This is a genomic window from Neisseria sp. P0001.S005 (assembly GCF_051963715.1).
Genome location: NZ_JBQCTZ010000007.1, coordinates 1 through 48,670 on the forward strand (window position 1 = coordinate 1; position 48,670 = coordinate 48,670).

Consider the following 48,670-nt stretch of genomic DNA (forward strand, 5'->3'; position numbering starts at 1 on the left):
GCGACACATACCGTTGTTCGTGGTGATACCGTTTACAACATCTCCAAACGCTACAACATTACCCAAGACAATCTGCGTGCATGGAATAACCTGGCCGACAACACCATCAGCATTGGTCAAACCCTGCGCGTAAAACCTGAAGGCTACGTTGCACCGGCAGCTTCTACAAGCAAACCTTCTACTCCAACAACTACAACCACTGCTCCTGCTCCAAGCACACCTGCCAATACACCAACCGTGTCTACCGGCAGCAGTCGCAACGTCAGCGGCATTATATGGCAGCGTCCTACTACCGGTAACGTTATCGCCAACTTCGGCGGCAGCAACAAAGGCGTGGATATCGCCGGTACGCAAGGCCAGCCTGTTGTTGCAGCGGCAGACGGTAAAGTCGTTTACGCAGGCTCAGGCTTGCGCGGTTACGGCAATTTGGTCATCATCCAACACAACTCCTCATTCTTGAGCGCATACGGCCACAACCAACGCCTGCTGGTTAATGAAAACCAAACCGTTAAACGCGGTCAAACCATTGCGCACATGGGTAATACCGATGCATCTCGTACCCAGTTGCACTTTGAAATCCGTCAAAACGGTAAACCGGTCAATCCAGCAAATTATGTTGCCTTCTAAGCTGATTCAAGCAACCTAATTTCAATTCAATCCCTGCCTAAATGTCATTTAGGTAGGGATTGTTTGTACCGGTTTCCCATGAAATTTCATCTTCCCTTTCTTTATACTCTGCTATTGGGCGGTTGCGCCGCGTTTTTGCCATCATTGGACGAACGCACCCAAAGCAGTTATCTTGACATACCTGCAACACCGCGGCTGGACAGCGCATTAGGCATTCCTTCTACGTCCTCCAAGACCGATGTTTCCCATATCTATCTGCTGAACGATGCCCATGAAGCCTTTGTCGCCCGTGCAGCCCTGATTGAATCCGCCGACCATACCCTCGATTTGCAATACTATATCTGGCACAACGATATCTCCGGCAAGCTTCTGTTCAACCTGATTCATCGCGCGGCCGAACGCGGCGTCCGTGTGCGTTTGCTTCTGGACGACAACAACACCAACGGCATGGATGATCTCCTGCTGGCACTCGACAATCATCCCAATATCGAAGTACGTCTGTTTAACCCCTTTATTTTCAGAAAATGGCGTGCACTCGGCTATGTTGCCGACTTTCCACGACTTAACCGACGAATGCACAACAAATCGTTTACCGCCGACAACCGTGCCACCATTTTGGGCGGACGCAATATCGGCGACGAATATTTTAAGGTTAACGACGATACCATCTTTGCCGACCTCGATATCCTCGCCACAGGCCGCGTGGTAACCGAAGTATCCCAAGACTTCGACCGCTACTGGGCAAGCCACTCCGCCTATAACGCAACCAGCATCATCAAACGGGGAAATCTGCAAAAAGGATTGGCAGAGCTCAATTACACCGACCAAGATAAAAACCAAACGCTCATCCGCTATCGTCAAAGCATCGAACACTCCAACCTCTATCAAAAAATGCAGAGCAACCTTATGGAGTGGCAAAGCGTCAGCACACGCCTGATCAGCGATGACCCGGCCAAAGGCTTAGACCGCGACCGGCACAAACCGCCTATTTCCGAACGCCTGCAAGACGCCCTCAAGCAACCCGAAAAAAGCGTTTATCTTGTCTCCCCTTATTTTGTACCCACAAAATCGGGCGTTAAAGCCATAGAAAAACTGATTCATAACGGCGTGGATGTTACCGTCCTGACCAATTCCCTCCAGGCGACCGACGTTGCCGCCGTCCATTCCGGCTACGTTAAATACCGCAAGCCTTTGCTTAAAGCCGGGGTCAAACTTTACGAACTCCAGCCCAACCATGCCGTCCCGACCACTAAAGACCGCGGCTTGACCGGTAGCTCTGCCACCAGCTTGCATGCCAAAACATTCATCGTGGACGAGAAACGCATTTTCATCGGCTCATTCAACCTCGACCCACGCTCCGCACGCCTCAATACCGAAATGGGCGTCGTCATCGAAAGCCCCGAAATCGCAGGCCAAATGCAGCGCACCCTCGTTACGACCACCCCAAGCTACGCCTATCAGGTAACGCTTGGCAATTACAACAAACTATACTGGTATGACCCAAGCGAAAAACGAACTTACGCACACGAGCCCGAAGCCAAGTTCTGGAAACGGATTACTTCAAAAATCCTGTCTATCCTGCCCATAGAAGGATTATTATAGAGGCCGTCTGAAAACGGAAATCATGCGGCCGGAGGAATTCACCATGTTTCGACTCATCTGCAAAACCCTATTTGTTTGTACCACCGGTCTATTGTTGGCCTCCTGCGGCACTACCGGCAAACACAAATCCCACAAGCCGCAAACAACCGCCAGAAAAGTCCAACCTGTCCGCATTTCCCATATCGACCGCACCCAAGGTTCGCAGGAATTGATGCTTCACAGCCTAGGCCTGATCGGCACACCCTACAAATGGGGCGGCAGCACCACATCCACAGGCTTTGACTGCAGCGGCATGATCCAATTCGTCTATAAAAACGCCCTCAACGTCAATCTGCCACGCACCGCGCGCGATATGGCCGCAGCCAGCCGAAAAATTCCCGACGGCAAATTGAAAGCCGGCGATCTTGTCTTTTTCAATACCGGCGGCGCACACAAATACTCCCATGTCGGCCTCTACATCGGCAACGGCGAATTTATCCACGCCCCCAGCAGCGGCAAAACCATCAAAACCGAAAAACTTTCCACTCCGTTCTACGCCAAAAACTATTTGGGCGCACATACCTTTTTTACTGAATAAATCAAGGCCGTCTGAAAGGTTTTGCCCCGTCATTTTGAAAGTAAAAACCATCAAGGATATATCATGCACACAGAATCCGTTCTAACCCTCCTCAAAACCCTGCAAAACCAAATCTGCGCCGCGCTGGAGCAAGAAGATGGCGAAGCCAAATTTGTGCATGAAGCATGGACTGGGAAGCTGGGCATCGGCGAAACCCGCGTATTGAAAAACGGCGCAGTATTCGAGCAGGCCGGTGTGAATTTTTCGCATGTAAAGGGAACAAAAATGCCGGCTTCTGCTACGGCCCATCGTCCGGAATTGGCAGGCGCGGCGTTTGAAGCCATGGGCGTGTCGCTGGTCATTCATCCGAAAAATCCTTATGTTCCGACCAGCCATGCCAATGTGCGCTTTTTTATTGCCTATCCTGAAAATGCCGAGCCGGTTTGGTGGTTTGGCGGCGGCTTTGATTTGACGCCCTTTTATCCTTTTGAAGAAGATATCGTACATTGGCACACAGTGGCGCGGGACGTATGCGCGCCATTTGGCGAATCGGTTTATCCTGAATTCAAACAATGGTGTGACGAATATTTCTATTTGAAACACCGTAACGAAACACGCGGCGTGGGCGGCCTGTTTTTTGACGATTTAAACCGCTGGGATTTCGATACCTGCTTGAACTTTATCAAGGCAGTCGGGGAAGGCTATATCGCAGCGTATCTGCCGATTGTGGCAAAACGCAAAAATACGCCTTATGGAGAACGTGAACGCGATTTCCAACTCTACCGTCGCGGACGTTATGTGGAATTTAACTTGGTTTGGGACAGAGGTACGCTGTTCGGCCTGCAAAGCGGCGGCCGCACGGAAAGCATTTTGATGTCCATGCCGCCTTTGGTACGCTTTGAGTATCAATATGCACCGGAAGAAGGTTCTCCAGAAGCTGCATTAAATCAATTTTTAGTAGCGCGAGACTGGCTGAAAGAATTCGGAAAATAATATCCGTTTGCAATACAGGCCGTCTGAAAAGCTGTTTTAAATCATAAATCCTGCTTTTTCAGACGGCCTTTGCTTCAATTGCTTTGAATTTGCATACCTTTGCCTATTGCGCTGTTTCATCTCTATAGAGTTTTTGAGACAATGCGCCCATATAAAAATCACCTCACAAACCACACTAAAAAGGAATAATCGGTGAAACGCATTTTCTTATTTATTGCAACCAATATCGCAGTTTTGGTTGTCATCCGTGTTATTTTGGCCATATTGGGCATCAACAGCACCGACCAAGTCGGTAGCCTGTTGGCTTATTCCGCCGTCGTAGGCTTCAGCGGCTCGATTGTCTCCCTGCTGATGTCGAAAACCATCGCCAAACATTCGGTCGGCGCCGTCGTCATCGACCACCCACAAAGCGAAGAAGAAGCTTGGCTGTTGGCAACTGTTGAAGCGCAAGCCCGTCAATGGAATCTGAAAACGCCGGAAGTAGCCATTTACGACTCTCCTGAGCCTAACGCCTTTGCAACCGGCGCAACCAAAAACAGCTCGCTCGTCGCCGTCAGCACCGGCCTGCTCGATCACATGACCCGCGATGAAGTCGAAGCCGTTTTAGCGCATGAAATGGCGCACGTCGGCAACGGTGATATGGTAACGCTAACGCTGATTCAAGGTATTGTGAATACTTTTGTCGTCTTCTTGGCGCGTATCGTTTCCAGCATGGTGGCGCGCAACAATGACGGCAGCACTTCGCAAGGTACATATTTCATGGTCAGCATGGTATTGCAGATCGTATTCGGCTTCCTCGCCAGCATCATCGTGATGTGGTTCAGCCGCCAACGTGAATACCGCGCCGATGCGGGTGCTGCAAAACTGGTGGGCGCGCCGAAAATGATTGCCGCCCTGCAACGCTTAAAAGGCAGCACCAGCGATCTGCCGCAAACCATGACCGCAATGGGCATTGCCAGTGAAGCCAAAGATTCTTGGTTCAGCACCCATCCTTCTTTGGATAACCGCATCAACCGTTTGAAAAACCGCTAATCGAAAACATCAAGGCCGTCTGAAACATCCATTTCAGACGGCCTTTTTTTTATTTCTTCATCAAAGCACGCTTGATGATAATCATCCAGTCTTTCTTATCCAACAGCGGCCGCTGGTTAAACACGTCATATTTGCAACCGCCCAACTTCTGCAAAATCAACTGGCCGCCGACAATAATCATGCGCAGCTCAAAACCGATTCGTCCTTTGAGGGTTTTGCCCAACGGCGAGCCTGCCTTCAGCATTTGAAAAGCACGTTGACACTCATGCGCCATCAGTCGTTGAAAAGCAAAGTCGGCTTTGCCGGCCGCAATCTGCTCTTCGCTGACTTTGAACTTCTGCAAATCTTCTTGAGGGATGTACACGCGCCCTTTCTGCCAATCTACCGCCACGTCCTGCCAGAAATTAATCAGCTGCAAGGCAGTGCAAATGCCGTCGCTTTGCGCCATGCTCACTTCATCAGTTTGCCCGTACAAATGCAGCATAATGCGCCCCACCGGATTGGCGGACAAGCGGCAATAGGCAATCAATTCGCCAAAGTTTTCGTAACGGGTTTTGACCACATCCTGACTGAACGCCGCCAGCAAATCATAAAACGGCTGCAACGGTAATTGAAACGGCTCAATCGCTTCGTTGTACAAACGCTGCATTAAAGCCGTTTGCGATTTCCCGCCTTGTGCAATGCGGTCTAACTCTGCCTTCAGCTCGTCCAGTTGGCGCAGGCGTTCGGCTGCTTCGGCATTGCCTTCGTCGGCAATATCGTCCGCCGTCCGTGCAAAAGCGTAAACGGCGTGAACCGGCTTGCGCAAACGGCGCGGCAGCACAATGGAGCCGACAGGGAAGTTTTCGTAATGATTGACTGACATGGGAAATCCGAAAATTTAAAATAAAATGTTTTTGCTGACAGGCCGTCTGAAATTCAGACGGCCTTACGTTTGGCCGCAAAGAAATCCTGCAATACGCTTTGGCATTCTTCTGCCAATATGCCGCCCAAAATTGCGGTATGCTTGTTCAGACGTTTGTCGGCAAACAAATCGACCACACTGCCTGCCGCGCCGGTTTTGGCTTCGGCCGCACCATAAATCACGCGCCTGACCCGTGCCTGTATCAAGGCAGAGGCGCACATGGTGCAAGGTTCTAAGGTGATGTACACGTCGCAATTTTCCAAGCGGTAGTTTTGTAAAGCTTTGCCTGCGGTGGCAAGCGCGTTGATTTCGGCATGGTGGCTGACATTGTGGTCGCCAATGCAGGTATTGTGTGCTGCTGCGATTGCCTTGCCTTGATATACGATGACTGCGCCAACGGGCACTTCGCCCAATGCCGCCGATTGTCTGGCCTGTTCTATTGCCAGCCGCATAAAGGCTTCCATATCACTTTGTGAAGGGAAAACGGCAATAGGCGGATGGTTTTTCAAAGCCTCGCCCAGCTCCGTCTTTCTCTCCTCGGAAATATGCTGGACATCCACACCTGAAACCAGCGCAGCCAGTTGCCACAAGGTGCTTTTGGTTACGGTCAAACCCGACGCTTTCAGCAATAGAAACGCGCGGACTGCGCCGATTTTTTGCAAATCTTCCAGTGTGTAAATACCTAATTCTTTTAATGCAGCCAATGTTTTAGGCGCAAGTGGTGGCGTGGTCAGCATGGATTATTCCTGAAAATGCCGACGCGCCAAGGCTAAGGCCGTCTGAACATAATTGCTGTCTGCGTAAGGGTCTAACGTGTGCGCCAAAGGAATTTTTCGCAACCAGGTCAACTGGCGTTTGGCAAGCTGGCGCGTGGCGACAATTCCTTTTTCGACAAAGGTATCATAATCGGTTTCGCCCTCGAGATAATCCCAAGCCTGACGGTAGCCCACGCAGCGCATAGACGGCATATCGGCATGCAGCTGCGGATAATCGCGGCGTAAGCCGTGCATTTCATCGAGAAAACCGTGTTCCAGCATATTTAAAAAGCGTTTTTCGATTTGGCGGTGTAACAAATGACGGTCTTCAGGAATCAAGGCAACCGTGCATAAATCCAATAAAGGCGCAGCCTGCTTCTGCTCTATGAAATGTTCGCTCAAAGGCTTGCCGGTCAAAAGATAGACTTCCAAAGCGCGCTCAATACGCTGGCTGTCATTGGCTTTCAGACGGCCTGCCGTAATCGGGTCAACTTCCTGCAAACGGCGATACAGGCCTGCCAGACCGTGTTCGTTCTTTTCCGCCTGAAGCTGTGCGCGCACCGCCGCATCCGCGCCGGGTAAATCGTTCAAACCTTCCGTCAGCGCGTGGAAATACATCATCGTGCCGCCGACAATCAGCGGATAGCGACCGCGCGCATGTATTTCGTTCACCAAGCGCACGCAGTCGCCGACAAAATCCGCCGCGCTGTAACTTTCCAGCGGCGAGATAATATCAATCAAATGATGCGGTACAGCGGCAAGCTCTTCGGCAGTCGGCTTGGCTGTACCGATGTCCATGCCGCGATACACCAGCGCGGAATCCAAACTGATGATTTCCACCGGCAGCGATTGGGCAATATTTAAGGCCAGTGCGGTTTTACCGCCGGCGGTCGGGCCGAGTACGGCGAAGGCTTTGGGCGCGTTCATAAGAAAACGGAAAAATTAAAAATGCGATTATAGCAAACCCGGGCAGACCATATTTCAGGCCGTCTGAAACATTTGCCCTACATTATCAAAAGCGTTACACTTGCTGCGCCGTTTCAGACGGCCTTTTATATTGATTTCAAACCTGCTGCTGCCGTCATTGCGCCGGCAGTCAAGCCGTCAGCGACACTGCGCCGCTGTAAACACGAAAGAACACACTATGACCGTATCTCCCGTAGCCTTGCGCCGTCAAACCGAGCGCAAGCCGCATCCGACTGCGCGTTATTGGAAAAAATGCGATGTCGAGGCTTTGTTTGGACTGCCTTTCCTCGACCTCGTTTTCCAAGCCGCCGAAATCCACCGCCAAAACTTCAATCCGCGCGAAATCCAACTTTCCACCCTGCTCTCCATCAAAACCGGCGGTTGCCCCGAAGACTGCGCCTACTGCCCGCAATCGGCACACCACAACACCAATCTGGGCAAAGAGCAAATGATGGATGTGGACGAAATCGTCGAAAAAGCCAAAATTGCCCAATCTCGCGGCGCCAGCCGTTTCTGCATGGGCGCGGCATGGCGCGGCCCCAAACCTAAAGACGTAGCTGTTGTTTCCGAAATCATCAGCGCGGTGAAAGGCTTGGGCATGGAAGTGTGCGGCACCTTCGGCATGCTCGAGGACGGCATGGCTGAAGACTTTAAAAAAGCCGGTTTGGACTACTACAACCACAACCTCGACACCGACCCCGAACGCTACAACGACATCATTCACACGCGAAAACACGAAGACCGCATGGATACTTTGGGCAAAGTCCGCAATGCCGGTTTGAAAGTCTGCTGCGGCGGCATCGTCGGCATGAACGAAACCCGCGCCGAACGCGCAGGCCTGATTGCCAGCCTTGCCAACCTCGACCCGCAGCCTGAAAGTGTGCCGATCAACCAGTTGGTTAAAGTAGAAGGCACGCCGCTGGCCGATGCCGAAGATTTGGACTGGACGGAATTTGTCCGCACCATCGCTGTGGCACGGATTACTATGCCGCACAGCTACGTCCGCCTGTCCGCAGGCCGCAGCAATATGCCGGAATCCATGCAGGCCATGTGTTTCATGGCTGGCGCAAACTCGATTTTCTACGGCGACAAGCTACTGACTACGGGCAATCCGGACGAAGACGGCGACCGCCTGCTGATGGAAAAATTGAATTTGTATCCGCTTCGCTTTGAATTGGAAGAAGAATACAAAGCCGCGCAGGAAACGCCTAAAATCAAAGTCGACTATTAACCGCCATCATAAAAGGCCGTCTGAAACTTTTTCAGACGGCCTTTTATCGTTATTCAACATCAAAACTTTCAATCTTCCGTATCCATTCTTCCTTTTCCGCCTCGCTCAAAAACGAAGCGCGGAACGAATTGGCGCACAAGGTTTTGATTTCTTCCGCACTCAAATCTAAAGCCTCGGCAAGCGCTTCAAAATTGCGGTTCATATAGCCGCCGAAATACGCTGGATCATCGGAATTGACGGTTACCAACACGCCGCGTTGCAACATACGGCTCAAATTGTGTTTTGCCATTTCAGGGAACACTTTTAATTTCAAATTGCTCAACGGGCAAACGGTCAACGGCATTTGCTCTGCAATCAAACGCGCCATCAATGCCTCATCTTCTTCCGCCCGTACGCCATGATCGATACGGCGGACATGCAGCAAGTCCAAAGCCTCGTAAACATATTCCGGTGGGCCTTCTTCTCCGGCATGCGCCACCGTCAACAAACCCTCCGCCCGCGCCTGCGCAAACACGCGCTCAAACTTGGACGGCGGATGCCCCAGTTCGCTCGAATCCAAGCCTACGCCGATGATGTGTTCTTTATAAGGCAAAGCCTGATTTAAGGTTTCAAATGCGCTTTCTTCCGACAAATGACGCAAAAAACACATAATCAAACACGTACTTATGCCCCATTGCTGCCCGGCTTCACGGCAGGCGCGAACAATGCCGTTCATCACGGTTTCAAACGCCACGCCACGCGCAGTATGGGTTTGCGGATCAAAAAATATTTCCGTATGCACGACATTGTCTTCGCGGCAACGCTCAAGATACGCGCGGGTCAAATCGTAAAAATCCGCCTCGTGCAACAAGACACCGGCACCGGCATAATAAATATCCAAAAACGACTGCAAATTGTGGAAATCATAAGCCTGCCGTACCGCATCGACATTTTCATAAGGAATCGCTATGTGGTTGCGCTTGGCGATTTCAAACATCAGCTCCGGCTCGAACGTCCCTTCGATATGGACGTGCAGCTCGGCTTTGGGCAGGGCTTGGATAAATTGTTTGATATTCATATTTTCTCTGATTTTCGGTTTATATTTAATATTGAAGGCCGTCTGAAACTTTCAGACGGCCTTTGACCATTTATCTGTTAAAAACCATTTTCCATCATGATTATCCTTTCAATAATAAATATATGTATATAAATACATTTTTATTTTTTACTAATTTATATACCCCCATATATACCCACAAATTAAAATAATCTTGAGCAATACTAAATACAACAAAAATGTTGTATTTAGTATTGCAATCACAACATTTTTGTTGTATTATGACCTTACTGTATGGAAAGGAGGTGAATGATGAAATACAGCGAATTCAGGAAATGGCTACGATCTCAAGGTGTAGAGTTTACCACGCTAAAACGCGGAAGCCATCAATTAATAAAACTTGGTAATAAAACATCAGTTTTCCCAAACCACGGTAGTAAAGAAATTGGTACGGGATTGGTTCAAAAAATCAAAAAAGACTTAGATCTTAAATAAATAAGAAATAAAAAGGAGCAAGCTCGGAGGAGCTTGCTACCTAATAACTATACTGGATTACTAAATGAAAGGTGCATATGTTAGCTTACCCCTATACTCTAACGCCAGACGATAATGGTACTTTATTAGTAACATTCCCAGATATTCCGGAAGCTGTCGCAGTCGGAGAAGACGAAGATACAGCAAAAATCGAAGCAATTGATGGCCTGATTTGCGCATTAGAAGGATATTTTGAAGACAGGAAAGCAGTCCCTCTGCCATCAGAAAATGATGGTGAGCATGTTGTCGTTTTACCTGCATTAGAAACAGCTAAAATCCTGCTACTTAATGAAATGGTACAACAAAATGTAAAGAAAGCCGAAATGGCAAGAAGATTAGACGTACACATGCCGCAAATTGACCGCCTACTGAATTTGCGTCACAATACAAAAATTGATTTTTTGGAAAAAGCCGCTGAAAAGCTCGGCAAAAATCTGAATATCAGCTTCTCTTAACCTACTCTTTCCATACAGTAAGCTTTTATAGAGCAAGCCCCCGCAAGGGGGCTTTTTCATTCACCAGAAACAATACGGCCATAAGCCTGCCATTCAGCCAGATCATTTCTTTGCTGGTCTGCTACTTCTGCCATTCCAGCATATTCAGCCGTGCATTTTCCGAATAATGCCCAGCCTTTGGCAACTGATTCATCAGATGCGCCGGCGGTGCTATCGGTTGTGGGCAGGTTTCGGCGGCCACCTTGATTTCGGGCGTACTGCTGCACGCGGTCAAGCTCGCTGCGAAGGCTATTAATAACAGTTTTCGCATGGATTCTCTCCTTTTCTATTTTGGCTTGCATCGCAGCAAATTCAGCGGTGCGCGCCCGTTCTTTTTCCAATGTTTCAGCAACATGCCGGCCTTGGGCAACAGCAAAATCTTGGCTGATTTTTGCCGTAGCGACTGCTGCACCACGCTTTTCAGCATCAGGAATGGCGACACCATAAACAAAGCCAAGCCAACACACCAAAACCACCACCAACACAATTAGGGCCGTGATGATTCTGTTTTTAAGTATCCACAGAATCATGGCACTAATCCCTGTAAATAAACGGTTTTCCCACCGCGTTTAACGGAAGTCATAACCTGATTACGTTGGGCGCCATTGTGTCGGAAACCGATGTGCACCCATGCACCATCCCCACGCTCCGGAAATTCCAAGATCAACTGGTCAAATACCAGCTTTCCAACATCGCGCATTTCAATCAGCTTTTTCGCAAAAGCAAAAGAAGTCATGCCGATAGCGTCACAATCAGCTGCCGAACCGAAACGATGTGCCGATGTTGGGCTACCACCAACCAACTTATTCACACGCTCGCTGCGAAAACAGCTTGTAACAATGATGCCACGGCCAACGTATTCACGAATTTTTTCCAACTGCTCAGCTGTCTTGCGGATATTCTGCATTTCCTTTTCAGTCGGAATATTTTCAACACCCATACGGCGGGCGGTTTCGCTACGCGTTAATTCACGCAAACTAAAATTTTGTGTTACTTGTGTCATATTCTACCTTTCGAAATAAAAAGGCCGTCTGAATATTCAGACGGCCTTTGCTAGTCTTTACTATCGATAAATTTTTCAGCCGTTTTCCTAAGCCATTTCTTCATCAATCCCGGGGCAATGGCCTGCACGGTATCCATCGCATGACCTGTTAAAATACCGACAAACGCGCCGGCAATCGCACAAGTCCATACTTGGTTTAGCATTAAAAACCTTTCCGCTACTGCCGCCGCCGCAACCGCCGAAATCAAAGCTTCAAACAGGCTTGATACTGGCGCGTCATGGTCTTTCATGCTTGACCACACGCTACCAATGACGCCGCCCCCTATCGCGAACAGATAGCCGATTTGAAAAAAATCGTGCATTATTCCCCCTTTTGTTTCCGTTTGAATTTATCCTCCGAAAACAAGAATTTAAGTGAGTTATTTCCAGCAAGTAAGCAAAGGAACGCCAAGACGGGCGGAATAACCATGCCTGTATGCGCCGGCGGATAGGCCGCCCAAAACGCATACGCCGTTAAATACCAGATAAATGCTGATACCAAAAGCATATAACCCGACAGCACTTCCCCCTTGAATGTCTGCCAGTACATCGCTGCCAGTTGCAGCACTCCGACACCGCCGAATACCAATATCAACGTAAACTCTGAAATATCCTTGAATTTATAATATATTGGCCAACTATAGATGTCGTTCGGCGAAAACGTGAAGACCAACGCATAACCAATCATCGAACAACCACTGACAAATTCAACAGCACGCGTGCCTGTACCAAACAACCACTGCTGAAACCGTACGGGAAGAAAACGCCATTCGAGAATATATTTAACCCATTTGAGTGAGTTACTCATTTTTTGCCTCCAAGAAAAAAGGCCATCTGAAAGATGGCCTGTTACGCAAGTTTGCCAGTTACGGCGTAGTGAATCGTTTGCACGCCTGCGCTAAAGTAGTTTGAGCGGCAGGTAAAGCCGTCTTTATCCAATGTCAGCAGATACAGAACGCGGTTTTCGTTTGCGCCCATCACAGCAGGCTGACCGTGAAGCGTTGGCGTTTCCGAAAACTTCGCTTCAAATTCAACCGTTTGAATAGATTGAGCGTTGACCGTGACGGGAACAGTACGGATTTCCGTGTGTAGCCCGTTATTACTCCCACCAGCAGGCAGGACGAAGTTCAAGACGGCCTCTGTCTCCGTGCCAGTGTTGGTCACGCTTGCCTTCTCGCCTGTTGTTACCTTGCCAATGGTTACAGTTGCTGATTTGCCGTCAGAACCTTTTGGCCCTGTGTCGCCTTTATCGCCTTTCTGACCCGGCAGGCCACGTTCGCCATTTGTGCCATTTGTACCAGGTAAGCCAGGCAATCCTCGTTCGCCTCGCTCTCCAGTATCGCCTTTGTCCCCATTCGCGCCTGTATCGCCTTTCTCGCCTCGTTCGCCTTTGAACTTAGCGAGGAACTCCTCAAAAGTGCCGGTAAAACCAAGCTCTTTTTTAGCGCGGTCGTACAAGTCCTGACCAACACCATTGATGATAGCGGCGGCTTTTACGTCAATCTCGATTTTTGGCGTTTCGTCAGACAGCCTGAAAATATATTCAGTCATTTCGTGATTACCTCCAGCAGTTCGATTTCCCCACGAATCAGCGTTTGATGGGTAGAGGCGTTCAATATGTCATATCGCGCCCTACGCCATTTCACGCCGGCAGAAAATTCAGGCGGGAACGTTAAAAATAAAACCTGACCGTCTTTAGTCAGGTTTTCGCTTCCGTCAAATTCGCCGCCGACACTTGGTCGGAATGTCATCTTTAAATCAAAAGACGACAAGTCGTATGGCTTGCCGTCCGATGTGATTGAGATTTCAAACCGCCGCGCGTTTCCGGTCGGGATTTCGATGTTAAGCGTTGGGATATGCGCTTTAATTTTTACAGTATCGCCCATAATCAACCTCTACAAATTGCTCACGCTCTTTGCTGACACGATGGCGGCAAGGTCGTTGGGCGACCAACGCCAGCCTGCGGGTAACCCCAATGCGGCGGCGCACCACTCGGAGCAAAACCAGCGGCGGCGGCTGTGCCGCAACCCAAAGGCAATGCCCAATGCGCCCTTCAAGTCGTAGCCTTGGCCTTTGGTTTCCGCCCATACCCTTTGCAGACGTTCGTGTGCCTCGGAGGTTGACACCATTGGGATTAAGTCCCACTTGTCATCAGGCAGCGGCATCTTTTTGGCGCGTACGCCGCCGTCCCTGATGGAGGCGGAGTAGCAGGTATAAACCGATGCCTGCGGATGTTCGCGCACCGCAATCTCACAATGGCTGTACTTGCCGCGTGTCAAAACACGGGTGAGCCAGTCGGTCGCCCTTGCACACCATACGCGCCAGCCGCTGCCGTCGCGGCGGCCTCGATAAAGGGCTAGATAGATGGGTTGCGTATTCATTTCGCGGCCTCCTCAAGCTCGGTGGCGGGCTGCTCATCAAAGTTTGCCGTCCAGCCGTCGCTGTAGTCGTATTCCAGCGGGTGTTCGGCTTTAAGCATGGCGGCTTTATGGCGTTCGGCGTTGATAAAATCCGCCTCCTCATCATCGTGCATGGTCTGCATGATTTCGCGCAGCAGCTCGGGTGTGAGCATCAAAAAGCTGTTATCCATCGTTTTCCAGTTGATGGGCTTTTTAAAACCGCCCGTTACGCTTTCCAGTGCCAGCGCTAGGTATTGCAGGCGGGTGGCGTCGTCGGTCTGAAACCACTTCCCAACCGATTTGGCGTACACCCCATGCCGCAGGTTGTCGTAGCGCTTGGCCTTGATGCGCTCCCACATCTCATCTTGCTGCTCGGCTTTGAGCCGGGCGGCACACTCTGGGTCAATCTGCCATTGAGTGCCGTCCCATGTGCTGGATGGGCATGGCGCGGGGTCGGCCAATACAGGCTTGCCGTCTTTGCCCGGCATCACGATTTGGCCGGTACATTGCCCGACAACCAGCGCCTCATGCTCGGCGGCGGTAAGGGCGATCGCACCTTCCGGCGGCGTATCGTCGGTGTGCAAAAATCCGTTTTGGTAAAAATACACAGTCATGATTCAGCTCCTTTATTTCCAACGCCCGATGGCGACAAAATTAACCGTCACATCCGGGGTGTTATAGTTCGGCTCGTACAACCAGTAGTGCACGGCCGACCGGTTACTCTGCCTGCTGTCAATGGTTACCCAAACATCGCGCACGTTGACTTCCGGTGCAGATATGGTGGCGACCACCACAGGGGCGGTGACAAAGGCCAGCGGCCACGTCAGCACCCGGGCTGTCGGGTTGTTATTGTGGTTTTGGATGCGCACCGTGCCGGATTCGATTTGTGTGCCGTCCGGCAGCCTGCAAATGTCAAACGTGCCGATTTTTTGGTGCACGGTGAGCGCGGCCACTGCCTCGGCAAAGTCGGTGATTTCGGCGGCACGGTGGGTGTGTCCCTTGTCGGATTTGTTTTGCAGCCCGGCGGCCAATGTAGACGCATCCAGCACTCCGGCGTTGGTAACCTTGCCAAACGCCTTAACCCACATCACCACGTCGTCCAGGCTGTTTTGAGCCTTGATGCACAACACCATCACAATTGCTTTGGGGCGCACTTCGTCAGCCACCGGCACGCTGCGTGAGGCATCAAACGTCAGATAGTTATAACCTTGGCGGCGGCGGTCAGTATCGGCGGTGTAGGCGTTCGGTGATCCTTCACCGCCAAACACGCCTTCCGGGTCTTTCGGGCCGATACCTAGCGTGCCATTGTCGTCGCCGCAGAACGATGTTTTGCCCTTGATATTTCGGATGGCATCGCCCTGCTGCGTACCAACCGTGAGGCCGCCCGCAGCGTTACGGATAAAGCGGTCTTCGGCTTTCGGCACCGCGGCAATGCTGCCGTACTGCGCCACCAGCTTGCGATACAGCTCGGGATAGGCAGCCTGCGTGACCTTGGTAGAGATGTCGTCGTACTTAATCCAGCCGTCCGGGATGTCCGCAACCGGGAAGTAGGCAGTCATGCCGATGTCGGAGCGCGTGAGGTTGGGCAGCTTGTTGCCACCCAGTACGCGATACAGGTCGGGATAGGCGGATTGGTTAAAGGTGCTGCCGTCGGCTTTCAGGTAGCCTTCTTGGCTGGTAATCGCGCGGGGGAAGCCGATTACTGCGCCAACGGGCAAGCCTTTGCCGCCGGCCTGCTCGTCGATTAGTTTTTTCAGGGCGGCAAGCAGCTGGTCGCGCTTATCGGGATTAAGCGCCACACCCGCGCCCTCAATCACATTACAAATCTCCTCCTGCACATGGTTGCACCATTCGGCGTTAAACGCCGTAGGCAGCACGCCACGCGGCAAATCGCCGTTTCTAAAACCTGCTTTGCCGCTGCCGAACAGGTCGGCAACGGCGGAAGAAGTGGAAATCCGCTGCATAATCAATCGCTCCTAAACATATTTAAAAATCAGATAAGTGTGCGCCGGTTTAAGCCTGTTGAGCACGCACTCAATAGCGCTGCTTTGATACAGCTGCAGCGGGCTGTTGCAATCATCGTTGCAGGTGGCTGGGCGATGGTCTCCGCTGCCGCGCAGCGATACCGCCCAACAATAGCTGTCATTGTCGGAGTACAACGCGGCATTGCAGTCATCATTGCAGGTGGCCGGGGAAAACTCGGTGATTTCCGCCTGTGGTTGCCCGGATACGCGCAACAGGTGCAGATAAAACGCCTTGCTTTGCGCCCCGCCGCCTGCCAGCCGCGCTACCAGCGCCATGCGCCGCGCCTGAATATCGCCGGCAGTCGATGCGCTGCACTCATCCGGTAGGCCGGCGGTAGCTTCCCATTCCGGCAATGTTTCATATGCACCGTATGGAGTGGCTTCCGCCAGCAGTTCGGTGGCGCGTTGTTCAATACGGGCCAGCTCCAATGCCAGCGCAGCGATAAAATCGGCCAGCGCCGGGTCGGATTCGATTGCCCAGGCGCGACCGGTGGGCAACAGCGCGGTAAGTTGGCTGCGGTAGGCAGCCTGCCTGATGCTTAAGTCCACGAGATACCTCCCAGCACCGCGATTTCGTCTTGCTCACACACCACATCCGCTGTGGGCGCAAGCAACATATGGTGTGTTTCGCCCGCCGCCAAACTAACCGCCTCGCTGATGCGCGAAATACGGATAACCGAGCCCAGCGAGGCTTCGCGCCGGTAAAACAGACGCAGTGAGTTTTCCACCGCCTGCCGCACAGCGGCGGTATCGGGATACACTTTGATGCGGTGCGCCACGGTTTTCAGGCGCGGCGCGACGACCGACACCCGCGCCGTTACCGGACGCAGCATCTCTAAATGCTGCCGTACCGCATCCAGCAGCGTGCTATTGGGCACGATGTTGTCGCCGCCTGCCACATACACCACGACGTGGTTAATCTCGCCGCTGTTTGGTTTAACCCAAGCGCGAGCAATACCCGGCACCTCGAGCGACCAGCGGATATAGTCGGACACACTGCCGCCCATCGGCGGGTTGCGGATGCGCTGCAGCAAACGTTCGCGCAGCTCTTCGTCGCTTTCTGCCGCTGCCCCGCCGGCGAGCCCGACACTATCCACCGTGGCTGTGCCGCCGCTGTAGCGCAACACCGCCCCCGCACCGGCGTTGCCGGCCGGGCCAGGCTCCAACGCATCCAGCTGCACTGTATTGCCTGCTGCCGCGCGCACCGAATAGCGCACACCGTCTTCACGCCGCAGCTCATCACCCACCAAAGGCAGGCTGCCCGACACAGTGGCCTGTCCGCTGGCAAACGCCGCAGGTTTGCGTGGCACGGTAAGCCAGGTGCGCGCGTGGCGGTCGAGTTCATCGCCTGCGGCCGTGATTGGCAGCATTTGTTGAGCAATCCAATCCAAATGCCCGTGCAAGAGGTGCGATGCCGCGCCCAAAGCTGCGCCGAATACCGATGCCACATCACCTTCCTGCGGGTGCGGGTAGGGCGAGAGGCGGCTGCTGATGTCCAATTCCACCCGCCGGCACAATTCCGGTAGGCTTGGTCGTTCAAACGCCATGATTTACGCTCCACAAATAATCAAAACGGCGGATTTCTCCGCCGTCTTTTTCGATTTCGATATACAACATCGCGCAAGTGAGCGTGTGCCGCTCCGCCCGCACCCGCACTGCTGCTGCGATTTTTTTTTCTGTGAGCCAGGCGAGCGCCTCGGCGGCATATTCCTCCGCCCGCAGCAAGGTGTCGGCAGTAATTTTCTGCCGTTCCAGCAGCCACAGCCGCGAGCCGATACGGCGCGGGCGGAAGCTATCGCCCCACCAGCCGCGCTTGTCGCCGTCTCCGCCGGGCAGTACATCGTCGTTTTCGGCGCGCCGGTCGGTGCCCAAGCTCATCCATACTGCCGATTTAAGCCAATCCACCCCGGCAAACAACAGGCGGCAGCCGCCGTCTGCTTGAGGCATCAGTCCCAGCATAGTGCTTACTCCATTTGTTCGTTCGGCTGGTCGGTATTGCCGCCGCCGTCGTTTTCGTGGTGGGTGTGGCGGTTAAACAGCGCACGCATCCAGCCCATGCTAAATTTGCCGCCTTGGTCTTTCACGTCTTTGGCAAACACCGCCGATTTGGTGCCGTTTACTTCGCCGTCCAGCGTAATTTTCGGCGCTTTGATGGTGGCTGATGTTTTGGCATTAACCTCAAACACAGGGGTCTCTATCACGCATTTGTCTTTGTACAGCGTGATGTGATGCCCCCATAGGTTGTAAACCGCCGCCTCACCCTCGGCCAGATTGTTGCGGCGCGTGCCCTTGTGCTCGGCGCACAAGGCAATCGGGTGGTCGTGGTTTCCCGCCACAAATACCACCACCGCCTCGCTGCCCACCGGCGGATGTGCCGAAAAACCGAATGGCTGGAACAGCTCCACCTCGTCATGCACATCGCCCGCCTGCGCCTCCAGGGTAACGGTTTGCGTGGCGGCGGCATCGTTAATTAAATTTAATATCGCGCGGCCGATCATGTTTTTCAGCGCCTGCATTATGATTTTCCTCTTTCAAAGTTTCCGGGTTTGTAATTGCCTTGCGCATCGGGTTTGATCACCAGCACATCTCCGGATACCGCGTTTTGCCCCTTACCCTGCCGCCCGCGTTTGCCGCCACTGCGGCCTTTACCGCCACTGTGGCCTTTACCGCGTGCGGGTTTGGCGGCGGTGTTGCGGTTGGCTTTTTCCGCTGCTTCGGGCGATGGCAGCAGCGCTTCCGGGCGGATTAGCTCGATTTTGGTTATCTCGCCCGAATCATCGTAGCCGTACTCGACCGCCGAAATCAGCAATTCGCCCTGTACTGCCAGCGTAGCCGCTTCCACTTGTGCCCGCTGGTTGATGTCCCACAGCTGGCCATTGTGCTGCGTCCAGCCCGCCACCGTGCCATCTCGGGCGTAGCCTGCCCGTCGGCGGATTTGGCAAACGGCCGGTGGCGCTTGATGGCCTCATCCTTAACTGCCGAGCGCACATGAGCCGCCGCCTTGCCGTGGTCGTTGTCTTTGCCCGCCCGCTGGCCGGTGATGGTGTATTCTGAAAACCGCTCCGAATAATCGTAATCGGCCGTGCCGGATTTGATGTTGCCGCCTAAAACCAGCGGCGTAGCCGCCTGTTGTGCCCCGGCATGGGTCAAAACCAATGCGCCCCGTGCCTGTACCAGCAAAATACCGGCGATTTTCGCCGCCCGTTCCAAGGCTTTAAATACCGTTTCGCCCGGCTCGGTTTTAAACACCGCCAGCGGCTTGCCCGGCTCGGTCTCCAACACCACCTCGATACCAAACGGTGCACACAGCTCTTTAGCCAAGTCCAAAATCGACACATTACGCCATTGCTTCACGGCGGCGGCGCAATCCACCAAATCGCCGGTTTTATCCCGTCCGGCCACGGCAATGCTGTGGCTGCTGTCCGATACATCGAGCGTGGTTTTGTCGATATAGCCCTTAATCACCACCTGCCCGGCCACCCGCACTTCGCATTCGTCGTTCGGGCGGATCGGCCAATGTATTGCCTCGCCGCCCACGTTTTCGGTGCACTCGATGTTAAATGCACCAGCGGCAGTGCCGATGCTACGGCTGATGGATACGCTCGTCCAACCGCCGTACAAAACGCCGTTTACCAATAGCTCGATAGCCATTTACTGCTCCTTAATCCGACAACACCCGCAGCGGGCGCACCGGCATAAAGCCCGGATGCGCGACCGGGTTATGCCGCAAAATTTCGCTGCTGCGCCGCGCATCGCCGTGCAAGCGATAAGCCAATACCACCACCGGCAGCGGGCGCTGCGGGGTGTAATCCACTAGGCGCGGCAGTTCGTTTTCCGTGTCCGGCAAAGCCTGCACGATAGCGGCGCGCAAATCCTGCGCCGCCGAAAATGCCGAATCCGGCAGCTGCGGCGCGAGCTCGTCTAACCACGCCAATAACAGGCGGCGCAGCGCCACCGCCTCATCCAGCGATTCAAACAGCGGGGCGGCTGCCGCCTTCGGCGCAATGCGGCTGGATGGTTGGTTGCTGCCGCCACCGAAATTGCCACCCGGCTGCGGCAGCTCGATATGCACATCATCCGGCCGCACAACCGCCGTGGCCGCAGCCGCATTTAAAGCCGCAGCCTCAAACAACACCTGCACCGCCTGCCGGTTGGATTCGGCACGCTGATACGGCGTAGGGTTGGCTGGCAGCCCGCGCGATACTTCTCGCTTCCCGCCGCGAAATGCCCATGTCAGCCCCATGATGCCGCCCAAAGGCTGGCTGAAGCTGCCGGTTAAATCGGTAAACAGACCGATGATGCGACTACCCAACACCGCCGGTGTTGCCGATAGCTCGCCCACCGCATCCAACAACTGCCGCACCTGCCGCAAAAACGGCGATTGTTTGGACAAATCCAGCAGACCGCCCACCGTAGTCAGTCGCTGGATGCGCTCGGTGAGCGCCTGCAGATTGTCGCGGCTTAAAAAATCCGGCAAGCCGTCCAAATCAAACCACTTGCCGAAGGCTTCGGCCAGCTGCCCGTCCAGCGTATCCGCCGCATCCAACAGGTTGCCTGCCGGGTCGGATTCCGCCGCCGGATAGCGGCTCTCGCCCGCCTCCACAAAGGTTAAATCAAACACCGCCATGCCGCCGGCTTCGCCGCGCTCGCTCACGCTTACCGCTGTGCATACCACGCGCAGCGCGCCGAAATACGGGTGCACCAACTGGCCGGGCCCGGGCGCGTTGGCCGCATCCAGCAGCGCATCACGGGCTTGCTGGTAGTCCTTGCCCACCACAAAGCCGCGCAGTGTAAAGCCTCGCGCCTTTGCGCCGAGGTCTTCCACGTAGGGCTTGTCGCGGCCGGGGTATTCGTGTACCACCACCCGCCGACCCTGCTCGCTGCTGTGCGCTTCCACGCCGAATGCCGCCTGTTTAAAAGAGGCCGGCCGCAGCCTGTCTTTCCACGCCATTTTTTTGCTCCTAAGTTGCCAGGCTGTAACCTTGCTTAGTGCTCAACTGCACGCCGTTGCTGGCCCGAGCCTGCATCCGCGTGCCGCGAGGCACATTGCTGTGGTCAATATGTACCGCCACCTTATTCAGGTTTTGCGTTTTACCCACCAGCGCACCTGCAGGGCCCGTACCCGGAGCCGCCGCGCCATCGCCGCCACCGAACACCGAACGCACGGTGTTGCCCAGTGATTCCAGTTTATCCAATGCCCACTGCAGCTTTCCGCGTATCCAGTCCCACACCCCGGCAATATAGCCTTTCAGCGCCTCAAAGCCGCCGCGCATCAGGTTGAGCGGCGAGAAGCCGGACAACACCCCGCCGATGGCGGAGAGTGCGGCAACAAAGGTTTGCCGGATTTGCGGCCACACCCCTTTCAGGTAGCCCCACACCGCTGTCATCGACTGGATCATCCAACCTACAGGCGTAAAATTGAGAAATAAGTAGCCAAGCGCCTCAAACGCCGAAGCGCACAGCTCCTTAATCAGTTCCCACGCCTCGGCAAACGCGCCCGACACCTCATCCCACAATCGGCTGAAATAGGCGCCGATGCCGTCCCAGTTGCGCCATATCACATACACCAAACCGGCAAACGCCGCCACCAGCCCGATAATCCACGTGATCGGATTGGCCAGCAGCGCGGCGGTAAAGCCCCAAATCGCCGGCAGCGCGCCGATTAAAGCCACCGCCAGCGAGCCTACCGCCCACGCCACATTCACAAACGCCACTACCAGCGGCAGGGATAGAATCGCCGCCACCACCAGCATTGTGTTACCAAAGCCGCCGAGATAATTGTTGATTTCGTTGAATTTCTCGTATAACTTGGTACCAAATTCCCAGGCTTTTTCAAAGGCGGTTACCAAGTTTTTGCCGATGGTTTCGGCCAGTTTCTGCAGGCTGCCGTCTTGCGCCATCGCATCGATTTTTTCCAGCAGCCCGCGCAACTTATCCTGCAAATAGCTAAACACGCCCGAATCGGCGATCATCAGCTTAAAGCGCTCCCAGTTGTCCGATAGGTTAGACATCATGCCGCCCCAAGTATTGGACAGCTTATCCATCGCCCCGCCGTATTTTTCGTTCCAGATGGTCTGCAGGGTGGCGCGGATTTGTTCGCGGTTGTTCTTGTCTGCCATTGCCCTCATCTGGCGCCCGTGTTTATCGGTGTATTCGTAGATGATGCGGTTAGTACCTTTAATGGCTTCCGCTTTAATCCCAAACTCTTTCAGGCGTTCGTTTTGCCCGGTCATGGCGTCGGCAATCGCCTCCACCGTCTGCATCAGCGGCTTGCCCATACCGGCGGAGGTGTCGCCCAGCGTAGTCAGCAGCCCGTCTTTAATCGGGTCGAGGCCGTAGGATTTCAGTTTCACAAAGGCTTCATTTACCTCATTGAGTTCGTAGGGTGTTTTTGCCGCAAACTCGCTTACCCATGTCATTGACTGCCTGGCTTTTTCGCTGCTGCCTTCGATGGTTTCCAACACTGTGCGGTAGCGCTCAAATTCGGCAGCAGTATCCACCACCCCTTTAACCATAAACGCACTACCCGCCGCCAGCACCGCCCCCGCCGCTGCATAATGTTTCAGGGTAGCAGTGGCCTGATCAGTTGCCCGCGCTACCTGCGCCATCGCCCGCCCCACGCGCCCGTTGTTTAACGTGCCCAAGCGTTCGCGGATGGTACGTAATGCGCGGCTGGCCCGGTCTTGTACGGTTACTTCTATCTCGGTTTTTGGCCTTGCCATCATTTACTCCAGGCATAAAAAAACGCAGAGCGGCAGGCTCTGCGTTCGGTTGATTTGTCAGTTACGGGGTAACAGTCTTGATGTAGAGATATTGCAGTGATTTATCGGCATTCATGTGCGCGGACACCTCAAGCAAACCCGGGTAGTTATCCCAAGTCAGCCGCGCGGGCGCAGCCACAGATGGCGGATTACTTGGCAACCCAAGCCACACCGGCGCAGTATAGGCATTATCGATACGCTTATCAGTTAGCGTGAGCCAGTCAGCCTTACCCTTAATATAGACAATTTCCCACTCTGCCGATGCGACGGAGTAGCGGCAGCTTTTGCCGTATTTGTTGTTTTCGCAATCACCCTGCGGCTGCCCCAGTATTTTTTCCACCTCCGCCTGTGGCTGTCCGGCAATATCCATTATCTGCCACACCGGTTTAATATCCGGCACAGGCGTAAACGATGGGGTGCTGGCGGCCATGCTGGCAGCCGCCGGAGCGGGAACTTCCGCTGCCGAGGCGGCGGTAGGCTCGGCAGGCTTCTCCGAGCCGCCGCAGGCTGCCAGCAAACCGACCAGCAAAACGGGTAAATATTTCATGGCGTTTCTCCAGTTGATAAGTCCCGTTATTTTACTCTTCCAGCTGTTCCCTAATCCAGCCCGCCCGTTCATACCACCATTGCAGCTCCTCGATGTCCAAATCCAGCACATCGCCGGCGCTGCCCTTGAAGGTATAGGCCACTACTGCGGCGTAGTCTGCCCAGTCTGGCGGCCAGACAGCAAAAAACCCTGCATCTCCGCGCTCAACACAAAGGCATCGGCGCTGTCCATCTGCGCCAGCACGTTAGGCGGGATGTTGGTCAGTTTGCCCACCAGCGCAAACAGGGTTTTGGCATCCAAAATCAGGCTGTCCGGGCTGAATTTAATCTCCAAGCCCATCAAATCCCGGCCGGTCGGGCGGCGGATGTCCAGTTCGCTGATTTCTTCGCGCCCGAACTGGATCGGGCTGCTCAATTGAATAATAAGTTTATCCATTTGCTTGTTTTCCTTTAAATTTCCTGCGCTTCGTATTTGCTCTCGAAGCGCACGCCGATATTAGCCTCTTCGGTGTTGCCCGTGCCCTCGCCGGCATACCAGGCATCGGAAAGCACCACGGTTTTGCCGCTGGCTAACTGCAGGGTAACGGTGGCATTGTCGATGCTGGTTAAATCGGCCAGCTTCAAATCCGGGCGGTCGGTGATTTCGCCCTCGATAAACGGCGTTTGCGGGGTCTCTTTGTAACCGTGCACGCCGTCCGCGCCGATAATCGCCTCACGCTTGCCTTTGCCCAAGTTGTAGGTAAAGTTGCCTTTGGCATCCAACTGGTTGCCGTTGACTTTAAAAAAAATCACGCCAGCACGGCGGTTTGATTTTGCCATGATATTTGCTCCAAACCCCGCAGGCTTTCAGGTAGCCTGCGGGGCGTTAGGGGTTAAACGATAAACGCAATCACGTTGCCGGTAATAATCCACGGATTAACCAAGTCCGGCACCATGAACGTGTCGAGGCGGGTCGGGTTGCCAATGTTGCGTTCGGCGTAGCTGTCGGCGGTGAACTGGTCGATGTTTTCCACCAAACCCAGCGCCTGCCAAATCTGCGCGCGCGCCACCATTTCGGCCTTCATGCCGGATGGGGTCATAATCGGCTGGCCGGACGGGAATTTGTTGCCGTCGTCCGCCAGCTTGTGCCGTGGGTATTTTTGCTGGATATAGGTGTCCCAGTCGTAGCGCAGATAGCTCAAGGTCCACACCGTGTTAATCAGCAGGTAGCTCTCATCGGCCTGCCCCAGTTTGCCGGTTTTGTAGGTGCTGATCAGCATATCGATCATCACCGCGCCGCCTGCGTTGGTGCGGTAGGTGGAGATGCCGTTATACAGCAGCAGGTTGCGCTCCTGCAGGGTAAGCTGGGCGCTGTCGGCGGGCGGCAGGATGCCTTTGAGTTCCAAAGTTTGGAACGGGCGTGCCGGGTCGTTTTGTGCGGCAAACGCGGCCTGTGCGGCAGTCGCTGCAGCCAGCTGCACCGGCAAATTAGGCACGCCGGGCAAACCGCCGATCACCGAAAACGGACTATTTCGCCCGTTGCCCAGCGTGGTGAGCCCGGCGTAGTTGTCGGCCTTGGCGACAAACACCAAACCACCGATGGCGCGCATCGGTCCCCAACGGGAAGCCAATTCATCCTCCACCGCCTTCAGGCTGGCGGCATCGGTAAACGGCATCACCATTACGTCGAACTGTTTATCGCCCAGCCCGGCCAAGGCGGCGGACAAATCCGGTGTACCCGCGCCGCCGGCCATTGCGGTGATGGAAATAGTGAGGCCGGTTGGCGTTTGCTCGTCGCGCGGATAATAATTGAGCCGCAGGTCAATCTCGTTGCCGGGCAAGCCCTTATTTTTGGCCGTCAGCGTTACTGCACCTGCATCTGCCTGCGCACTCACCGGCAAATCGGCGGCGGCATTCACGGCGGCAGCCAGCGCGGTAGCCACGGCAGCCGCGCCATCGTTGGCTTTGACCGCCAGCTTGACTGCCTGGCCGCCGATGTAGAGATACACCACGCCGCCATCCTGCACCGTGCCGGCAATTTGGATTTTGCCGCTGGCGGCCGAGCCGGAGGTGTTGGACAAAGGCAGGGCGAAGGTTTCGATGTCGCCGCCTTTGTTGTCAAACCAACCTTTGGCCGCCCAATACATCAGGCTGCCCGCGCCAAACATCCCAGCAGCCTGCTCCAGGCGGGTAATCGGCACGGCCTTGCCTGCTTCCGCGCTGCCGCCGTTGGTCGGTGCAATCAGCAAGGCGCGATAAGGCTTGATATTTGCGCCTTTTTTGGCCAGCTCGTTGTTAAATTCGGTGCGGCTGCCCGGCGCGCGCAGGGTGCCGGGAATCTCATTAAATGCAATCGTCATTTGTTAGCCTCTTTGTCTTTGCCGGCCACCGCCTCTACTTCGCCCGCATTCAGGCGGCGCAGCCAGTAGTTGTTTTTCTCCACCTGCGCGCCGTCTTTCGGCAGCGGCTCGCCGGTGGCTGGGTCGGTGATTAGATAATCGCCAACCGGTCGCACATAAAACGTAGTCATAAAAGCCCCTTTCAGCTTTTCGGGATGTTGTCTTCGGCATCAATCTCGGAATTGCTACCATACAGTTGCCAGTGCGTGGCCATCTGTGCCTCGGTGATCAGCTGCGGGCCGATATGCGCCTGCGGGTGGTGGTTTTCATCGCCCACATAATCGCCGGCCTGCTCATACCACACCGCCTGCCACAGCTGGGTGTAAAACACGCTCACGTATTCGCCTTGGTCTTCGGCTTCGATAGTGAGCGACAGCGGCAGCAAATCTTCGCCCAGCTCGCCGCCGAGCGTGGGGTTGGCATAAAACAGTTTTTCCGCCAGCGCGGTCATTTCCTCCGCCACGTCTTCGGTTTTTTCGTTGCCCTGCACAATACAGGTAACGGCCAGCTGTGCTTCGTGCCGCAATTCCAGCGGCGCGGCGTTAAATACGCTGCTGCTGCGGGATGCCACCGATACCACCACGCACGGCAGTTTGTTTTGCGCTGGCGCCACCCAACGATAGGGATACACCCGTCTAAACTTGGTACGCAGCAGCGCCACGGCGGCGGCGCGGATGTCAGTAAGTTGGTGCCGGCTCATTTTTCGCCCTCAACTGTAAAACGGTGATGCCGGTGCCGTCGGCCTGCACTTCGGCTACCCGGTAGGCAACGCCCCGCACCTGTATTTCCGCTTCCGCCACCGTGTCCGGCAGCTCGGCGGAAAGGCAGATTAAATACGGATCGGCATTGCCAGCAGAGATGCCGTAGCCGTTATCTGCGGCGTATTCGCGGTCGAAAATGCAGCGCACCGGCTGCCCGTCGAGCAGCGCGGTTTCGCCAAAATCGGCGGGATTGGTAAACACCCCCAACGGCTCCTTAAACACCGTTGGCACCTGTTTCACCTGAACCTTCTTCGCCGCCGCCCTGACCGTCGGTCAAATCATCGGTAATGTCGCCATCGTCGCCATCGCCGCCGTTAGTTTGCGCCGTGCCGTCGGATTCTGCCGACCATTCAGCCGCCCAGCCTTCACGGATATAGGCCGCCGCCTGTTCTTCGTCCACCGAATACTTCTTACCGACGAAGAAACCTTTGCCATCGTCAAAAAAACTACGCAACGGTGTAATTTTGATTTTTGCCATTTTTAATACTCCATATAGTCAGGCCGTCTGTTGCTCAGACGGCCTTTGGTTAAACGGTTATGCTGCCACGATGTCTTTAATGGCGGCAAAGGATTCGACATGACGGACGGCAATATCCACATCTTGCAACGTGGTGATGCGTACCGCGCCCGCAGTAGACTTGGTGTACGGATCAACAATCACATCCAAAACGCCCCAGTGCGCAATCATCAGATCAGACCAGTTACCAAAAATCAGCGGGCTGCATTTGTTGGCCGCCGTGCCTTTGGTCAGGTTGGACGGAATTTGGTTTGATACCGCGCAACGGTAGCCGTTTAACGGCGTTGCGCCGTCCTGCCAGATGTAGCCGGACACGCCGTCGGCCTTCAGCTTGGTTTTCAGCAGACCGCGGACGCGGGCATTGGTGATGTAGGCCAAATCGCCGATGTCGGCATTGGCGGCGGCAATGGCACTTTCCAAAGCGACGATATGCTTCCATTCGGGCGCACCGCCGTTCGCACCGATTTCCACCGCGCCGATGCCGGCAGTATTCAGGATGCCGGTCGGTTCGTTGCCGGTACCTTTGCCATTGATGGCCGCCAAATCGATACCCAGCATCATCGCTTTCAACAATTCGCTGCGGGCGAACTGTTCGGCAGACAGAGAAGACTGCAAAATGAATTTGCGGCTCAATTCGGTATTGGCGGTAACGGTTTTCGGTTTCAGGCTCATTTGTCCGAAAGTGGCGTTCGATTCGGACGCGCTGCCGTTTTCATCCACCCATTGGACGGTGTTTCCGGTCAGGTGTTTCGGAATGGTGATGTCGCCGACCAAGCCGTCCAGTACGGTGGCGCCCAACTGGGCAACGGCAAGTCGGTTGCGCAGCAGTTCGATGAACAAGTCTTCGCGGAAGTCGTTTTCGATGACGTTGCCGCCGTTTGCCGCATTGCCTTTGCTGTAAGCGCGGGCAATCAAATCAGTCGGCACAAAGAAGCCTGCCGCTGCGCGACCATGTCGTTTTTCCAACTCTTCCGACACTTCGCGTTCCAAGCCCGCTTTGTCCCATTTGCCGGTTGCGGCGGCAGACATGGCGCGCAGAAGGGAAAATTCACGCTGTTCTTTATCAGTCATGCCGATTTCACCGGCGGTAACGGTCGGCTTCGTCTGCATGTTTGCCATGATGGCGGCGCGTAATTGGGCTTCACTGCCGCCCTCTTTAATAACCTTTTCGGCTGCTTCGATACCGCCGTGGGCGGCGTAACTGCGACCAATGGCCAGCAGTTCAGAAACGCGCGCGCGTTCGTTCTGCATACCGCGTTCGGCGGTGTTGTTGGTATCGGTTGCTGTGGCGGCAGGGATTGCAGCAGCGGGAGTTTCCACCGTAGTGGTCGTCTGATTTTTATCCATGTTTCGATTTCCTTTTTCAGGGGTTGGGTTTACAGGGTTTTCAATAAATGGTTCCACCGACCTGCCGACGCCTACTGTCGGGTCTGCCGGAACGGTTACAAAGCTGATTTCATACGGCATCCAGCGGGTAACGATGTAACGGTAGTCCTCATCGTCTGCATCGGGATTGTCCAATACCATGTCTTCCACGCGGTAGCCGACGCTGATATGGCGTAGGATGCCGTCTTGCACGTCTTGGAATTTTTCCGCCGCTTTCGCACCGTTGCCAAAACGTACCAAAGCACGGCCGCGCTTGTCGGCATCAATCCAAGCCCGTTCGATGACGCCGATTTGGTCACCCCAGGCGTGATTGAACAGCACCGCGCCGCCGTCATTCAGGCGGCTCAAGTCAACGGCGCCCGCCGCATGACTTAATACTTCATCGCCGAACCAGCGGCGTACCGGTTCTTCGCTGGAAAACGCCACTTCGACCGTCCGTTTTTCAACATCAACACTTTCGCGCTGAAATACGGCAAAGCGGCTCATTTGCTGCATTTGCGCCTTATCAGGCTTCATTTTCTTCATTCGGGTTATCCTCCGATTCCGGTTCTGCCGCCGATGCGGCCGGTTTTACGTCGGCAATGATTCCTTTTCCTGCCAACATCTGGTTTTCCTGTTCGATTTGGGTAATAACATCTTCAAAATCCAAACCCATTTCCGCGCAAATATCGCGGCGGGATTTGACCGTCAGCGCCACCGCCTCTTTATGCGCATTAATATCTTTCAGCGGGTCAACCCACGACCAGCGGCGCCCCTGCCAGTTGTAGGCCTTGAACTTGTCCAGTTTGCCGGCAGGCAGCGATTTGCCGGACGGCATCTTGATTGCGCCCATTAGCAACGCCGCCTCAATCCAGCGATCGAATACGTCATACAAGACCGCTTCGGCAAACCAGTTTTGCAACGTCATCCATGTGTCGCGTTCCTCCAGCGTCCCGCTGCGGATACTGGAAAAGTTCACGCCCTCAAGGTCGTTCGCCAAACTGTGATAAGCCACGTTCAAACCGCTGGCGATACCGCGCAGGCTGGCTTTGACGAATGCGTCGTAATTGGCGTGCGGGTAATCCGGGTCGAACGGCGTAAAGTCGTAACCCTGCGGCAGTTCGTGAAACGTGCCCGGCTCGACCGAATCGATTAAATCGATGCTGCCGCGCCCGTTATCGACCTCTTGCCCGTCAATCGGCGGCATGAAGTTGTCGGCGTCTTCCGTCTGTTTGAAAAAGCCCATTTTCGATGCACCGACACGGGCGGCGATAATGGCCGCTTCCTGATAGCCCGACAGGTTTTGCAGGCCGATGATGGCCGAAGCCACCCACGGAAAGCCGCGCCGCTGCTCCGGGCGGTCGTGCAGGAAAATATGGCTGATTTGCTCTGCCGGCACCCGTTCGCGTAAATTGCCCGTATTCGTCTGTCCGTATGATTCGCCCGGATGTGCCGTCCGCAACCAGTACGCCACAGGACGGGAATAGCTGTTTAACTCAACACCCATGCGCACGGCGTTGTGCCCGTTTTGCTGCGGAACGTTGTATCCCGTATCCAAACGGTCAATATCCAGCACCTGCAACGCATAGCCGTAATCATTGTCAAACCCTGAAATATGACGAATCAGCACTTCGCCGTCCCGCGCCACGCTGCGAATCAGCAGCCGTTGCAGGTCGGTAAAAGACATCTGGCCGGTAACGTCGCACACGCCGCGCCTTGCCCAGCGCGAAAACGCTGCTTCGATGGCCTTATTCGCCAAGTTATCGGGCTTGTCGGCGTTATCCAGCAAAACACGCATTTGCAGGGCGAAACCATCGCGCCCGATAACGTTGCTTTCGACCATGTTCAAAAACTTGCGCATGTAGTCGTTGTCGCGCGCAAGGCTGCGAGCGCGGGCGCGCAGGCGGTCAAGGTCTGACCGCGCCAAGGCATCCGCCGACCAGTTTTGCGGCTGCCATGAAGCCAGCGATCCGACCGGACGTGCTCCGGCAAAGCTGCGGCGGGCTGTTTTCGGGACGGCTTCCCGCCTGCCGAACAACCGCGCAAAAAAACCGCGCTTTTGCACGGTTGGGTTATTTGTTGGCATGGTGTAATCCTAGAATCGGCAAATAATACGTCCGCTACGCCGGGCTGAAAAACCTAAAGCAGCTTCAAATTTCCGGATTTCGTTTTCCCAATAGCGGATTTGCTTCAGCAAATCTGCCAAATCGACAAACTCCATTTCACGGTCTTTAATTTTGTAGCGCTTGGTCAAGCCACGGCCGGTAGCATGTTCCTTATAGGCGGTTTTAAGCACCTGCAAGATTTCACGGGCATCATCCAATTCGGCTATGAACTGCTGTTCACGCTGATCGGCGGTGATTTGCTGGATAGTCATTTCAGACGGCCTTATCCATTAAATAAAATAAAGTGATACAGTTTCCTTCACTCGATTTGACCAACCCTTCTTTAATCAGGTTGTCTATATCGTTGCGCGTATTAATCCAATCTGCCCAGCTTCAATCTTCTCGCACTGCTTTATTAATACTGGTAGTTGTGCAGCCGGGATTGGCGCGGATGTAGTCTAAAATTTTGGTTTTCATAGTTTTAAGCGGTTATAAACCGCCCTAACTTGTAAGCATAACTTACAGGCCGGGCGGCGGTTGAGAGTAACAGTAGCAGTTGCCTTTGCTAACGACGCGCCACCGCCGGGCTGTTTACAGACTGTACCGGCTACATCTCTCCGGCCTCGGTCCTTCACCGTCGTGCAGTGCCACCGCCGACGTGTCAATGATTTAAAAGCCGTCTTTCCGGCTGTCATATCCTAACTGTCTAACGAGGCGAATAAATCCCCGGCAGCAATATTCCGACACAGAAACATAGGCTGCTTATCCCTGTGAAGTTGCCTGACATTCTACGCAATCAGGATACGATTTTAAAAATTAGTTGCAAAATTGCTGCCACGCTTGCGACGGTTCACGGCCGAATAACCGCTGCTGTTTTTGTGGCCGGTTTCAGATCCAACAACCTGATCAGCTTCAGCTTTCGGTTCTGAAAACAGTTCCGATTGCAACAAGGCCGATTCATAAAGTGCCCACCGCGTGGCAGACATGGTATGCGTACCCAGCGAACGGGCGGCATGAAGTGCGTACACTTCACAGTCCAACGCTTCGTTTCGCACTCCTACTTTTTTCTGCCACACTTTTTTGTGCTTATTCATCCGGCTCGGCACTTTGATTTCAGACAACAACTGACCGCAGTAATCGGCGCGTACGCCTGAATAAAAGTGCATACGGCCGGCGCCGCTACCTTCTAAATTAATTCGGGCGTGCTCATCAATAAGCAGGTCTTTCGCACGGCTCACCCCAACGCTATACACCTGTACGCCGAATTTGTCGGCCTTGGTGTTTTTGTGTTTCAGATCAATCGCACGGGCGCGGCTGAAAATCTCTTTATCCGGGTTCGAACTACCCTTCACAGCCATTACATTGATATTCTTATAACCGCGGCAGGCGCGTACGAAACCATAAACCGCATCAGACGTATTGCCGTCTGAACTATCAATAGACACCGCGGCAATCTTCATACCGGCACCACTTTCATGCCGGTAGACTGTCTGAAAAATCATTTCCGCCAGCTTGCGCCAAACGTCTGATTTAGGGTCAACGGTATTGCCGTGTATCTCACCCCACCAAACCAACCAGCTTTCCTCACCGCGCCCCCAGGCGCGAATAATAATAGCCAATCGGTCGTGCTGTACGTCAACACCCATTGTCAACAACAGGCCACCACGTGGTACGGTATTTTCCGGGTAGTCTTCGGCACGCTCAGCCAGCTCATCCTCTTTAACACCGTCGTTCGTCATTTCAAACGGAATGCCGATTGATGAATTGACAAATGCAATCATTGGAGCGACATCGCCGTTATCCATCTCATACTGAGCGGTGAGCCATTTTTTCATTAATTCGGAAAAGACACTGCCGGGAAACGGACTGTAAAGCTCGTTCAGATAAAAACCAGCGGTGCCATGAAATGGGGCGGTAGCTTGCCACCAGCCGCGCTTCACGTTGCGGTTTTTCTGCATATCGTTCCACACACTACCACAATGCGGGCAGGTGTAGTGTGCAGTTTCAGGCAATTTCTTGCCGAAAACGGGATGGTTGCCGTTCGGGTCTTCATCACAGCTTAAGTAGTCAAAACTCAAAGCGTGCGCTTCGCCACATTCATGGCATGGCACCATACCAACGCGTTTATCGGATAGCTCCATTTCAGCCGCTATGGTTGATACGCCTGCAATGGTTGGTGTGCCTCCTAAAATAATTTTCGGACGGCGGTAGGTTTTTGTTCGCTCTTTTGCCAACTTGATACTGTCGCCCTGCCCCCGTAGGTTTAGGTTACAGTCGTCCGGTTCTTCCACACACACAATCGGCACCGGCGACGATTTCACGCTGGCAGGGCTGTTTGAACCCACCAGCTTAAGGAAACCGCCAGGGAATTTCTTAAATAGCTGCCTTTGCCCTTGCACGCGGGCACGGGTATCGACTTTTTCACGCAAGGCAGGTGTAGCCTCTACCATCGGCGTGAACTTCTCGTCCATGTACTCCTTAGCCGCACCCTCTTTCGGGAATAGCACCAGTATTGGGCACGGGTCGGTGTCGATTGTCTTGCCCAAGAAGTTACCCAATACACCGGAAGTCCATGCGACTTGCGCGGATTTTTGGCAGCAAATCACTTGTACATTTGGATCATCAAGAGCGTCAAGCGGGCTGTTTTCCCACTCAAGATATGGCGTAACGCCCAAAACGTATTTACCGGGTCGGGCTGCTTCAATACTCGACAAGTAGCGGTACTTATTCGCCCAGTCACGCGTTTTTACCTTACGCGGCGGACGCCATTTCTGGCATGCCTGCCGCAACACGCGTAACACGGTATCAGCCATCTGCACTTGCATCGTTGCTGTCGCTGTCTGCATCGTCATCGGCTCCGTAGTTCGCCAGCTTATCAAGCGCTCGGTAAATATGGGCGGCAATGGCATCTGGGTCGATTTCAACGCCAGCCGTTGCGCTCAATTCGGTGGCCAAAATATCAGGCATCGTTAAAAATTCGGTACGGGCAGCAAGTATATGATCCGACCAAGCGCGCTCAAACAACGCGGCCGGAGCAAGTTCGCCCGTTCTCTCTTTAATATCAAGCTCAATCGCATCAGCTTTAAGCCTGTCCAGTCTATCGCGCGGCTTCTCTTTGTTCAGTCGCTCAATTTCACGCTGAACCATCCAGCGGATAACTTCACTGCTTTCGTATTCGTTTGCCTGTCCTCGATTGTCGGCATAGCTGGCAACGGGTAGACCCTCTTTCTGCCAATCCGTCAACGACCGTTCGGACACGCCTAAAATCTCGGACAACTGCCTTTTATTTACCAGCATATCCAAGTCCTAAAAATGCACTTCAGACGGCCTGCCCACTAGACCCAATATCAACGCATCCAAAAATGACAGGCCGTCTGAAACACACTAAAAAAATTGGGTGGACAAAGGCCACCCATAAAGCTCACATCACACACAAAAAAACATCGGAACAAAACCAAGTAAGGAAGCTAACGTCCCCTGTCGCTTCACAAAAAACGCGGCGCGAATCACCCGCGTGTCCAACAACGGCGGAAGTACCTAACGGGCTGTTGCCACAGCATTTGCCAACTCCCTATCGAAGTGTTGACGATACTTGGACTGAACTGTACGTTCTGCCGTTTCGAAGTATTTAAATCGCTTACCATAGCTGGCACCACTCACATAAATCAGCAAGGGCTTAACCTTGCCGCGCTTACTACGCTGATAAAGCCCAGGCTCAAGCTTGCCATGCCGACAATGCAGCGCAAAGTGCGTACCCGCCGCTACGCCGGCAACCATGCGCCTAAACGTGCCAAGCGTTATGTTACCGTACTGATCCAGCTTGACCGCAGCCGGAACAATCTTCATTCCTGCAGGCATTAACCCACGGCCAATCAATAATGATTCCACCGCCTTCTGCCTACGGCTCCCACCTTCGATTTGTGCCGCAAGATATTTCGCAGCACTGCGCCCACGGCCACCGTCTTTAAAATCAACAACAGCAGTTAAATCAGCCTTACGCGCATACTTTCGGACAAAAACCGAATTCACGGTATAAGCTTTCGGAGTAGCAAAAACCGACTTCATTTCCGTTTGTTCGGCGGTCTTAACGTCTTTTGCCACAGCGTTTAAAGCTCGACTACACGCAAACGGCAATTGTTTTTTCTGCACATTATCAAACCAACGCACAGTTTCGCGGGCATCCACTTTAATCTTTATCATATCCACCCCAAAGAAATGGCCGTCTGAATGGCGGTTCAGACGGCCTATACGGGTAATGACAATAAAAAACTGTGGTCTCGTTACGCACGTAAACCACAGTCTGTCATAATTAAACATCAAATGTTACAACCCGTCAAGACAATTTTCTCAATAAAAATGCAATTTCAGGATTGGCCTCAAGTTTCTTGATTGTCCGGTGCAATGTTACACGGTAGTTTTGATGACTGACAACCGCCCCACACTGCTGCGATACATTAGCCGCTTTTTCCAACTGATTACCAACCGTTAAAAACTCAACCCGCACCACCGCCGCGGGCACTGCCGACAACCTAGACACATACCGATCAACAGTCATCGCAACCGCATCACCATCAATACCATATGGAATTTGCGAAAAAGCGTTTGAACTGCCGGGCAACGACACCCCAGAAGCCATCAACGCATTTAATTTACTCGAACACCGACCTGAAGAATCAAACCGGCCTAAACACCAATCTGCCCAATATTCCAACAGTCCATTAATTGTCATTCAATCCTGTATCAATCTCGCCATACAGTTACCCTGTAGCCCCATCAATTAACGCAGAGCTTTGTTTTATATGAATGAAATTATATCAAACCAAGCAACAACAACCAACAAAAATTAGATTGTCCACATTTTTCAAAATTTTTATCTGGTTTGTCCATACTTGTCCAGGGTGTTGTCCATAGCAAAAGCCTTATATTTATTGGTTTGTCCAGTTTGTCCATACTTTTTAAGTAAGTCCGTATGTGGAAGTAAAAAAATAAAAATAAAAAACCATGTATACACAAAAAAGCGCGTAATGAAAAAAATCATTACGCGCGTATAAGGTTTTGACCTATGGACAAACTGGACAAACTGGACAAACCACGATTTATAAGGCTTTCAGAAGACCCCATAATATGGACAAACCATCAAAAATATGGACAAACCAAAATTACAACGACAACTTTTCTAAAATGCGGCTAAATTCCGCCACCTGATTGCCGTAATAATCCATCTTACTGACAGCATCCTCCGAATCACGGGCAGTATTATCCGTGTTAGGCTGTGGGAAGAGCTGCTGCATTTCCGGGCGCAACCAATTATGGGGCACCACAAAGATACGCAACCGCTTCTTATCATATCCGTTCATTCTAACCCAAGTTCTCACATCTTGTAAGCGCTTGGCCATATTTGAATAAAAATTCTTCTGGGTCATACTAAAAGTCTTAGTATCGTAGCACCATTTCTTATAAACCTTCCACAAATCCGTTGCCGCACAAGTAATAAAAGGCACATCAATATCACCATTATACCAATCATCCAAAAACGCCTCCCAACCCGGCTTATTCAGATTAATCATCCGGCGTTTAATAGGCGTCATCAACGGCTTCGAATGCGGATTAAACGGCACACGCTCCCCCTGATCATTGGTGTACATCAACGGCAAAGCACATAAAAACGCAGCAAATTCCTCAATACCGCCATTTTTCAATTCTGCATCCAAATTAGCATACATATCATCCGTGAATTTCCGACTACAACCCGACACCATAAAACGACGGTCATTTGATTCAATCGGTATCGAACGCTCATCATTCGAAAAAATGATATACGAATTATAATCCGAATGTTTTTCAGCATCGCGCCCTTTGCGCTCCACCATAATCACATCACTCGTAATCATATTTTTAAGCTTCCCGATGATATTCATTCGCTCATCAGACGGACTAATCTCCTCAAAAATTGTAACCAACGCAAACAGCAAAACCGCATTAAAGCGAGATTCCAGCGCATTTTGGTCAAGTTGGCGCAAATAATCACCAAACAAACCCTTAACAACACGCTCGCCGAACGTCGATTTACCCACCCCCTGAGTTTCAGAGATGAAAACCAAAGCCGTTGCAGGCTTACGTTCAGGCCAGCGGAAACGGCAAGCCAACCAATTCAAAACCCACTCAACAGATGCATCAGCCTTATTACCATTGCCGGCACATAAATTTTCAATCAAACCAATGATATGCTTACACCCAGGGAAACGCGCCTTCAAATCAGCAATCGACACATCCTTGGCCGTCTCAACCTCCGGAAAAACCGCAGGCACAGGCAAACCACGAAACATATTGATATAATTGACTAAATTATCATCATTAAACGATACTCCACACGGCAAATCAGGCTCAAAAACATAATTTGAGATCGGGCATACCATTCGCGCCGGAGATTTCGACCAATCATCAAACTGCTCCGGCCACGCCGCCTTTACCGCCGCCAATGACACAACCGAATCCAATTTAATATCAAAAGCATCAGTTGTCCCATCCAAATAAATATAGCGGTTAATCATATCCGCAAACATATCATCAATCTTGGCCAACGCCTCCAACTTCAACCGCTTACCGATGATTTCAGCCTCAAATTCCTCAACCTTTTGCCGTTTAGCCCTATAAGACCAACCAAGCACTGCCTCTTTGCCGAAAATCTTGCCCAACTGACGAAAACTAAAAATTTCCCCTGTTTTCAAAGAGATAACACGCTCCTTCAGGCCGACCTGCGCAAAATTATCCATCAATTCCTGCATAACCAAACCTTCACGGCTACCAACAGACGAATGATCAACATCCGCCCCCGCGCCGCCCCCTTGGTCTTGTGGGTGCGGTGCATCGCACCCACTCATATTATCAGAAGGGCGCGGGAAGATTGCCGGGGCGGAATCATCCACAAAAGGATACGGCCGCAAAGCGGACATCACCGCCCGAACACTGGTAAGAGGCTCAGTATCCACCAACACATCAGCAATATCGTAACCACTCGGCCAAACGCCAGGACGCGGAATATCCGCGATTTCGACCGAACAGCCCAAATCAACCAATACCGCAGCAATACCCAACATCGCCGCCATACCCGGCTGTTCCAAATAATCCAAATACGGCATATCCCATTCGCTCAAACCCTCCTCAACATCTTTTTTTGACCGTTTTCTGCGCTGACTATCACAATCCGGCCAACACACCACCCTACGGCCGGCTAGTGGCTGCCAGTTGGATTTTTTCCAACCATTTGCACCACCGTGCCAAGACACCGCAACATAATCAGCCAAATCATGGCAATTTGCCGCCGCGTCCCGACATTTCTCCCCCTCGACCAACAAAACAGGCGCATTCGGGCGGCGTGCCAAATCGTCCAAACCATACAACGGCAAAGGCTCAAGCACACGACGATTCCGCCATTCCTGCTCACCCTTACCATTCTGACACCATGCAAACGGCAGGTCTTCCTTATGCCCGTCAGCACCGATAAAACGCTGAATAACCATCAACGGACGGCCCTGCTCATCACGATAAACCGCCTGCCGATCAACCCTCTTATCCCTAGCCCGAAATTTAAACGACGACGAACCACGCAAAAAGCCCAATTTCGCCTCATCCACCGGAACAATCGGCGTCCACGTTTCCCGCGCACGACCAGATTTACCATAGTTCGGCGTACCATCCCAAAGAATACGCTCTACCGGCTTAAAGCCACCGATATTCAACCGTTCGGCCACAGCGCGAAGCGCATCTCCCTGATTACCGTGCGTAAATAAATAAGCATAAAGACTGATCAGATCCCCGCCGGCATCATCAGTCGCATAATCAGCCCAAGCACCCGAATGCGTATTCACCGCAAACGAACCCAAATGACGGTCCGCGCGTGTCGGATTCAGCGCAAAAAACTCATGCCCCTTATACTTGCCGCCGGGCAACCATTCCGCCAGCAAATTATCCACCGCATTCAAAGCAGCATCAGCAACAGATTTAAAGTCTAATTTATTCATTTCAGACGGCCTTATACAAAATTTAGGCGTAAAAAAAGCCTGCCCCCCCTCTAATGGAAAAGGCAGGTGGAAAAACATCCCGACATGGCGTATCGGAATCAGGGGTATTTCAAGACACAGTCGCTAAAGCGACAGAATTAACGCAACGCGCAATTTTGAAATCCAACGAACGGCGGCGATCACTATTCCATTCATTTCACACCTCAACTAATTCAGGCCAAATTTCAGCAAAATCATCAGGGCGTAAATCGCGCCGCGTAACAACACCACCAGTAGCGCTCTCAATACGGACGCACCAAATCACAGGTGGCGTTCGTTGGCCATTTGCCCAACGCAAAACATCAGGAGCATGGGCTTTAATCTTTCTTGCAAAAGCGGCCGCAGAAATACTTTCTGAATGGAAATATTCATTAAGCTTCATAAAATTCCTTTCCTAATGGCGCTATATTAGCAAATTGCTAATTACTAGGCAATAGCATTTTGCGTATTTTAAATTTATAGCATTTTGCTATGATTTAAAAAAAAGGAATTATCATGAAAACCATTGAAGAGACATATCGCGAAAAGCTACGCATCCTGATTGCCGAATACGGATCACAAGCCACACTTGCACGACAAATCGAGAAAAATCCCGCACAAATCAGCCAATGGATAAATGGCACCCCAAGTACGACGGGCAAACCTCGCTCATTAAAATCTGAAACTGCTCGGGAAATCGAAAGAAAAACAGGCAAACCGATTGGCTGGTTTGATCAGCCTGAAGATAAAGATAGTCAAACGATAGGTAGCTTCTCATCTCGAAAAAATGACAGCACAACATTGAATTTATACGACGTAGCCGCATCTTGCGGCCACGGACACATTAACCCCGAATTCCCCGACCTCCTCCGGTCGATAGAATTACCCAATAGCGCCCTACAAGAACTGCTTGGCACAGCCAATCTGAAAAACGTCAGCCTATGCCCGCCCGACGGCGACAGCATGGAGCCGACCATACCGCGCCGATCCATTACCCTGATCAAAACCGACATCGCCGAATTCATCAACAGCGGCATATACCTGATTACCTTCCAAGGCTATACCTACATCAAAAGGCTCGCACGCGGTAAAGGCGGCGTATTGCACGTCACATCCGACAACCCCGCCTACTCAAAATCCAATTTTGATATATTGCCGGACGAATACGACCAATTAACCGTACATGGCAAATTCTGGAAAGTCCTCCCCCTCGACTTTTTGGATCTATAATCCGGACATAATCGCAAAAGGCCGTCTGAATATTCAGACGGCCTTTATTTTATCTAACGATAGCAAATTGATATTCCACTAAAAAATAAATAACCTTTTAAAACAATAAAATACAATAAAAATAACATTTTGCTATTTTATTTACAATAGCAATTTGCTAATATCTCCACATCGAAGCAAGAAACAAAGGAAACCGCCATGACTTCAGAAAAATATACCGACCGCGCCCTACGCGCCAAACAAGTCGCCGAAAAGCTGGGGGTCAGCATTCCCTTTGTCTGGGCTAAATGCAACCCCGACAACACCCGCTATGACGCCACTTTCCCCAAACCCTTCAAAATCGCCTGCAACGTAACAGTATGGCTTGAATCCAACATAGACGCATGGTTGGCCGCTCAAGCCGCAAAAACCAACAACCAAAAAGGAGCCGTCGCATGACTACCCAAGTCCAAGAAACCTACCTATTGCGGATTGACGTAAACGCTAACACCACAACCAACTATCTGACCTACTACAGCTGCATCATCCACAACGAATCCGGCGAAAAACTCGTCAGAACCGGTGGACACCGCGAACCACAGCAAGCGGTAAAAACCGCACTCAAAGAATTAGTACAAACCATCCATTTAGGAAGCATGTGAAATGCAAAATAATTTAGAGATTAAAACAGGCCGAGTCTATTCAGCCAAACGCCCAAAAATCATCCACTTACCCTTTGAAGGAGATTTTTATAACGATCGACAAGTTATTCATTTTGACGGCATCACTGTTCAATACGATAGCTTAGAAGTCAAACCCGGACAAAATTACCCCAAAGTCCCATTAGAAAAATTTCAAAAATGGGCAAATGAAGATATTACCGAAATTATGCCCAAAGGCTCATGGAGAAAGGATGATTAAATGAAACGTAAAATCTACCGCACAAAATATGGCCGGCTCATGCTGAAAATTCAAACACAGCATCGCAATAACTACCAATCGATATTCGTGCTTAATATCCCGAATTCACATTTCGAAGCAAGTGGGACAGTTAAATCGATCAACTCCACATGGCAATTCAAATTTCCAAATCGCTCAAAGCAAGACCGAATTTTTAAAGCATTAACGCAAGAGCGCGCCGAAATGGTTGCAGAATCATTAATGGACGCAATCCCCGATATTTTTAAGAAAGGCCGTCTGAAATGAAAATCCGCTACACACTGATCATCGCCATCCTAGCCGCCGCACTCGGTTATGGCTGCGCCCCGGCCATTGCCCACCACGAAAACACAGCCGCCCAAGAGTGCAACCCCGATCATGGCTGTATTGATTTTGACGCTCATCCCGAATTAATCGGCGGCGGATTGGTTTACGAACCATGAAACATAAAATACTAGACCCTTGCAGCGGTAGTCGCATGATGTGGTTTGACAAAAACGACCAACGTACTCTATTTGGAGACCTCCGCTATGAAGAACACACTTTAAAAGATCGAAACTACTCCCGGCATCTGGAAATTCACCCTGATATAAAACTGGATTTCAGAGACCTACCATTCCCCGACAACAGCTTCAAGATAATAGTTTTTGATCCACCCCATCTCATCCGCGCCGGAAAAAAATCATGGCTGGCCCTTAAATACGGCAAGCTTACCCAAAGCTGGCAAGATGACCTTAAACAAGGATTTGCTGAATGCTTCAGAGTATTGGAAATCGGCGGAATACTGATCTTCAAATGGAATGAAAACCAAATATCAAACAAAGCGGTTTTAGAATTAACACCATACAAACCACTGTTCGGTCACACAACAAACAGAAAAGGTCAAACAATCTGGTTTACTTTTATGAAAGACTAGCAATGCAAAAAGAAGATTGGGTACAGGAAACGATCGATTATGCCCACCATCATTAAATTAGCCCTGATCATCATCCAAATCATCATCGAACGCATTATCCGCCATCGGTTCAGCTACTGGGCCGATGGCACACCAAGGAAGCAGCATGAAAAAGAGAAAACGGTACCAACCCAAAACCTTTGACGGCATACCCCCACACATGATAGCCATCATGAAAACCAGCCGTCGCAGCCTGACCGTCAACGAAATCGACAAAGCCATTGCCCCACTGCTGAAGTACATCGACCACCTGAAAACAGGAACAGCCAACGAGACCGACTTATGGGCTGCCTGCTGTACCAATTACCTCATGGTTGAATTAGTCCTCATCCTACAAAGTACCAAAATCCAAGCCGATGACACCGTACAAGAAATCGCCCGCATTAAACTAAGCATCGCCCGCGATTATTTTGTAAACCACGTCAGCGACACACTCGAAGCCCAACAACTCCGAAAAAACAACATTGGCCGCTTCGTAGCCACCGGCGACGAAATCAAAATACTCGAATCCGCCGTCGAACAAGCAAACGAAATATTAAGCCTGGCCGACTACGGCCACTTAATCCAAGCCCACGCTCAAACCGCGCCGCTACTGAACAAACTAACCAACGACATAAACCACAGAAATCAAAAACAGCAACAAAAACCAAACCACTGACAAACCAAAGGCCGTCTGAAATTTCAGACGGCCTGTTTAACCTTAAATCTTCTTAATACTTTCTTCCCACTGCAAACGCTCCTCCTCTTCAATCGCCCGCTTTTCGGCTTCTTCTTTTTCCTTTTTCTCGTCCTGAAGCCTATTCTCTATTTTCTCCACTTCATCGGATACATTTTTGTCAAAAACCATAATAGATATTGCATTATCAGGGCATCTTCTTCGATCATACAAATATAGTTTTGTCCCACTTAACGGATTTCCTGACAAATCATCTAAAAAGTTTTCGAATATGCCCGCATTCACGCCCTCTATGGAGGGTAATAAAATGATAAATCTCTCCGCCTCTTTTACATGAATGCAACTTGAGCTGTTTATCGCTTCTTTCTCGACAGATTCAGTACCGTACTTATCCGTCAAAGCCTTAGCAATATTGAAAACCTCATTCCTATCTTCAATAGCCCTTTTAACACTGCCCACATCTCTAAGGTCATACGCATCAAGCGTATAATGTATTGCTATGTGGTACAACCTGCCTTGATGAAACTTCATCCATATTTCTGGAGCGGTAAAATCTTCGGTCAAAGCCAAATCTTCATACACCCATCTGTAAGACGACGGATAAAGGTCATCTCCTTTCAAAAGCCTCGGCTTCTTACCCTGTTTCTTGGCAATCATTTGTTTGACGTACTGCTCGGAATCACCAATCTTCAGAAACCCGATACCGTCCACCAATGGTTGCGCAACCGTAGCAGCAGATATCAAACAACCAACTACCAAAGCTGCAAAGCATTTCATCTTTACATTTCCTTGCGTGATTTAATCGAATTTTATCATGCCAAATTATATTTCCCTTGACAAGTATTTTCTTTTTGCCTTACATTCCGAGTCAAGAGGTGTCGAAGCCTCTAAATAAGTTCAGTTTTGTACAAGGCCGCATCACGGCGGAATCGTGATTTTTTTGCGTCCGTAGTTTTCTTGGTTTCCTTTGGTTTGTTTGTTTCGATACGCCAAGTTTCCTATGGCCGCGAGGGCGACTAATACAATACCCGCTTTGGCGGGGAATACGTCCACCCTAACCTTGTACAGGGCTTCGAACCTCGCGGCCGCCCGTTCCGGGCACACTCGAAAATTAAGTACAAGGAAACTTCAAATGAACCAAGTTCAAAACATCTCTTTCCACGGCCAAACCTTATCCGTTTTTTCCCAAAACAACCAACACTACGTCGCCATGAAGCCGATCGTTGAAAATATCGGCTTGGATTGGGTCTCACAACATAAAAAAATCCAACGCAGCGAAATCTTAAATTCAACTATGGTCATGATGACCATAGTTGCAGAAGACGGCAAAAAACGTGAAATGCTCTGTCTGCCATTAGACTACCTCAACGGCTGGCTGTTCGGTGTGGACGCCAAACGCGTCAAACCCGAAATCCGCGAACGGCTGCTGCAATACCAGCGCGAATGCTTCAAAGTTTTAAACGCCTATTTCAACAAACCCATCAACCCGCCGCGCATAGCCTTGCCATCAGTGACCGACCAAATGCCAAATCGCAAAGAGTTGGAACAAGTCGTCATGATGTTGGGCGACCGCCTGAAAGAAATCCACAACTGGGGCAGTAGCAATTTGGACAGCTATATCGAACGTCAGGCAGGGAAACCCTTAAACCGCTGTACTTATCAAGAAATCGTCGCCCTTATCCGCCGCATGCACCGCGATACGCAGGACTCATCAGGCCGCCCGATTGTGAAAGGCTCGGCAACCACAAATAGAATCAACAGCGAAACCCTGCCCGATGCCGTCAACACACTGGAAACGTCCAATAGCCTGATTTTGTCTGCCGTGGCCGCAACAATGAAAAGCGGCACGAAATGGCGTGACAAAGCCAATCAGGCACTATACGAAGCAGCCAATCTACATGAAGTGCTGCTAAACATCCTGGAAGGAAAACGCTACCGAAACGAATGCCCAGACATCACGGAAACACAAATCGTTACCGCACTGATGGAGGCAGGGAGGCAGCACAACTTTATCAGCTTCCTAATTACTGAATAAATAATACGGCACAGGCCGTCTGAACATTTCAGACGGCCTGTTTCACAATCTCAACCCTGATAAAACATCTTCCAATTACTAAAGAAATCCGTTATCCCTTCCCCATGCAGCCGCGCTACTGCCTGATCATAATACCGGCGCAAATAATCACTATACCATTGCGCCAGTTCACGCCGCTCATTAAATCTGAATTCTTGAGCTGTCAGATAATGCGGTAAAGAAGAAAACCCCGCCCTCTTTAACGCCGATTTGCTCACATGCCCAAGCGCCAAATCCATCGTCAGAATATCCTTGCCGTTCACCAGGCAGATATTCGTCATCAAGTGTCTAAAACCGTGCATGGTAGCATTCGATTTACCGGCATGCCGGCCATCATAACCACACTGCTTAATCGCCTGATGCCCAAGCTTTACGCCGACAGTACCCGATACACTATCATTCCTCATGGCCGGGAAAACAAATTCATGCCGACCCGTTACCTCACGCAGCTCAGACAGCAATGCCACCGACCAATCAGACAGCGGAATCAAAAAATCATTCCGCATCTTCATATCTTCGCCTGGCATAAGCCAGACTTTACGATCCAAATCCACATTTTCCCACCGGCTGGCCACTATCGACCCACTCCGTGGCGCAATCAGCGCGGTAAGCAATACCAGATACTTGGCCAAAGCCGTAATTCTTTCATCTTTCAAGAGCGAATAAAAAAACAATGTCAACTCGCTCTCAGACAAATGCGCATCAGGTTTGGATTGATAAGGCGTAAGCAAACCCTTGGCCGTTTCGACAGGATTACGCCTATCACTGATAACTATGCCCTTACGAACAGCATAATCCCACACCGCTTCAGCAATCTGCATTACACGCGTTGCCCGCGCCGGTATATTCTTGGCATTCAGCCATTCCACAAACTCAGACATATCCAGCGCCGTAATGGCATTAATATCCGTATTCTTTCGGAAAAATTCATTGATATGCGCAAGGCTCGCCCTGTCGCCATCCAACGTATTTTTAGCCAGCTTGCCTACCCGCGATTCATACCATGCCGCACCCAAATCGACCATACTTTGCCCACCGGCCGCCACCCGCGCCGCCTGTTTTGCAGATCGCTTCAACGCACCCGGGTCTATCCCCTCATAAAGCTGCCGCTTTGCCTCAAAAGCCGCATCACGCGCCGCCTTAAGCGTCACGACCGGATAAACACCGATAGACAACACCTTTTCACGGCCACCGTACCGATATTTCAGCCGCCAGTATTTCCCACCGGCAGGATGCACAAACAAAAACAGCCCGCCGCCATCGTAAAGCTTATAAGCCTTATCCCCCGGCTTGGCCGTGTCAATTTTCCGCTGCGTCAAACGGTTGGATTCCGCCATTTTTCCTAACCTTTACAAAATATACCCCAGAAAATCCCCCCTAATTAATGTTGCTTTGAGTGGTTTTCCGTATATCGCCGTATATTACAGGCAAAATAAAAACCCGCTTAATATACTGTTTATAAGCAGGTTTGTACACTTCTATATACGGCTGTATATTGTGACCGAATTTAGAAACCATTTTCCATCATGATTTCGCCGGGGATGCGGTTGCGGTGCATGGCGTAGCCCAAATCCATCAGGGCTTGGAAAGTGTCTTTGACCATTGCTGGATTGCCGCAGACCATAAAGCGCGTATCGGCTTTGGTAAACTTAAAGCCGACTTTTTCTTCCAAGCCGCCATTCTTCAGCAATTCGGGAATCCGTTTGCCGCTCAATGCGCCTTCCGTTTCCTCACGCGTGGTAACCGGAACAAAAGTGAATTTATGGAAATATTCTTCAATCAGCGGATGCTCTTTCAAATCAGCGAGGCGCTGGTTGAAAATCAACTCGTCGGCGTAAGAGACGGAATGCGCCAAAACCAAACGGTCGAAACGCTGCCAGATTTCAGGCTGCTCGATAATGGAGAGGAAAGGTGCAATGCCGGAACCCGTGCAGAGCATGACCAAATCTTTTCCGTCGGGGAAACGCTCGGGCAAGAGGAAACCGGTAGCCGTTTTATCCAGCAAAATAGTATCGCCCTCTTTCATCGCGGCAAAACGCGCCGACATCGGGCCGCCTTCGATTAACACCGCGAAATACTCAAGCGTATCGGCGTATTCGGCAGACACGACAGAATACGCGCGCCAAATAAAGCCCTCGCCGTCACGGAAACCAAGGCGCGAAAACTGCCCTGCCGAAAAACGGTAGGACTCGGGACGGCTGATGGCAAAAGTCATCAGCTTAGGCGTATGGTGTTTGATCCACAAGACTTTTTCTTCGGTAAACTTGGCTTCTGGAGAAGCTGCCATAATAGGTTTCCTTGATATTCGGTATCAGTTTCAAATAGGGCTTATTATAAAGATTCAAAAGGCCGTCTGAAATATTTATTTTCAGACGGCCTTTAAGATTATTCACGGCGCAAACGGATACTGATGCCTTTTTGTTCCAAAATCAAATCGTTACCGTCAAAACGATAGTTCCACACGCTTTGTTTGCGCAAAAACGCATCTTCCAGCTTCATGTCTTCACACAGCATCATGCTTACCGCAATATGGCCAAAATCAATTTTATCCGAACCAATCGTATTGGCTTGAAACATCATGCCGTTACATCCCATCTTGCCATACGCCTTAGGCATCTCGCTCAAATCCAGATAGGCATCAGTACCGGCCAAATCTTTTTCGGTGAATTTATTGAAAGCGACAACACGCCATTTGGCGGCTAAAGTAGGCTGCGCCGTTTGTTGAGTTTGTATCTGCGATTTAGAGGCTTGTTCAGGCTGAGATACTGAAGGAGATGTACAAGCTGCCAAAACCACCATACTCATTAATGCGCCGAATAATGTTTTCATATCCATTCCTTATGTATTACTAAAGGCCGTCTGAAAAACCATTCACTTTCAGATGGCCTTTAAGCCTTATTTACAAAGTCGTATCCAATGCTTTGGAAATATCGTTCCAAATATCGTCAACGTCTTCAATACCGACAGAGAAACGCAGCAGGCCGACTTTGATGCCCATTTCCATTTTCACATCATGCGGCACGCCGCTGTGGGATTGGGAATAGCAATGGTTGACCAGACTTTCCACGCCGCCGAGGCTGGAAGCCATTTTGACCAGTTTCATGTTTTTAATCACGCTATTGGCCGCTTCACGCGTGTCATTTTTGAGATAAACCGTCACCACGCCGCCGATGCCTTTGGGCATTTGTGCTTGGGCGAGTTCGTAATGTTCGTGAGACGGCAGGCCGGGATAGAACACTTTTTCAATGGCAGGATGGGCTTCCAAACGGCGCGCGATTTCGAGTGCGTTTTGGCAATGGGCGTTCATGCGCAGAGCCAGCGTTTTGATACCGCGCAACACCAGCCAGCAGTCCATCGGGCCTGCAATCGCGCCGGTATGCACCATCATGTCGTGCAAAGGCTGCGCCAGCTCTTTGGTTTTGGCAACGACTACGCCCATCAATACGTCGGAATGGCCGCACAAATATTTGGTAGCGGAATGGAACACAAAATCACAACCCATATCCAACGGCTGTTGCAGATACGGCGTGGCAAAGGTGTTGTCGATGCCGACCAGCGCACCGGCTGCTTTGGCTTTCGCGGCAAGCGCTTTAATGTCTACCAATCTCAAAAGCGGATTGGACGGCGTTTCCAGCCAAACCAATTTGACATTGTGCGCTTTGAGCAGCTCGTCCAGATTATCCGGATTGCCCAAATCGGCAAAAACAACGTTCACACCCCATTTTTGATAAACATCAACCAATAAATCATAAGCACCGCCGTAAATATCGGCGACGGCAACAATGGTATCGCCCGGGCACAGGAAAGTACGCCATACGGCATCAATCCCCGCCATACCGCTGGAAAAGGCAAAGCCGGCCGCACCGTGCTCCAAATCGGCAACGGTATCTTCCAATACCTGACGGGTTGGGTTGCTCAGGCGCGAGTAGCGGTAAGGCACATTTTCGCCAATCTCGTGCAACGCGAACATACTGTTTTGATAAATCGGCGGCATCAGCGCACGGTTGTGTTCGTCGCAATCGTAGCTGGAATGAATGGCTTTCGTGGCGAATTTCATTTGGTCTCTGCCTATGTAGATGTGAATAATCGAAGATTTTATCACTATCTGAAAAATAGAAACAATCAATGCAGGCGGATAAAGCAAGTGATA

The 48,670-nt window shown here is 51.7% G+C and carries 61 protein-coding genes; 18 read left to right on the forward strand and 43 right to left on the reverse strand.

What is annotated here, in order from left to right; translation table 11 throughout:
* From ACTHSP_RS02060 to htpX, 5 genes are all read left to right on the forward strand, one after another.
* A partial coding sequence (locus ACTHSP_RS02060; RefSeq protein WP_440345523.1) for a peptidoglycan DD-metalloendopeptidase family protein occupies positions 1–627 on the forward strand: 627 nt, incomplete at its 5' end.
* 78 nt (positions 628–705) lie between these two features.
* On the forward strand, positions 706–2,229 hold the full coding sequence (locus ACTHSP_RS02065) for a phospholipase D family protein (RefSeq protein WP_440345524.1): 1,524 nt from the start codon (positions 706–708) through the stop codon (positions 2,227–2,229).
* A gap of 43 nt (positions 2,230–2,272) precedes the next feature.
* Entirely contained in the window at positions 2,273–2,806 is a 534-nt protein-coding gene (locus ACTHSP_RS02070; protein ID WP_440345525.1) for a C40 family peptidase, read from the forward strand.
* Between the two features lie 63 nt (positions 2,807–2,869).
* A complete protein-coding gene (gene hemF, locus ACTHSP_RS02075) occupies positions 2,870–3,778 on the forward strand; it encodes an oxygen-dependent coproporphyrinogen oxidase (protein ID WP_036491040.1) in 909 nt (302 codons plus the stop codon).
* A 192-nt stretch (positions 3,779–3,970) separates the two neighbouring features.
* Entirely contained in the window at positions 3,971–4,810 is an 840-nt protein-coding gene (gene htpX / locus ACTHSP_RS02080) for a protease HtpX (RefSeq protein ID WP_440345526.1), read from the forward strand.
* 49 nt (positions 4,811–4,859) lie between these two features.
* Here htpX and hpnC read toward each other — a convergent pair whose 3' ends face one another.
* The 3 genes from hpnC to miaA are packed head-to-tail and all read right to left on the reverse strand — an operon-like array spanning position 4,860 to position 7,396.
* The gene (gene hpnC, locus ACTHSP_RS02085; protein WP_308887466.1) at positions 4,860–5,675 is read right to left on the reverse strand and encodes a squalene synthase HpnC; all 816 of its coding nucleotides are present in this window, start codon (positions 5,673–5,675) and stop codon (positions 4,860–4,862) included.
* Between the two features lie 53 nt (positions 5,676–5,728).
* Complete coding sequence (gene tadA / locus ACTHSP_RS02090) at positions 5,729–6,451, reverse strand: tRNA adenosine(34) deaminase TadA (RefSeq protein WP_440345527.1); 723 nt, start codon at positions 6,449–6,451, stop codon at positions 5,729–5,731.
* A gap of 3 nt (positions 6,452–6,454) precedes the next feature.
* Positions 6,455–7,396, reverse strand: a complete 942-nt coding sequence (gene miaA, locus ACTHSP_RS02095) for a tRNA (adenosine(37)-N6)-dimethylallyltransferase MiaA (RefSeq protein WP_440345528.1) — start codon at positions 7,394–7,396, stop codon at positions 6,455–6,457.
* A 217-nt stretch (positions 7,397–7,613) separates the two neighbouring features.
* On the opposite strand from miaA, the gene bioB reads away from it, so the two are divergent.
* The gene (gene bioB, locus ACTHSP_RS02100) at positions 7,614–8,666 is read left to right on the forward strand and encodes a biotin synthase BioB (protein ID WP_004519884.1); all 1,053 of its coding nucleotides are present in this window, start codon (positions 7,614–7,616) and stop codon (positions 8,664–8,666) included.
* A gap of 49 nt (positions 8,667–8,715) precedes the next feature.
* Here bioB and ACTHSP_RS02105 read toward each other — a convergent pair whose 3' ends face one another.
* On the reverse strand, positions 8,716–9,723 hold the full coding sequence (locus ACTHSP_RS02105) for an adenosine deaminase (protein WP_440345529.1): 1,008 nt from the start codon (positions 9,721–9,723) through the stop codon (positions 8,716–8,718).
* Positions 9,724–10,011: 288 nt separating this feature from the next.
* On the opposite strand from ACTHSP_RS02105, the gene ACTHSP_RS02110 reads away from it, so the two are divergent.
* Positions 10,012–10,197, forward strand: a complete 186-nt coding sequence (locus tag ACTHSP_RS02110) for a type II toxin-antitoxin system HicA family toxin (RefSeq protein ID WP_232444964.1) — start codon at positions 10,012–10,014, stop codon at positions 10,195–10,197.
* Positions 10,198–10,274: 77 nt separating this feature from the next.
* Entirely contained in the window at positions 10,275–10,691 is a 417-nt protein-coding gene (locus ACTHSP_RS02115) for a type II toxin-antitoxin system HicB family antitoxin (RefSeq protein ID WP_049351671.1), read from the forward strand.
* 56 nt (positions 10,692–10,747) lie between these two features.
* Here ACTHSP_RS02115 and ACTHSP_RS02120 read toward each other — a convergent pair whose 3' ends face one another.
* The 34 genes from ACTHSP_RS02120 to ACTHSP_RS02285 form a co-directional block, all read right to left on the reverse strand.
* The gene (locus tag ACTHSP_RS02120) at positions 10,748–11,260 is read right to left on the reverse strand and encodes a hypothetical protein (protein ID WP_371508118.1); all 513 of its coding nucleotides are present in this window, start codon (positions 11,258–11,260) and stop codon (positions 10,748–10,750) included.
* Positions 11,257–11,733: a D-Ala-D-Ala carboxypeptidase family metallohydrolase gene (locus tag ACTHSP_RS02125; RefSeq protein ID WP_440345530.1), complete on the reverse strand. Its 477-nt coding sequence runs from the start codon at positions 11,731–11,733 to the stop codon at positions 11,257–11,259. The genes ACTHSP_RS02120 and ACTHSP_RS02125 overlap by 4 nt, the downstream gene beginning before the upstream one ends.
* A gap of 50 nt (positions 11,734–11,783) precedes the next feature.
* Positions 11,784–12,095 carry a hypothetical protein gene (locus ACTHSP_RS02130; RefSeq protein ID WP_371508116.1) on the reverse strand — a complete coding sequence of 104 codons (312 nt, stop codon included), beginning with the start codon at positions 12,093–12,095 and terminating at the stop codon, positions 11,784–11,786.
* Entirely contained in the window at positions 12,095–12,580 is a 486-nt protein-coding gene (locus ACTHSP_RS02135) for a hypothetical protein (RefSeq protein ID WP_440345531.1), read from the reverse strand. The genes ACTHSP_RS02130 and ACTHSP_RS02135 overlap by 1 nt, the downstream gene beginning before the upstream one ends.
* A 41-nt stretch (positions 12,581–12,621) precedes the next feature.
* Positions 12,622–13,323 (reverse strand): collagen-like triple helix repeat-containing protein, encoded by a 702-nt coding sequence (locus ACTHSP_RS02140; RefSeq protein WP_440345532.1) that lies wholly within the window; start codon positions 13,321–13,323, stop codon positions 12,622–12,624.
* Positions 13,320–13,658 (reverse strand): hypothetical protein, encoded by a 339-nt coding sequence (locus ACTHSP_RS02145; protein WP_070827006.1) that lies wholly within the window; start codon positions 13,656–13,658, stop codon positions 13,320–13,322. Before ACTHSP_RS02145 ends, ACTHSP_RS02140 begins: the two co-directional genes overlap by 4 nt.
* Before the next feature lie 9 nt (positions 13,659–13,667).
* A complete protein-coding gene (locus ACTHSP_RS02150) occupies positions 13,668–14,153 on the reverse strand; it encodes a hypothetical protein (protein WP_371464697.1) in 486 nt (161 codons plus the stop codon).
* On the reverse strand, positions 14,150–14,785 hold the full coding sequence (locus ACTHSP_RS02155; protein ID WP_070827004.1) for a DUF4376 domain-containing protein: 636 nt from the start codon (positions 14,783–14,785) through the stop codon (positions 14,150–14,152). The genes ACTHSP_RS02150 and ACTHSP_RS02155 overlap by 4 nt, the downstream gene beginning before the upstream one ends.
* A gap of 12 nt (positions 14,786–14,797) precedes the next feature.
* Positions 14,798–16,135 (reverse strand): tail fiber protein, encoded by a 1,338-nt coding sequence (locus tag ACTHSP_RS02160; protein ID WP_440345533.1) that lies wholly within the window; start codon positions 16,133–16,135, stop codon positions 14,798–14,800.
* A 12-nt stretch (positions 16,136–16,147) separates the two neighbouring features.
* Positions 16,148–16,744 (reverse strand): YmfQ family protein, encoded by a 597-nt coding sequence (locus ACTHSP_RS02165; protein ID WP_440345534.1) that lies wholly within the window; start codon positions 16,742–16,744, stop codon positions 16,148–16,150.
* Complete coding sequence (locus ACTHSP_RS02170) at positions 16,735–17,694, reverse strand: baseplate J/gp47 family protein (RefSeq protein ID WP_440345535.1); 960 nt, start codon at positions 17,692–17,694, stop codon at positions 16,735–16,737. Before ACTHSP_RS02170 ends, ACTHSP_RS02165 begins: the two co-directional genes overlap by 10 nt.
* A 37-nt stretch (positions 17,695–17,731) precedes the next feature.
* Positions 17,732–18,154: a phage GP46 family protein gene (locus tag ACTHSP_RS02175; protein WP_371464693.1), complete on the reverse strand. Its 423-nt coding sequence runs from the start codon at positions 18,152–18,154 to the stop codon at positions 17,732–17,734.
* Between the two features lie 5 nt (positions 18,155–18,159).
* Positions 18,160–18,711, reverse strand: coding sequence for a phage baseplate assembly protein V (locus ACTHSP_RS02180; RefSeq protein ID WP_440345536.1), 552 nt, complete (start codon positions 18,709–18,711; stop codon positions 18,160–18,162).
* Complete coding sequence (locus ACTHSP_RS02185) at positions 18,711–19,094, reverse strand: phage baseplate assembly protein (protein WP_440345537.1); 384 nt, start codon at positions 19,092–19,094, stop codon at positions 18,711–18,713. Before ACTHSP_RS02185 ends, ACTHSP_RS02180 begins: the two co-directional genes overlap by 1 nt.
* Positions 18,998–19,846 (reverse strand): phage baseplate assembly protein, encoded by an 849-nt coding sequence (locus ACTHSP_RS02190; RefSeq protein ID WP_440345538.1) that lies wholly within the window; start codon positions 19,844–19,846, stop codon positions 18,998–19,000. The genes ACTHSP_RS02185 and ACTHSP_RS02190 overlap by 97 nt, the downstream gene beginning before the upstream one ends.
* A 10-nt stretch (positions 19,847–19,856) precedes the next feature.
* Positions 19,857–21,146 (reverse strand): DNA circularization protein, encoded by a 1,290-nt coding sequence (locus ACTHSP_RS02195; RefSeq protein WP_440345539.1) that lies wholly within the window; start codon positions 21,144–21,146, stop codon positions 19,857–19,859.
* Between the two features lie 10 nt (positions 21,147–21,156).
* A complete protein-coding gene (locus ACTHSP_RS02200) occupies positions 21,157–22,920 on the reverse strand; it encodes a tape measure protein (RefSeq protein ID WP_440345540.1) in 1,764 nt (587 codons plus the stop codon).
* A 58-nt stretch (positions 22,921–22,978) separates the two neighbouring features.
* The gene (locus ACTHSP_RS02205; RefSeq protein WP_440345541.1) at positions 22,979–23,503 is read right to left on the reverse strand and encodes a hypothetical protein; all 525 of its coding nucleotides are present in this window, start codon (positions 23,501–23,503) and stop codon (positions 22,979–22,981) included.
* Positions 23,504–23,644: 141 nt separating this feature from the next.
* Positions 23,645–23,938, reverse strand: coding sequence for a phage tail assembly protein (locus tag ACTHSP_RS02210; RefSeq protein WP_049258260.1), 294 nt, complete (start codon positions 23,936–23,938; stop codon positions 23,645–23,647).
* A 14-nt stretch (positions 23,939–23,952) separates the two neighbouring features.
* Positions 23,953–24,321: a phage tail tube protein gene (locus tag ACTHSP_RS02215; protein WP_049258259.1), complete on the reverse strand. Its 369-nt coding sequence runs from the start codon at positions 24,319–24,321 to the stop codon at positions 23,953–23,955.
* Positions 24,322–24,374: 53 nt separating this feature from the next.
* Positions 24,375–25,841: a phage tail sheath subtilisin-like domain-containing protein gene (locus tag ACTHSP_RS02220; RefSeq protein ID WP_440345542.1), complete on the reverse strand. Its 1,467-nt coding sequence runs from the start codon at positions 25,839–25,841 to the stop codon at positions 24,375–24,377.
* Positions 25,838–26,011: a DUF2635 domain-containing protein gene (locus ACTHSP_RS02225; RefSeq protein ID WP_082887733.1), complete on the reverse strand. Its 174-nt coding sequence runs from the start codon at positions 26,009–26,011 to the stop codon at positions 25,838–25,840. The genes ACTHSP_RS02220 and ACTHSP_RS02225 overlap by 4 nt, the downstream gene beginning before the upstream one ends.
* An 11-nt stretch (positions 26,012–26,022) precedes the next feature.
* Positions 26,023–26,460 (reverse strand): hypothetical protein, encoded by a 438-nt coding sequence (locus ACTHSP_RS02230; protein WP_440345543.1) that lies wholly within the window; start codon positions 26,458–26,460, stop codon positions 26,023–26,025.
* 97 nt (positions 26,461–26,557) lie between these two features.
* Complete coding sequence (locus ACTHSP_RS02235) at positions 26,558–26,842, reverse strand: head-tail joining protein (protein ID WP_440345544.1); 285 nt, start codon at positions 26,840–26,842, stop codon at positions 26,558–26,560.
* 13 nt (positions 26,843–26,855) lie between these two features.
* Positions 26,856–27,119 carry a hypothetical protein gene (locus tag ACTHSP_RS02240; RefSeq protein WP_440345545.1) on the reverse strand — a complete coding sequence of 88 codons (264 nt, stop codon included), beginning with the start codon at positions 27,117–27,119 and terminating at the stop codon, positions 26,856–26,858.
* A gap of 57 nt (positions 27,120–27,176) precedes the next feature.
* Positions 27,177–29,069, reverse strand: a complete 1,893-nt coding sequence (locus tag ACTHSP_RS02245) for a phage major capsid protein (RefSeq protein WP_440345546.1) — start codon at positions 29,067–29,069, stop codon at positions 27,177–27,179.
* The gene (locus ACTHSP_RS02250; RefSeq protein ID WP_440345547.1) at positions 29,050–30,609 is read right to left on the reverse strand and encodes a phage portal protein; all 1,560 of its coding nucleotides are present in this window, start codon (positions 30,607–30,609) and stop codon (positions 29,050–29,052) included. The genes ACTHSP_RS02245 and ACTHSP_RS02250 overlap by 20 nt, the downstream gene beginning before the upstream one ends.
* 9 nt (positions 30,610–30,618) lie before the next feature.
* On the reverse strand, positions 30,619–30,900 hold the full coding sequence (locus ACTHSP_RS02255) for a hypothetical protein (RefSeq protein WP_070826989.1): 282 nt from the start codon (positions 30,898–30,900) through the stop codon (positions 30,619–30,621).
* A gap of 537 nt (positions 30,901–31,437) precedes the next feature.
* Entirely contained in the window at positions 31,438–33,474 is a 2,037-nt protein-coding gene (locus tag ACTHSP_RS02260) for a phage terminase large subunit family protein (RefSeq protein ID WP_440345548.1), read from the reverse strand.
* The gene (locus ACTHSP_RS02265) at positions 33,434–33,925 is read right to left on the reverse strand and encodes a terminase small subunit (protein WP_049343666.1); all 492 of its coding nucleotides are present in this window, start codon (positions 33,923–33,925) and stop codon (positions 33,434–33,436) included. Before ACTHSP_RS02265 ends, ACTHSP_RS02260 begins: the two co-directional genes overlap by 41 nt.
* A gap of 240 nt (positions 33,926–34,165) precedes the next feature.
* Positions 34,166–34,945, reverse strand: a complete 780-nt coding sequence (locus ACTHSP_RS02270) for a hypothetical protein (RefSeq protein WP_371464677.1) — start codon at positions 34,943–34,945, stop codon at positions 34,166–34,168.
* Positions 34,946–34,961: 16 nt separating this feature from the next.
* Positions 34,962–35,357 carry a hypothetical protein gene (locus ACTHSP_RS02275; protein ID WP_070826984.1) on the reverse strand — a complete coding sequence of 132 codons (396 nt, stop codon included), beginning with the start codon at positions 35,355–35,357 and terminating at the stop codon, positions 34,962–34,964.
* Positions 35,358–35,787: 430 nt separating this feature from the next.
* Complete coding sequence (locus ACTHSP_RS02280; RefSeq protein WP_440345549.1) at positions 35,788–38,649, reverse strand: DUF5906 domain-containing protein; 2,862 nt, start codon at positions 38,647–38,649, stop codon at positions 35,788–35,790.
* Between the two features lie 196 nt (positions 38,650–38,845).
* Positions 38,846–39,070, reverse strand: a complete 225-nt coding sequence (locus tag ACTHSP_RS02285) for a transcriptional regulator (RefSeq protein WP_070826981.1) — start codon at positions 39,068–39,070, stop codon at positions 38,846–38,848.
* 113 nt (positions 39,071–39,183) lie between these two features.
* Here ACTHSP_RS02285 and ACTHSP_RS02290 point away from each other — a divergent pair, with 113 nt between their 5' ends.
* From ACTHSP_RS02290 to ACTHSP_RS02330, 9 genes are all read left to right on the forward strand, one after another.
* On the forward strand, positions 39,184–39,897 hold the full coding sequence (locus ACTHSP_RS02290) for a S24 family peptidase (RefSeq protein WP_440345550.1): 714 nt from the start codon (positions 39,184–39,186) through the stop codon (positions 39,895–39,897).
* A gap of 198 nt (positions 39,898–40,095) precedes the next feature.
* On the forward strand, positions 40,096–40,335 hold the full coding sequence (locus ACTHSP_RS02295; protein WP_440345551.1) for a helix-turn-helix transcriptional regulator: 240 nt from the start codon (positions 40,096–40,098) through the stop codon (positions 40,333–40,335).
* Positions 40,332–40,538, forward strand: a complete 207-nt coding sequence (locus tag ACTHSP_RS02300; RefSeq protein WP_440345552.1) for a hypothetical protein — start codon at positions 40,332–40,334, stop codon at positions 40,536–40,538. Before ACTHSP_RS02295 ends, ACTHSP_RS02300 begins: the two co-directional genes overlap by 4 nt.
* A gap of 1 nt (position 40,539) precedes the next feature.
* A complete protein-coding gene (locus ACTHSP_RS02305; protein ID WP_440345553.1) occupies positions 40,540–40,797 on the forward strand; it encodes a hypothetical protein in 258 nt (85 codons plus the stop codon).
* Positions 40,798–41,082 (forward strand): hypothetical protein, encoded by a 285-nt coding sequence (locus ACTHSP_RS02310; RefSeq protein WP_440345554.1) that lies wholly within the window; start codon positions 40,798–40,800, stop codon positions 41,080–41,082. It begins immediately after the preceding gene.
* Positions 41,079–41,258, forward strand: coding sequence for a hypothetical protein (locus tag ACTHSP_RS02315; protein ID WP_188209627.1), 180 nt, complete (start codon positions 41,079–41,081; stop codon positions 41,256–41,258). The genes ACTHSP_RS02310 and ACTHSP_RS02315 overlap by 4 nt, the downstream gene beginning before the upstream one ends.
* Before the next feature lie 35 nt (positions 41,259–41,293).
* A complete protein-coding gene (locus ACTHSP_RS02320) occupies positions 41,294–41,731 on the forward strand; it encodes an SAM-dependent methyltransferase (RefSeq protein WP_440345555.1) in 438 nt (145 codons plus the stop codon).
* A gap of 39 nt (positions 41,732–41,770) precedes the next feature.
* Entirely contained in the window at positions 41,771–41,914 is a 144-nt protein-coding gene (locus tag ACTHSP_RS02325) for a hypothetical protein (RefSeq protein WP_188209626.1), read from the forward strand.
* The gene (locus ACTHSP_RS02330) at positions 41,877–42,428 is read left to right on the forward strand and encodes a hypothetical protein (RefSeq protein WP_440345556.1); all 552 of its coding nucleotides are present in this window, start codon (positions 41,877–41,879) and stop codon (positions 42,426–42,428) included. Before ACTHSP_RS02325 ends, ACTHSP_RS02330 begins: the two co-directional genes overlap by 38 nt.
* A gap of 42 nt (positions 42,429–42,470) precedes the next feature.
* On the opposite strand, the gene ACTHSP_RS02335 is transcribed toward ACTHSP_RS02330, so the two are convergent.
* Positions 42,471–43,223, reverse strand: a complete 753-nt coding sequence (locus tag ACTHSP_RS02335) for a hypothetical protein (RefSeq protein WP_440345557.1) — start codon at positions 43,221–43,223, stop codon at positions 42,471–42,473.
* A gap of 355 nt (positions 43,224–43,578) precedes the next feature.
* Between ACTHSP_RS02335 and ACTHSP_RS02340 the strand changes: the two genes are divergently transcribed.
* Entirely contained in the window at positions 43,579–44,481 is a 903-nt protein-coding gene (locus ACTHSP_RS02340; RefSeq protein ID WP_440345558.1) for a phage antirepressor N-terminal domain-containing protein, read from the forward strand.
* Positions 44,482–44,531: 50 nt separating this feature from the next.
* On the opposite strand, the gene ACTHSP_RS02345 is transcribed toward ACTHSP_RS02340, so the two are convergent.
* From ACTHSP_RS02345 to ACTHSP_RS02360, 4 genes are all read right to left on the reverse strand, one after another.
* A complete protein-coding gene (locus ACTHSP_RS02345) occupies positions 44,532–45,857 on the reverse strand; it encodes a tyrosine-type recombinase/integrase (protein WP_440345559.1) in 1,326 nt (441 codons plus the stop codon).
* Positions 45,858–46,027: 170 nt separating this feature from the next.
* Positions 46,028–46,807: a ferredoxin--NADP reductase gene (locus ACTHSP_RS02350; protein ID WP_070608885.1), complete on the reverse strand. Its 780-nt coding sequence runs from the start codon at positions 46,805–46,807 to the stop codon at positions 46,028–46,030.
* Positions 46,808–46,905: 98 nt separating this feature from the next.
* On the reverse strand, positions 46,906–47,349 hold the full coding sequence (locus tag ACTHSP_RS02355) for an META domain-containing protein (RefSeq protein WP_440345560.1): 444 nt from the start codon (positions 47,347–47,349) through the stop codon (positions 46,906–46,908).
* Between the two features lie 70 nt (positions 47,350–47,419).
* Positions 47,420–48,577, reverse strand: a complete 1,158-nt coding sequence (locus ACTHSP_RS02360; RefSeq protein ID WP_440345561.1) for a trans-sulfuration enzyme family protein — start codon at positions 48,575–48,577, stop codon at positions 47,420–47,422.
* Between the last annotated feature and the right edge of the window lie 93 nt (positions 48,578–48,670).

Bases quoted from the DNA above. Each gene is read 5' to 3' on its own strand.
- ACTHSP_RS02065 (WP_440345524.1), top strand. From the start codon at position 706: ATGAAATTTCATCTTCCCTTTCTTTATACTCTGCTATTGGGCGGTTGC.
- ACTHSP_RS02070 (WP_440345525.1), top strand. From the start codon at position 2,273: ATGTTTCGACTCATCTGCAAAACCCTATTTGTTTGTACCACCGGTCTA.
- hemF (WP_036491040.1), top strand. From the start codon at position 2,870: ATGCACACAGAATCCGTTCTAACCCTCCTCAAAACCCTGCAAAACCAA.
- hpnC (WP_308887466.1), bottom strand. From the start codon at position 5,675: ATGTCAGTCAATCATTACGAAAACTTCCCTGTCGGCTCCATTGTGCTG.
- tadA (WP_440345527.1), bottom strand. From the start codon at position 6,451: ATGCTGACCACGCCACCACTTGCGCCTAAAACATTGGCTGCATTAAAA.
- miaA (WP_440345528.1), bottom strand. From the start codon at position 7,396: ATGAACGCGCCCAAAGCCTTCGCCGTACTCGGCCCGACCGCCGGCGGT.
- bioB (WP_004519884.1), top strand. From the start codon at position 7,614: ATGACCGTATCTCCCGTAGCCTTGCGCCGTCAAACCGAGCGCAAGCCG.
- ACTHSP_RS02105 (WP_440345529.1), bottom strand. From the start codon at position 9,723: ATGAATATCAAACAATTTATCCAAGCCCTGCCCAAAGCCGAGCTGCAC.
- ACTHSP_RS02110 (WP_232444964.1), top strand. From the start codon at position 10,012: ATGATGAAATACAGCGAATTCAGGAAATGGCTACGATCTCAAGGTGTA.
- ACTHSP_RS02115 (WP_049351671.1), top strand. From the start codon at position 10,275: ATGTTAGCTTACCCCTATACTCTAACGCCAGACGATAATGGTACTTTA.
- ACTHSP_RS02120 (WP_371508118.1), bottom strand. From the start codon at position 11,260: ATGATTCTGTGGATACTTAAAAACAGAATCATCACGGCCCTAATTGTG.
- ACTHSP_RS02125 (WP_440345530.1), bottom strand. From the start codon at position 11,733: ATGACACAAGTAACACAAAATTTTAGTTTGCGTGAATTAACGCGTAGC.
- ACTHSP_RS02130 (WP_371508116.1), bottom strand. From the start codon at position 12,095: ATGCACGATTTTTTTCAAATCGGCTATCTGTTCGCGATAGGGGGCGGC.
- ACTHSP_RS02135 (WP_440345531.1), bottom strand. From the start codon at position 12,580: ATGAGTAACTCACTCAAATGGGTTAAATATATTCTCGAATGGCGTTTT.
- ACTHSP_RS02140 (WP_440345532.1), bottom strand. From the start codon at position 13,323: ATGACTGAATATATTTTCAGGCTGTCTGACGAAACGCCAAAAATCGAG.
- ACTHSP_RS02145 (WP_070827006.1), bottom strand. From the start codon at position 13,658: ATGGGCGATACTGTAAAAATTAAAGCGCATATCCCAACGCTTAACATC.
- ACTHSP_RS02150 (WP_371464697.1), bottom strand. From the start codon at position 14,153: ATGAATACGCAACCCATCTATCTAGCCCTTTATCGAGGCCGCCGCGAC.
- ACTHSP_RS02155 (WP_070827004.1), bottom strand. From the start codon at position 14,785: ATGACTGTGTATTTTTACCAAAACGGATTTTTGCACACCGACGATACG.
- ACTHSP_RS02160 (WP_440345533.1), bottom strand. From the start codon at position 16,135: ATGCAGCGGATTTCCACTTCTTCCGCCGTTGCCGACCTGTTCGGCAGC.
- ACTHSP_RS02175 (WP_371464693.1), bottom strand. From the start codon at position 18,154: ATGCTGGGACTGATGCCTCAAGCAGACGGCGGCTGCCGCCTGTTGTTT.
- ACTHSP_RS02180 (WP_440345536.1), bottom strand. From the start codon at position 18,711: ATGCAGGCGCTGAAAAACATGATCGGCCGCGCGATATTAAATTTAATT.
- ACTHSP_RS02190 (WP_440345538.1), bottom strand. From the start codon at position 19,846: ATGGCTATCGAGCTATTGGTAAACGGCGTTTTGTACGGCGGTTGGACG.
- ACTHSP_RS02195 (WP_440345539.1), bottom strand. From the start codon at position 21,146: ATGGCGTGGAAAGACAGGCTGCGGCCGGCCTCTTTTAAACAGGCGGCA.
- ACTHSP_RS02200 (WP_440345540.1), bottom strand. From the start codon at position 22,920: ATGATGGCAAGGCCAAAAACCGAGATAGAAGTAACCGTACAAGACCGG.
- ACTHSP_RS02205 (WP_440345541.1), bottom strand. From the start codon at position 23,503: ATGAAATATTTACCCGTTTTGCTGGTCGGTTTGCTGGCAGCCTGCGGC.
- ACTHSP_RS02210 (WP_049258260.1), bottom strand. From the start codon at position 23,938: ATGGATAAACTTATTATTCAATTGAGCAGCCCGATCCAGTTCGGGCGC.
- ACTHSP_RS02215 (WP_049258259.1), bottom strand. From the start codon at position 24,321: ATGGCAAAATCAAACCGCCGTGCTGGCGTGATTTTTTTTAAAGTCAAC.
- ACTHSP_RS02220 (WP_440345542.1), bottom strand. From the start codon at position 25,841: ATGACGATTGCATTTAATGAGATTCCCGGCACCCTGCGCGCGCCGGGC.
- ACTHSP_RS02225 (WP_082887733.1), bottom strand. From the start codon at position 26,011: ATGACTACGTTTTATGTGCGACCGGTTGGCGATTATCTAATCACCGAC.
- ACTHSP_RS02240 (WP_440345545.1), bottom strand. From the start codon at position 27,119: ATGGCAAAAATCAAAATTACACCGTTGCGTAGTTTTTTTGACGATGGC.
- ACTHSP_RS02245 (WP_440345546.1), bottom strand. From the start codon at position 29,069: ATGAAGAAAATGAAGCCTGATAAGGCGCAAATGCAGCAAATGAGCCGC.
- ACTHSP_RS02250 (WP_440345547.1), bottom strand. From the start codon at position 30,609: ATGCCAACAAATAACCCAACCGTGCAAAAGCGCGGTTTTTTTGCGCGG.
- ACTHSP_RS02255 (WP_070826989.1), bottom strand. From the start codon at position 30,900: ATGACTATCCAGCAAATCACCGCCGATCAGCGTGAACAGCAGTTCATA.
- ACTHSP_RS02260 (WP_440345548.1), bottom strand. From the start codon at position 33,474: ATGCAGACAGCGACAGCAACGATGCAAGTGCAGATGGCTGATACCGTG.
- ACTHSP_RS02265 (WP_049343666.1), bottom strand. From the start codon at position 33,925: ATGCTGGTAAATAAAAGGCAGTTGTCCGAGATTTTAGGCGTGTCCGAA.
- ACTHSP_RS02270 (WP_371464677.1), bottom strand. From the start codon at position 34,945: ATGTTTAATTATGACAGACTGTGGTTTACGTGCGTAACGAGACCACAG.
- ACTHSP_RS02275 (WP_070826984.1), bottom strand. From the start codon at position 35,357: ATGACAATTAATGGACTGTTGGAATATTGGGCAGATTGGTGTTTAGGC.
- ACTHSP_RS02280 (WP_440345549.1), bottom strand. From the start codon at position 38,649: ATGAATAAATTAGACTTTAAATCTGTTGCTGATGCTGCTTTGAATGCG.
- ACTHSP_RS02285 (WP_070826981.1), bottom strand. From the start codon at position 39,070: ATGAAGCTTAATGAATATTTCCATTCAGAAAGTATTTCTGCGGCCGCT.
- ACTHSP_RS02290 (WP_440345550.1), top strand. From the start codon at position 39,184: ATGAAAACCATTGAAGAGACATATCGCGAAAAGCTACGCATCCTGATT.
- ACTHSP_RS02295 (WP_440345551.1), top strand. From the start codon at position 40,096: ATGACTTCAGAAAAATATACCGACCGCGCCCTACGCGCCAAACAAGTC.
- ACTHSP_RS02300 (WP_440345552.1), top strand. From the start codon at position 40,332: ATGACTACCCAAGTCCAAGAAACCTACCTATTGCGGATTGACGTAAAC.
- ACTHSP_RS02305 (WP_440345553.1), top strand. From the start codon at position 40,540: ATGCAAAATAATTTAGAGATTAAAACAGGCCGAGTCTATTCAGCCAAA.
- ACTHSP_RS02310 (WP_440345554.1), top strand. From the start codon at position 40,798: ATGAAACGTAAAATCTACCGCACAAAATATGGCCGGCTCATGCTGAAA.
- ACTHSP_RS02315 (WP_188209627.1), top strand. From the start codon at position 41,079: ATGAAAATCCGCTACACACTGATCATCGCCATCCTAGCCGCCGCACTC.
- ACTHSP_RS02320 (WP_440345555.1), top strand. From the start codon at position 41,294: ATGATGTGGTTTGACAAAAACGACCAACGTACTCTATTTGGAGACCTC.
- ACTHSP_RS02325 (WP_188209626.1), top strand. From the start codon at position 41,771: ATGCCCACCATCATTAAATTAGCCCTGATCATCATCCAAATCATCATC.
- ACTHSP_RS02330 (WP_440345556.1), top strand. From the start codon at position 41,877: ATGAAAAAGAGAAAACGGTACCAACCCAAAACCTTTGACGGCATACCC.
- ACTHSP_RS02335 (WP_440345557.1), bottom strand. From the start codon at position 43,223: ATGAAATGCTTTGCAGCTTTGGTAGTTGGTTGTTTGATATCTGCTGCT.
- ACTHSP_RS02340 (WP_440345558.1), top strand. From the start codon at position 43,579: ATGAACCAAGTTCAAAACATCTCTTTCCACGGCCAAACCTTATCCGTT.
- ACTHSP_RS02345 (WP_440345559.1), bottom strand. From the start codon at position 45,857: ATGGCGGAATCCAACCGTTTGACGCAGCGGAAAATTGACACGGCCAAG.
- ACTHSP_RS02350 (WP_070608885.1), bottom strand. From the start codon at position 46,807: ATGGCAGCTTCTCCAGAAGCCAAGTTTACCGAAGAAAAAGTCTTGTGG.
- ACTHSP_RS02355 (WP_440345560.1), bottom strand. From the start codon at position 47,349: ATGAAAACATTATTCGGCGCATTAATGAGTATGGTGGTTTTGGCAGCT.
- ACTHSP_RS02360 (WP_440345561.1), bottom strand. From the start codon at position 48,577: ATGAAATTCGCCACGAAAGCCATTCATTCCAGCTACGATTGCGACGAA.